General features: G+C 57.1%; 55 protein-coding genes (1 of these 55 running past the window's edge). 40 read left to right on the top strand and 15 right to left on the bottom strand.

Features of this window, described 5'->3' with window-relative positions; translation table 11 throughout:
- Nucleotides 1-497 precede the first annotated feature (497 nt).
- The 6 genes from flhD to cheW all read left to right on the top strand — a co-directional run bounded on the left by flhD (nt 498) and on the right by cheW (nt 5,930).
- Complete coding sequence (gene flhD, locus OKF39_RS14815; RefSeq protein ID WP_028013654.1) at nt 498-848, top strand: flagellar transcriptional regulator FlhD; 351 nt, start codon at nt 498-500, stop codon at nt 846-848.
- A 2-nt stretch (nt 849-850) separates the two neighbouring features.
- On the top strand, nt 851-1,429 hold the full coding sequence (gene flhC, locus OKF39_RS14810) for a flagellar transcriptional regulator FlhC (protein ID WP_013096051.1): 579 nt from the start codon (nt 851-853) through the stop codon (nt 1,427-1,429).
- A 123-nt stretch (nt 1,430-1,552) separates the two neighbouring features.
- Nucleotides 1,553-2,440, top strand: a complete 888-nt coding sequence (motA, locus tag OKF39_RS14805) for a flagellar motor stator protein MotA (protein ID WP_008500417.1) — start codon at nt 1,553-1,555, stop codon at nt 2,438-2,440.
- A complete protein-coding gene (gene motB, locus OKF39_RS14800; protein WP_028013653.1) occupies nt 2,437-3,366 on the top strand; it encodes a flagellar motor protein MotB in 930 nt (309 codons plus the stop codon). The genes motA and motB overlap by 4 nt, the downstream gene beginning before the upstream one ends.
- 4 nt (nt 3,367-3,370) lie before the next feature.
- Nucleotides 3,371-5,407, top strand: coding sequence for a chemotaxis protein CheA (gene cheA, locus OKF39_RS14795; RefSeq protein ID WP_028013652.1), 2,037 nt, complete (start codon nt 3,371-3,373; stop codon nt 5,405-5,407).
- 19 nt (nt 5,408-5,426) lie between these two features.
- A complete protein-coding gene (gene cheW / locus OKF39_RS14790) occupies nt 5,427-5,930 on the top strand; it encodes a chemotaxis protein CheW (RefSeq protein WP_014884351.1) in 504 nt (167 codons plus the stop codon).
- 105 nt (nt 5,931-6,035) lie between these two features.
- Here the strand turns inward: cheW and OKF39_RS14785 are convergent, their stop codons facing one another.
- Nucleotides 6,036-7,295: a dicarboxylate/amino acid:cation symporter gene (locus OKF39_RS14785; protein ID WP_028013651.1), complete on the bottom strand. Its 1,260-nt coding sequence runs from the start codon at nt 7,293-7,295 to the stop codon at nt 6,036-6,038.
- 430 nt (nt 7,296-7,725) lie between these two features.
- Between OKF39_RS14785 and OKF39_RS14780 the strand changes: the two genes are divergently transcribed.
- The 16 genes from OKF39_RS14780 to bglB all read left to right on the top strand — a co-directional run bounded on the left by OKF39_RS14780 (nt 7,726) and on the right by bglB (nt 26,093).
- Entirely contained in the window at nt 7,726-8,298 is a 573-nt protein-coding gene (locus tag OKF39_RS14780) for a spore coat protein U domain-containing protein (RefSeq protein WP_048959826.1), read from the top strand.
- Between the two features lie 12 nt (nt 8,299-8,310).
- Nucleotides 8,311-8,859 carry a Csu type fimbrial protein gene (locus tag OKF39_RS14775; RefSeq protein WP_479983093.1) on the top strand — a complete coding sequence of 183 codons (549 nt, stop codon included), beginning with the start codon at nt 8,311-8,313 and terminating at the stop codon, nt 8,857-8,859.
- A gap of 16 nt (nt 8,860-8,875) precedes the next feature.
- On the top strand, nt 8,876-9,634 hold the full coding sequence (locus OKF39_RS14770) for a fimbrial biogenesis chaperone (protein WP_479983092.1): 759 nt from the start codon (nt 8,876-8,878) through the stop codon (nt 9,632-9,634).
- A complete protein-coding gene (locus OKF39_RS14765; protein WP_479983091.1) occupies nt 9,610-11,994 on the top strand; it encodes a fimbria/pilus outer membrane usher protein in 2,385 nt (794 codons plus the stop codon). The genes OKF39_RS14770 and OKF39_RS14765 overlap by 25 nt, the downstream gene beginning before the upstream one ends.
- Complete coding sequence (locus tag OKF39_RS14760) at nt 11,991-12,953, top strand: Csu type fimbrial protein (protein WP_479983090.1); 963 nt, start codon at nt 11,991-11,993, stop codon at nt 12,951-12,953. The genes OKF39_RS14765 and OKF39_RS14760 overlap by 4 nt, the downstream gene beginning before the upstream one ends.
- Before the next feature lie 84 nt (nt 12,954-13,037).
- The gene (gene tar, locus OKF39_RS14755) at nt 13,038-14,705 is read left to right on the top strand and encodes a methyl-accepting chemotaxis protein II (RefSeq protein WP_047367823.1); all 1,668 of its coding nucleotides are present in this window, start codon (nt 13,038-13,040) and stop codon (nt 14,703-14,705) included.
- A 44-nt stretch (nt 14,706-14,749) separates the two neighbouring features.
- A complete protein-coding gene (gene tap, locus OKF39_RS14750; protein ID WP_041909430.1) occupies nt 14,750-16,351 on the top strand; it encodes a methyl-accepting chemotaxis protein IV in 1,602 nt (533 codons plus the stop codon).
- A 19-nt stretch (nt 16,352-16,370) separates the two neighbouring features.
- Nucleotides 16,371-17,237: a protein-glutamate O-methyltransferase CheR gene (cheR, locus tag OKF39_RS14745; protein WP_014884342.1), complete on the top strand. Its 867-nt coding sequence runs from the start codon at nt 16,371-16,373 to the stop codon at nt 17,235-17,237.
- Entirely contained in the window at nt 17,234-18,283 is a 1,050-nt protein-coding gene (locus tag OKF39_RS14740; RefSeq protein WP_045268909.1) for a protein-glutamate methylesterase/protein-glutamine glutaminase, read from the top strand. The genes cheR and OKF39_RS14740 overlap by 4 nt, the downstream gene beginning before the upstream one ends.
- Nucleotides 18,284-18,300: 17 nt before the next feature.
- Nucleotides 18,301-18,690: a chemotaxis response regulator CheY gene (cheY, locus tag OKF39_RS14735; RefSeq protein ID WP_008500431.1), complete on the top strand. Its 390-nt coding sequence runs from the start codon at nt 18,301-18,303 to the stop codon at nt 18,688-18,690.
- 10 nt (nt 18,691-18,700) lie between these two features.
- Complete coding sequence (cheZ, locus tag OKF39_RS14730; protein WP_028013643.1) at nt 18,701-19,345, top strand: protein phosphatase CheZ; 645 nt, start codon at nt 18,701-18,703, stop codon at nt 19,343-19,345.
- A 148-nt stretch (nt 19,346-19,493) separates the two neighbouring features.
- A complete protein-coding gene (gene flhB, locus OKF39_RS14725) occupies nt 19,494-20,642 on the top strand; it encodes a flagellar biosynthesis protein FlhB (protein ID WP_041909432.1) in 1,149 nt (382 codons plus the stop codon).
- Nucleotides 20,635-22,713 (top strand): flagellar biosynthesis protein FlhA, encoded by a 2,079-nt coding sequence (gene flhA, locus OKF39_RS14720; RefSeq protein ID WP_028013641.1) that lies wholly within the window; start codon nt 20,635-20,637, stop codon nt 22,711-22,713. The genes flhB and flhA overlap by 8 nt, the downstream gene beginning before the upstream one ends.
- On the top strand, nt 22,710-23,102 hold the full coding sequence (gene flhE, locus OKF39_RS14715; RefSeq protein ID WP_028013640.1) for a flagellar protein FlhE: 393 nt from the start codon (nt 22,710-22,712) through the stop codon (nt 23,100-23,102). Before flhA ends, flhE begins: the two co-directional genes overlap by 4 nt.
- Before the next feature lie 263 nt (nt 23,103-23,365).
- A complete protein-coding gene (locus tag OKF39_RS14710; protein ID WP_193067270.1) occupies nt 23,366-24,949 on the top strand; it encodes an MFS transporter in 1,584 nt (527 codons plus the stop codon).
- A gap of 4 nt (nt 24,950-24,953) precedes the next feature.
- On the top strand, nt 24,954-26,093 hold the full coding sequence (gene bglB, locus OKF39_RS14705; protein ID WP_411763486.1) for a beta-galactosidase BglB: 1,140 nt from the start codon (nt 24,954-24,956) through the stop codon (nt 26,091-26,093).
- Between the two features lie 34 nt (nt 26,094-26,127).
- Here the strand turns inward: bglB and argS are convergent, their stop codons facing one another.
- Nucleotides 26,128-27,861 (bottom strand): arginine--tRNA ligase, encoded by a 1,734-nt coding sequence (gene argS / locus OKF39_RS14700; RefSeq protein ID WP_028013635.1) that lies wholly within the window; start codon nt 27,859-27,861, stop codon nt 26,128-26,130.
- A gap of 239 nt (nt 27,862-28,100) precedes the next feature.
- Here argS and OKF39_RS14695 point away from each other — a divergent pair, with 239 nt between their 5' ends.
- Complete coding sequence (locus tag OKF39_RS14695) at nt 28,101-28,661, top strand: VOC family protein (protein WP_479983089.1); 561 nt, start codon at nt 28,101-28,103, stop codon at nt 28,659-28,661.
- A 78-nt stretch (nt 28,662-28,739) separates the two neighbouring features.
- Nucleotides 28,740-29,483 carry a copper homeostasis protein CutC gene (gene cutC, locus OKF39_RS14690; RefSeq protein ID WP_028013633.1) on the top strand — a complete coding sequence of 248 codons (744 nt, stop codon included), beginning with the start codon at nt 28,740-28,742 and terminating at the stop codon, nt 29,481-29,483.
- A gap of 120 nt (nt 29,484-29,603) precedes the next feature.
- On the opposite strand, the gene cmoB is transcribed toward cutC, so the two are convergent.
- From cmoB to OKF39_RS14665, 5 genes are read right to left on the bottom strand one after another with little or no spacing between them, the layout of a single operon-like run.
- Nucleotides 29,604-30,575 (bottom strand): tRNA 5-methoxyuridine(34)/uridine 5-oxyacetic acid(34) synthase CmoB, encoded by a 972-nt coding sequence (gene cmoB, locus OKF39_RS14685; RefSeq protein ID WP_028013632.1) that lies wholly within the window; start codon nt 30,573-30,575, stop codon nt 29,604-29,606.
- Nucleotides 30,572-31,315 (bottom strand): carboxy-S-adenosyl-L-methionine synthase CmoA, encoded by a 744-nt coding sequence (cmoA, locus tag OKF39_RS14680; RefSeq protein WP_045260318.1) that lies wholly within the window; start codon nt 31,313-31,315, stop codon nt 30,572-30,574. The genes cmoB and cmoA overlap by 4 nt, the downstream gene beginning before the upstream one ends.
- Before the next feature lie 40 nt (nt 31,316-31,355).
- A complete protein-coding gene (locus OKF39_RS14675) occupies nt 31,356-31,751 on the bottom strand; it encodes an MAPEG family protein (protein ID WP_028013630.1) in 396 nt (131 codons plus the stop codon).
- A gap of 52 nt (nt 31,752-31,803) precedes the next feature.
- A complete protein-coding gene (locus OKF39_RS14670) occupies nt 31,804-32,622 on the bottom strand; it encodes a DUF72 domain-containing protein (RefSeq protein ID WP_045260317.1) in 819 nt (272 codons plus the stop codon).
- Nucleotides 32,619-33,185, bottom strand: a complete 567-nt coding sequence (locus OKF39_RS14665; protein ID WP_047367817.1) for a hydrolase — start codon at nt 33,183-33,185, stop codon at nt 32,619-32,621. The genes OKF39_RS14670 and OKF39_RS14665 overlap by 4 nt, the downstream gene beginning before the upstream one ends.
- Nucleotides 33,186-33,449: 264 nt before the next feature.
- On the opposite strand from OKF39_RS14665, the gene aspS reads away from it, so the two are divergent.
- From aspS to ruvB, 6 genes are all read left to right on the top strand, one after another.
- Nucleotides 33,450-35,222, top strand: a complete 1,773-nt coding sequence (aspS, locus tag OKF39_RS14660; RefSeq protein ID WP_028013627.1) for an aspartate--tRNA ligase — start codon at nt 33,450-33,452, stop codon at nt 35,220-35,222.
- Between the two features lies 1 nt (nt 35,223).
- Complete coding sequence (gene nudB / locus OKF39_RS14655; protein WP_028013626.1) at nt 35,224-35,667, top strand: dihydroneopterin triphosphate diphosphatase; 444 nt, start codon at nt 35,224-35,226, stop codon at nt 35,665-35,667.
- Between the two features lie 27 nt (nt 35,668-35,694).
- On the top strand, nt 35,695-36,435 hold the full coding sequence (locus tag OKF39_RS14650; RefSeq protein WP_003859747.1) for a YebC/PmpR family DNA-binding transcriptional regulator: 741 nt from the start codon (nt 35,695-35,697) through the stop codon (nt 36,433-36,435).
- Between the two features lie 34 nt (nt 36,436-36,469).
- Nucleotides 36,470-36,991 (top strand): crossover junction endodeoxyribonuclease RuvC, encoded by a 522-nt coding sequence (gene ruvC, locus OKF39_RS14645; RefSeq protein ID WP_003859749.1) that lies wholly within the window; start codon nt 36,470-36,472, stop codon nt 36,989-36,991.
- Nucleotides 36,992-37,071: 80 nt separating this feature from the next.
- Nucleotides 37,072-37,686, top strand: a complete 615-nt coding sequence (gene ruvA, locus OKF39_RS14640) for a Holliday junction branch migration protein RuvA (RefSeq protein WP_028013624.1) — start codon at nt 37,072-37,074, stop codon at nt 37,684-37,686.
- Between the two features lie 8 nt (nt 37,687-37,694).
- Entirely contained in the window at nt 37,695-38,705 is a 1,011-nt protein-coding gene (gene ruvB / locus OKF39_RS14635) for a Holliday junction branch migration DNA helicase RuvB (RefSeq protein ID WP_028013623.1), read from the top strand.
- 52 nt (nt 38,706-38,757) lie between these two features.
- On the opposite strand, the gene znuB is transcribed toward ruvB, so the two are convergent.
- A complete protein-coding gene (gene znuB, locus OKF39_RS14630) occupies nt 38,758-39,543 on the bottom strand; it encodes a zinc ABC transporter permease subunit ZnuB (protein ID WP_041909449.1) in 786 nt (261 codons plus the stop codon).
- Nucleotides 39,540-40,295, bottom strand: coding sequence for a zinc ABC transporter ATP-binding protein ZnuC (gene znuC, locus OKF39_RS14625; protein ID WP_028013621.1), 756 nt, complete (start codon nt 40,293-40,295; stop codon nt 39,540-39,542). Before znuC ends, znuB begins: the two co-directional genes overlap by 4 nt.
- Before the next feature lie 77 nt (nt 40,296-40,372).
- Here znuC and znuA point away from each other — a divergent pair, with 77 nt between their 5' ends.
- The 3 genes from znuA (at nt 40,373) to lpxM (ending at nt 43,744) form a co-directional block, all read left to right on the top strand.
- A complete protein-coding gene (gene znuA / locus OKF39_RS14620; protein ID WP_479983812.1) occupies nt 40,373-41,317 on the top strand; it encodes a zinc ABC transporter substrate-binding protein ZnuA in 945 nt (314 codons plus the stop codon).
- A 15-nt stretch (nt 41,318-41,332) separates the two neighbouring features.
- Nucleotides 41,333-42,652: a murein DD-endopeptidase MepM gene (gene mepM, locus OKF39_RS14615; RefSeq protein ID WP_028013619.1), complete on the top strand. Its 1,320-nt coding sequence runs from the start codon at nt 41,333-41,335 to the stop codon at nt 42,650-42,652.
- Between the two features lie 120 nt (nt 42,653-42,772).
- On the top strand, nt 42,773-43,744 hold the full coding sequence (gene lpxM, locus OKF39_RS14610; RefSeq protein ID WP_479983088.1) for a lauroyl-Kdo(2)-lipid IV(A) myristoyltransferase: 972 nt from the start codon (nt 42,773-42,775) through the stop codon (nt 43,742-43,744).
- A gap of 48 nt (nt 43,745-43,792) precedes the next feature.
- On the opposite strand, the gene pyk is transcribed toward lpxM, so the two are convergent.
- Together pyk and OKF39_RS14600 are read right to left on the bottom strand one after the other, a co-directional pair.
- Nucleotides 43,793-45,235: a pyruvate kinase gene (gene pyk, locus OKF39_RS14605; RefSeq protein ID WP_028013616.1), complete on the bottom strand. Its 1,443-nt coding sequence runs from the start codon at nt 45,233-45,235 to the stop codon at nt 43,793-43,795.
- Between the two features lie 139 nt (nt 45,236-45,374).
- The gene (locus OKF39_RS14600) at nt 45,375-46,244 is read right to left on the bottom strand and encodes a MurR/RpiR family transcriptional regulator (protein WP_028013615.1); all 870 of its coding nucleotides are present in this window, start codon (nt 46,242-46,244) and stop codon (nt 45,375-45,377) included.
- 358 nt (nt 46,245-46,602) lie between these two features.
- Here OKF39_RS14600 and zwf point away from each other — a divergent pair, with 358 nt between their 5' ends.
- The 3 genes from zwf (at nt 46,603) to kdgA (ending at nt 50,805) form a co-directional block, all read left to right on the top strand.
- Nucleotides 46,603-48,078: a glucose-6-phosphate dehydrogenase gene (zwf, locus tag OKF39_RS14595; RefSeq protein WP_028013613.1), complete on the top strand. Its 1,476-nt coding sequence runs from the start codon at nt 46,603-46,605 to the stop codon at nt 48,076-48,078.
- Between the two features lie 234 nt (nt 48,079-48,312).
- A complete protein-coding gene (edd, locus tag OKF39_RS14590) occupies nt 48,313-50,124 on the top strand; it encodes a phosphogluconate dehydratase (RefSeq protein WP_479983087.1) in 1,812 nt (603 codons plus the stop codon).
- A gap of 39 nt (nt 50,125-50,163) precedes the next feature.
- Nucleotides 50,164-50,805, top strand: a complete 642-nt coding sequence (gene kdgA, locus OKF39_RS14585) for a bifunctional 4-hydroxy-2-oxoglutarate aldolase/2-dehydro-3-deoxy-phosphogluconate aldolase (RefSeq protein ID WP_479983086.1) — start codon at nt 50,164-50,166, stop codon at nt 50,803-50,805.
- Nucleotides 50,806-50,847: 42 nt separating this feature from the next.
- Here kdgA and purT read toward each other — a convergent pair whose 3' ends face one another.
- Nucleotides 50,848-52,026: a formate-dependent phosphoribosylglycinamide formyltransferase gene (gene purT / locus OKF39_RS14580; protein ID WP_136485498.1), complete on the bottom strand. Its 1,179-nt coding sequence runs from the start codon at nt 52,024-52,026 to the stop codon at nt 50,848-50,850.
- Nucleotides 52,027-52,196: 170 nt separating this feature from the next.
- On the opposite strand from purT, the gene OKF39_RS14575 reads away from it, so the two are divergent.
- Both OKF39_RS14575 and ptrB read left to right on the top strand, forming a co-directional pair.
- A complete protein-coding gene (locus tag OKF39_RS14575; RefSeq protein ID WP_126345756.1) occupies nt 52,197-52,847 on the top strand; it encodes a tellurite resistance TerB family protein in 651 nt (216 codons plus the stop codon).
- Between the two features lie 85 nt (nt 52,848-52,932).
- Nucleotides 52,933-54,993, top strand: coding sequence for an oligopeptidase B (gene ptrB, locus OKF39_RS14570; protein ID WP_045260313.1), 2,061 nt, complete (start codon nt 52,933-52,935; stop codon nt 54,991-54,993).
- On the opposite strand, the gene exoX is transcribed toward ptrB, so the two are convergent.
- The 3 genes from exoX to OKF39_RS14555 all read right to left on the bottom strand — a co-directional run bounded on the left by exoX (nt 54,990) and on the right by OKF39_RS14555 (nt 56,668).
- Nucleotides 54,990-55,652, bottom strand: a complete 663-nt coding sequence (exoX, locus tag OKF39_RS14565) for an exodeoxyribonuclease X (RefSeq protein ID WP_025756911.1) — start codon at nt 55,650-55,652, stop codon at nt 54,990-54,992. The two genes, ptrB and exoX, sit on opposite strands and share 4 nt — an antisense overlap.
- Nucleotides 55,653-55,676: 24 nt before the next feature.
- The gene (locus OKF39_RS14560; RefSeq protein WP_479983085.1) at nt 55,677-56,327 is read right to left on the bottom strand and encodes a nitrilase-related carbon-nitrogen hydrolase; all 651 of its coding nucleotides are present in this window, start codon (nt 56,325-56,327) and stop codon (nt 55,677-55,679) included.
- 110 nt (nt 56,328-56,437) lie between these two features.
- Nucleotides 56,438-56,668 (bottom strand): DNA polymerase III subunit theta, encoded by a 231-nt coding sequence (locus OKF39_RS14555; protein WP_008500465.1) that lies wholly within the window; start codon nt 56,666-56,668, stop codon nt 56,438-56,440.
- Nucleotides 56,669-56,804: 136 nt separating this feature from the next.
- Here OKF39_RS14555 and yobA point away from each other — a divergent pair, with 136 nt between their 5' ends.
- Both yobA and copD read left to right on the top strand, forming a co-directional pair.
- Entirely contained in the window at nt 56,805-57,176 is a 372-nt protein-coding gene (yobA, locus tag OKF39_RS14550; protein ID WP_041909466.1) for a CopC domain-containing protein YobA, read from the top strand.
- 1 nt (nt 57,177) lies between these two features.
- On the top strand, nt 57,178-57,671 hold the 5' portion of the coding sequence (gene copD / locus OKF39_RS14545) for a copper homeostasis membrane protein CopD (protein ID WP_479983084.1). Its footprint extends 376 nt past the window's final position; 494 of the gene's 870 nt are visible here — the first part of the coding sequence; it begins with the start codon at nt 57,178-57,180; the stop codon falls past the right edge of the window.

Genomic DNA, 57,671 nt, shown 5'->3' with positions numbered 1-57,671 from the left:
AGTAATCAAAATGTATCCCTGACGCATACGCGATGTAAACGATTGCTGATACTGCACGCACGGGTAAAAGCACATTGCGTGCCACTTATTCTCAAGCTTATGCATGAGTATTCGTCGATTAAGAAAACAAAACAGTGCTGATTGCTTAAAAAATGAGCAAATTAGAAGTCATACTGATGGATTTATGGGTAACATTCACTTAAATTGTGTGACGTGGATCACATTTTTTTTAAATTTGAGGGTGGCTGCATTGTATGTGTCAAATCTGGCGAGTAGAGTTTGCGTCGAATTAGGAAAAATCTTAGTTATTTGTAAGAAATGATAAAACCTGTAAGAGATGTAACCGCGTTGCATCCCTTGCGCGTTTGGATGAATACAAACCTAGATTCAACTATGCATTTAGCCTTTTCTTTTTTATACCGGGTGATTTCCCGGCGACATCACGGGGTGCGGTCTTTCCGCATAAAAATAATAGTTGGTTATTCGGGATGGGAACAATGCATACATCCGAGTTGCTAAAACATATCTATGACATCAATTTGTCATATTTACTGCTCGCGCAGCGTTTAATTAGTCAGGACAAAGCGTCCGCGATGTTTCGTCTGGGTATTAACGAAGAAATGGCAACCATGCTGGGTGGATTAACCCTCCCGCAGATGGTAAAACTGGCGGAAACGAATCAACTGGTGTGCCAGTTCCGTTTTGATAATCCGCAGACGATAACGCGTCTGACGCAGGAATCCCGCGTGGACGATCTGCAACAGATCCATACCGGTATCCTGCTCTCCACTCGCTTGCTTAGCGACATCAGTCAGCCTGATGACGCAGCCCGTAAGAAAAGGGCCTAGCAATGAGCGAAAAAAGCATTGTTCAGGAAGCGCGTGACATACAGCTGGCCATGGAGCTGATTACGCTGGGTGCTCGTTTACAAATGCTGGAAAGCGAGACTCAGCTGAGCCGTGGTCGCCTCATCAAACTGTATAAAGAGTTACGCGGTAGTCCCCCGCCGAAAGGCATGCTGCCGTTTTCTACGGACTGGTTTATGACCTGGGAGCAGAACATCCACGCTTCCATGTTCTGTAATGCCTGGCAGTATCTTCTCAAAACCGGTTTGTGTAGCGGCGTAGACGCCGTGATCAAAGCGTACAAACTTTACCTTGAACAATGCCCACAGCAGGAAGAAGGCCCTCTGCTGGCGCTGACCCGCGCATGGACGCTGGTGCGTTTTGTTGAGAGCGGAATGCTTGAACTGTCGCGCTGCAATTGCTGCGACGGCAATTTTATTACCCATGCTCATCAGCCTGCAGGCAGCTTCGCCTGTAGTTTATGTCAGCCGCCGTCCCGCGCAGTAAAAAGACGTAAACTTTCCCGGGATGCTGCCGATATTATTCCACAACTGCTGGATGAACAGATCGAACAAGCTGTTTAACCCGAACGTGTGGGCAAGATTCCAGCAGCGGTAAGTCATTACCGCTGCTTTTTTTTACCCCGCAAACGGTAAACGCTGCGAGCTGGACGTCCTTGCCATAGTCACTAGCGGAAGGATGATGTCGTGCTTATCTTATTAGGTTACCTGGTAGTTCTCGGTACAGTTTTCGGCGGTTACATGATGACCGGCGGGCACCTTGGAGCACTCTATCAACCGGCTGAACTTATTATCATCGGCGGCGCAGGGGTAGGGGCTTTTATCGTTGGCAACAACGGTAAATCGATCAAGGGCACGTTGAAGGCAATTCCATTGCTGTTCCGTCGCTCGAAATACACCAAAAGCATGTATATGGATCTGCTGGCGCTGCTCTATCGCCTGATGGCGAAGTCGCGTCAGCAGGGGATGTTCTCGCTTGAACGGGATATCGAAAACCCGAAAGAGAGCGAAATTTTTGCCAGCTATCCGCGCATTCTGGCGGACGCCATGATGCTGGATTTCATCGTCGATTACCTGCGTCTCATCATCAGCGGCAATATGAATACCTTCGAAATTGAAGCGCTGATGGACGAAGAGATCGAAACCCACGAAAGCGAATCTGAAGTGCCGGCCAACAGCCTGGCGCTGGTGGGCGACTCCCTTCCGGCGTTTGGTATCGTGGCGGCGGTCATGGGGGTGGTACACGCCCTGGCCTCGGCGGACCGTCCGGCGGCTGAACTGGGCGCGCTGATTGCCCATGCGATGGTGGGCACCTTCCTCGGTATTTTGCTGGCTTATGGTTTTATCTCTCCGCTGGCAAGCGTGCTGCGCCAGAAAAGCGCGGAAACCACCAAAATGATGCAGTGCGTGAAGATCACGCTCCTCTCTAACCTCAACGGTTACGCGCCACCGATCGCGGTTGAATTTGGCCGTAAAACGCTTTACTCCAGCGAGCGTCCGTCGTTTATCGAGCTTGAAGAACACGTGCGCGCGGTGAAAAACCCAAACCAACAGACGACAACTGAGGACGCATGAAAAACCAGTCCCATCCGATCGTCATTGTCAAAAAACGCAAGCACAAGGGCGGCGGGCACGGTTCCCACGGCTCCTGGAAAATCGCGTACGCCGACTTTATGACCGCAATGATGGCGTTCTTTCTGGTGATGTGGCTGATCTCCATCTCCAGCCCGAAGGAGCTTATCCAGATTGCCGAATATTTCCGTACCCCGCTGGCGACGGCGGTGACCGGTGGGCCGCGTATCTCTAACAGCGAAAGCCCGATCCCTGGCGGCGGCGATGATTACACCCAGCAGAAGGGTGAGGTGAAAAAAGAGCCGAACATCGACGAGCTGAAACGCAAGATGGAGCAGGCGCGTCTGAAAAAACTGCGTGGCGATCTCGACCAACTGATTGAAGCGGATCCTAAACTGCGCGCGCTGCGGCCGCACCTGAAAATCGATCTGGTCCAGGAAGGGCTGCGTATTCAGATTATCGACAGCCAGAACCGCCCGATGTTTAAAACCGGGAGTGCGGAAGTTGAGCCGTACATGCGCGATATTTTACGCGCCATTGCGCCGGTGCTGAACGGTATTCCTAACCGAATCAGCCTTTCGGGCCACACGGATGACTTCCCGTACGCCAGTGGGGAGAAGGGATACAGCAACTGGGAGCTTTCTGCCGATCGTGCCAACGCCTCGCGTCGCGAGCTGGTGGCAGGTGGGCTTGATGATGGCAAGGTACTGCGCGTGGTCGGCATGGCAGCAACCATGCGGGTCTCCGACCGCGGGCCGGATGACGCCATCAACCGTCGTATCAGTCTTTTAGTGCTGAACCAGCAGGCGGAGCAGGCCATCCTGCACGAAAACGCCGAAAGTCAGAATGAGTCACTGGACGATTTAAAACAGCCTGGGGCCGTCCCTGCGGCTGCCGTTCCAACATCGCCACCAGCCAATCCGAGGTGATAGCGTGAGCATGGATATTAGCGATTTTTACCAGACATTCTTTGATGAAGCCGACGAACTGTTGGCGGATATGGAGCAACATTTGCTCGATCTGGTGCCCGAAGCACCCGACTCTGAGCAGCTCAATGCCATCTTCCGCGCGGCGCATTCTATTAAAGGCGGAGCCGGAACGTTTGGATTTACCATCCTGCAGGAAACGACCCATTTAATGGAAAACCTGCTTGATGAAGCACGACGCGGTGAGATGCAGCTCAATACCGACATTATCAACCTGTTTTTGGAAACCAAAGATATTATGCAGGAACAGCTCGACGCCTATAAAAGTTCGGCAGAGCCTGATGCCGCCAGCTTTGAATACATCTGCAATGCGCTGCGCCAGCTCGCCCTGGAAGCAAAAGGTGAGGTCGCTGCAGCCGTTGTCCCTGCGGCAAAGCTGAGCGTTGTCGATGCGGTTGCTGCTGAAGAGGCCGCGCCAGCCGCCGCGCAAGCGGGCAAGCTGCGCGTTGTGCTGTCACGCCTGAAAGAGAGCGAAGTTAACCTGCTGGAAGAAGAGCTGGGTAACCTGGCGAAATTAAGTAACGTAGTGAAAGGCAAAGACAGCCTCGCAGCGACCCTCGATGACGGTATCAGTCAGGACGATATCGTGGCGGTGCTGTGCTTTGTCATTGAAGCCGACCAGATCGCCTTCGAAACGGAAGCCGCCGCGGTAGCAGCTCCGGCTGCAGAAGAAGAGGTTGCTGTCGTTGCCCAGGCCGCCGCACCGGCTGTGGCCCCAGCGGCCCCGGTGCTGAAGGCGGTGCCAAAAGAGGCCGCGGCGCCTGGCCGTGGTGAAAAACCGGCCGCGCGCTCCAGTGAGTCCACCAGCATTCGCGTTGCCGTTGAGAAGGTTGACCAGCTGATTAACCTGGTTGGCGAACTGGTGATCACCCAGTCCATGCTGGCGCAGCGTTCTAACGAACTGGACCCGGTCACGCACGGCGATCTGATCACCAGCATGGGCCAGCTGCAGCGTAATGCCCGCGACCTGCAGGAATCGGTCATGTCCATCCGCATGATGCCGATGGAATATGTCTTCAGCCGCTTCCCGCGCCTGGTGCGCGACCTTGCCAGCAAGCTGAATAAGCAGATTGAACTGACCCTGATGGGCAGTTCAACGGAGCTGGATAAGAGCCTGATCGAGCGCATCATCGACCCGTTAACGCACCTGGTGCGTAACAGCCTCGACCACGGTATTGAACTGCCGGAAAACCGCATTGCCGCCGGGAAATCTCCGGTCGGGAATCTGATCCTCTCTGCGGAACATCAGGGCGGGAACATCTGCATCGAAGTGACCGACGACGGCGCGGGTCTTAACCGCGAGCGCATCCTGGCGAAAGCCATTTCACAGGGGATGGCGGTGAATGAAAACATGACCGACGAAGAAGTGGGCATGCTGATCTTCGCGCCGGGCTTCTCGACCGCCGAGCAGGTGACGGACGTTTCCGGACGCGGCGTCGGCATGGACGTGGTGAAACGTAACATTCAGGAGATGGGCGGCCACGTTGAGATCCAGTCTAAACAGGGCTCCGGCACCACCATCCGCATCCTGCTGCCGCTGACGCTGGCGATCCTCGACGGCATGTCGGTCAAAGTCGCAGACGAAGTCTTCATTCTGCCGCTGAACGCGGTGATGGAATCCCTCCAGCCGCGTGAAGAAGATCTGCATCCGCTGGCGGGCGGCGAGCGCGTTCTCGAAGTGCGCGGTGAGTACCTGCCGCTGGTCGAGCTGTGGAAAGTGTTCGAAGTGGACGGGGCGAAGACCGAGGCCACGCAGGGTATCGTGGTGATCCTGCAAAGCGCGGGCCGTCGCTACGCGCTGCTGGTCGATCAGCTGATTGGTCAGCACCAGGTGGTGGTGAAGAACCTCGAAAGCAACTACCGCAAGGTGCCGGGTATTTCTGCTGCCACCATTCTGGGGGATGGTAGCGTGGCGCTGATCGTCGACGTGTCGGCGCTTCAGGGATTAAATCGTGAACAACGTGTGGCGTACACAGCCGCCTGATTAAGTAGAAGGTAATAACATGACCGGTATGAGTAATGTAACGAAACTGGCGGGCGAGCCATCAGGGCAGGAGTTCCTGGTATTCACTTTGGGCGATGAGGAGTACGGCATCGATATCCTGAAAGTGCAGGAAATTCGTGGTTACGACCAGGTTACCCGCATCGCTAACACGCCAGCGTTTATTAAAGGCGTCACCAACCTGCGCGGCGTGATTGTGCCAATCGTGGATCTGCGCGTGAAGTTCAGCCAGGGCGACGTTGACTACAACGACAATACCGTCGTGATCGTCCTGAACCTGGGACAGCGCGTGGTGGGTATCGTGGTGGATGGCGTATCTGACGTGCTTTCCCTGACCTCTGACCAGATTCGTCCTGCGCCGGAGTTTGCGGTCACGCTGTCGACCGAATACCTGACCGGCCTGGGGGCGCTCGGCGAGCGTATGCTGATTCTGGTGAACATCGAAAAGCTGCTGAACAGCGAAGAGATGGCGCTGCTGGATATCGCGGCGAATCATGTAGCGTAGGTAAATGCAAAACGGCAACCCAGGTTGCCGTTTTTAGTGTTTGCTCCCTCTCCCTGTGGGTGAGGGCTGGGGTGAGGGCATCAGGCCTCACCCTTTTTCATGCCATTACGCTTCCTGCTTTACCAGTTCAGCTTCAGCTTCCCGCGCACCTTCATTCTGCGAGAGCATCGCCGTCGCAATCCCGTTCCCCAGCACGTTAATCGCGGAACGCCCCATATCCAGGAAGTGGTCGATCCCCATCAGCAGCAGGATCCCCGCCACGGGAATGTTAAAGCTCGGAATGGTCGCGGCCAGCACCACCAGCGAAGAACGCGGCACGCCCGCAATGCCTTTTGACGCCAGCATCAGGGTTAACATCAGCACCGTCACCTCAGAGAAGCTCAGGTGAATGTTGTACGCCTGCGCAATAAACATCGAGGCAAACGAGCAGTACACCATTGACCCCACGAGGTTGAAGGAGTAGCCAATCGGCAGAACGAAAGAGGCGATATTGCGCGAGCAGCCAAAGCGCTCCAGCTGCTCCAGCGTTTTAGGGTAGGCCGCTTCAGAACTGCTGGTGGTGAATGCGACCAGCACCGGATCTTTCAGCATGCTGACCAGGCGAAACACCTCTTTTTTCAGCACCATGTAACCCACGGCCAGCAGCACCATGCAGGTGAGAAGAATGGCAACGTAGTAGCCGCCAATAAAGGAGGCGTAGTTCAACAGGATGCCCAGACCCTGCGTGGCAATGACGGAGGAGATCGCCGCGAAGATGGCCAGTGGCGCAACGTACATCACGTAACCCGTTACCTTCAGCATGATATGGGAAACCACATCCAGTGCGGCCACCAGCGGCGCGTTGAATTTCTGCCCCAGCGACGCGCCGCCGATGCCGAAGAACATCGAGAACACTACAATCTGCAGGATCTCATTGTTCGACATCGCCCCCGCGATGCTGGTGGGAATGGTGTGAGACAGGAACGCCTTCAGCGTCATCCCGCCCACGGCCAGACCGGTATCCACCGCCTCGGTTGGAATAGTCAGGTTCAGGCCGCTTCCCGGACGCTCCAGCGTGACGATAAACAGTCCGACCAGAATAGAAAGCACGGATGAACTGATGAACCATACCATCGCTTTGCCGCCCACCCGGCCTATGGTGGAGGTTTCTCCCAGCTTCATAATGCCCACGGTCAGCGTGCTGAAGACCAGCGGCGCAATAACCATTTTGATCAGACGGAGGAAAATATCGGTCAGAAGGGTAATATTATCCGACCAGGCTTTGATGGCATCCGCAGATGCGTACTCGTGAATTGCCGCCCCTGAAAGAATACCCGCCAGCATGAATATCACGATGAAGAGTGTAAGTTTGTTTGCACTTGCCACGAAAAAAGACCCTCTATGCGCTATCAGATGTCGCCCGCGCCGATACATATAAATTTTTTATTACTGCGCGGGAAAATATTCGGCACATAAATTGACGCAAAGCGTAGGGGGATACAACTCCTTTTTAATTTTTATTAATTTTGTTGTTAATGTCCGAACGATATATTGTGATGCTTATCACACTTTAGCGGATATATCCTCAGATTATGTAGCGAATTTCTCCTCTCTTTCGTTTTAACTTTCTGTTTTTAAATAAAAAAACGAGTCAATAGGTCATTGGTTTGTCTCTGCGCGTCGCGGGTGGTCGAAGCGATATCCGTAAACTAAATTCTCAATAACCCCCTCTGAGGAACGTTTAGCGGGGCTAACATCTTGAACGTTAAAAATAAAATGTCGCAAGGGAACGGAGACGTCTTCTGGAGGGTGGTAAATGAAAAGAAAACTCCTTTTGATCTGCGCAGGCACGTTGCTGACTGCGACAACAGCCCATCATGCACTGGCCGTCACAAGCAGCGGCACCATTGGCGCCACGCTGACGCTGACAAACGGTTGTCTGATTAACGGATCGCCCGCGCAAAGCGGAATTAACTTCGGGATACTCGATTTCGGTACCCATCCCGCAACGTTTTCCACCCTGACCACGCAGCTAACCGGCGCCAGCGGCGGAAATACCTTCACCATTCAATGCACGACCGCCAGCTATTCGGTGGCGATCACCGGCAACACCAACTCCACGGCACCCGGCACTGTTGTCGGCTCGCCGGGAACGCCTGCCCGCTATCTGGTAAACACGGCCAATACGGCGCAGGGCGTGGCTTACAGCCTGTACAGCGACAGCGGCTTCAATACCGTGGTTGCCAATAACGCCGCGTTGCCGATCGCGTCCACGGCGGGGGGCGTTGACAGTTACACCCTCTTCGGACGTATTACCGGCGGCGGTAACAGCGTTACGGTGGTACCAGGCACCTATACCGACACGATTAACGTCAGCGTGACCTATTAGATCTGCACTGCCATGAAGGCACCTTTTATAGGTCTGCGCAGAAGCGCAGAGGGACACGTGCAGCCTTTTTTCGCGCTGATCGTCGGGTTGCTGCTGCTCCCCACGGCGGGGGCGGTGACATCGCAATCCTTTAAGGTCAGCGCGACCATTGTACCGGGGTGCGCAGTGGCTACCGGCAGCGGGGGGCTTCTCGGTACGCTGGATTTTGGCACCCATAACGGCGTGGAAAGCGCGCCGGTGAGCACCAGCTTTGTGCCGAACGGGGCGCTGTCCATCGCCTGCACGCCGGGCGTGGCGCTGAGTATGAGTATTGATGGTGGCCAGAATTATTCATCCGTTCGCCGATTGAAGCGCGCGAACGGGACGGAAATGGTCCCTTACCGGCTGTACAGCAGCAGTTCGCTGGCCGCGAACAGCGAAATCGGGGTTAACCAGGCGATACCGGTGACCTATACCAACAGCAATAATATCGCGCTGCCGCTTTTTGGCGTGGCGCTACTGACCGGGTTTAGCCCGGCAGGAACTTATTCCGATCGGCTCACCGTGACCTTGTCATGGTAATAAAGGGAGAGAGGCAATGAAGCCATTTATCAGGCATTTGTGTCTGGCGGGCGTGTTGTCAGGTGTCGCGGCAGCCGGACAGGTGCAGGCGGCGGCCACCATTCTGCTCTGGCCCATCGATCCTTGGCTTGCCGCAGATGCTAATGCCACGGAGCTGTGGATCCAGAACCAGGGGAACAGTGCAACGACCATGCAGGTGCGCATTGTGCGCTGGAAGCAGGAGGGCGGATACGAACGCTATAGCGCCCAGCAGGACGTGGTCGCCAGCCCACCTATAGTCACCATCCAGAAAGGTAATAAGCAGCTGATTCGTCTTATTAAACAGGGCGCGGTTCCCGCGGGCGTCGAACAGGCCTACCGAATTATCGTGGATGAAATTCCGCAGCCTGACGCCAAAGCTGCACCCGCCATCGGCCTCAAATTACAGATGCGTTACTCCATTCCGCTGTTTGTCTACGGACAGGGGATCCCGACCCTAAAAGAGGGGGCGCACCACGCGCTGGTGGAGACCCGAAGCCTGAGCTGGCGGGTGACGCAGGAGGGAGGACAACCTGCATTACAGGTGCGTAATCAGGGGGATGTGCACGTCAGGCTTAGCCAGGTGTCGCTGACGCAGGGGGGACAAAAACGCACCGTTGCGGAGGGGTTACTGGGGTACGTTCTGCCGGGCAGCACCCGCAGTTGGCCACTACCCGCTGGCATTCGTCAGCCAGACCGGATGAGCGCGCAGATTAATGCCAGGGACGAACAATGGCAGTCGCCTCCCGTCAACTGAAGCCGGCAATGATGATGCTGCTTTGCGTCAGTACCACAGCCTGGGGCGATCCCGGCGACGACAGTTTGCCGCCGCCTCCCCAGGCACAGGCGGTGAATGATGAAGCGGTCTTTCAGCTTGCCCTCGTGCTCAACCACTACGACACCGGTCTGGTGGTTCCCGTGACGCAACGCAACGGCGCTTTCTTTATCTCCAGCGCCGATTTGCTGCGCGCGGGGCTTCCCCCGGAGCATGTGCCCGCCGGAGAGGTGAATCTTGCCTCGCTGAGTCAGGTTCGTGTGGAGTATGACAGCGCCGCGCAGCGTCTGCTGCTGACCCTTCCCCGGGACTGGATCACCGCCCGGGTAACCCCCTTTAGCGCGCAAACGGCGCAGTCCAAACCGCACTACGGACGCGGGGCGCTGCTGAATTACGATCTCTACACCAACCACACGGAGCACATTGGCGGCCAGGCGTCGCTCTGGCATGAACTCCGCTACTTCGACGAGAACGGCTCATTTTCCTCCACCGGATACGCCCGGAAAAATTTCACAGGAAACGACGGTCAGCAGGAAGGGTATGTTCGCTATGACACCACGCTGCTGATAACGAATGAGGATGACGCGACCACCTGGAGCGCCGGAGACGTGATCAGCGATGCCCTGAGCTGGACCTCCAGCGTGCGGATGGGCGGTATCAGCTACGGACGCGATTTCTCCCTGCGCCCGGACCTGGTGACATGGCCGCTGCCCGAATTTTCGGGGGAGGCCGCGGTCCCCACCTCGGTGGATCTCTTTATCAACGGCTATCGATCCGGCTCAACTCAGCTTCAGCCGGGGCCCTTCACCCTGACTAATCTGCCCTATATCAACGGGGCGGGGGATGCGGTGCTGGTCACCACCGATGCGCTGGGACGCCAGGTGAGCACCACGCTGCCGTTTTACGTCACCAGCGATTTGCTTAAAACAGGGCTGAGCGACGGGGCCGTAACGCTCGGCAGCCTGCGCCGCAATTACGGCATCAGGAATTTTGACTACGGCCCTGCGGCAGGCAGCGGCTCGTATCGTTATGGGGTGACCGACTGGCTGACGCTGGAGGGCCACGCGGAAGGCGCAGAAGAGCTGGCGCTGGGCGGGGCGGGGACGGTGATAAAGCTGGGGCGGTTTGGCGTGGTGAATACGGCCTATTCACAAAGCCGCATACGCGGAGACGAGGGCGGGCAAATCAGCTGGGGCTATCAGTACAGCACCAGCGAATTTAGCGTCGCGACCCAGCACACCCGCCGCGATCGCGGCTTTGGCAATCTCGCTCTTTACGATCAGCCGACGGTGTATGACGAAAATGACCGGCCCATCGCCAGCTTTAGCCGCAATACGGACCAGTATTCTCTGACCTTCAATCTGGGGCAGTACGGCAATATCGGCGCGGCCTGGATCGGCGTGGAGAGCTTTGACAGCCAGAAAACGGAACTGCTGAATCTCTCCTGGAGCCGCAATCTCTGGGGGTCAAGCAGTATTTACCTGGCCGGCAGCCGGGACCAGCAGCGTGGGGACTGGACGGTCGCGCTGTCGCTGCAGGTGCCGCTGGGGGAACGCGACAGCGCTGCCGTCACCTTCGAAAACACCCCGGATGCAGGCAGCACGCAGCGCATCAACTACAACCACTCGATGCCCTCCGACGGCGGCTTCAGCTGGAATATGGCGTGGGCGAACCAGTCGCGATCGAATAACTACCAGCAGGGAACGGTGGGCTGGCGCAATAACAATATCGAGCTGCAGGGGGGCGGGTACGGCGAGAAGGGCATGATGACCTGGTGGAGCGAAGCGATGGGCTCCCTGGTGCTGATGGACGGCGAACTGTTTGCGGCAAACAAAATCAACGATGCGTTTGTGGTCATCAGCACCGATGGCCAGCCGGATGTCCCCGTCAGCTATGAAAACCAGCCGGTTGGTAAAACCAACCGCAACGGGTATCTGCTGGTGAGCGGCGTCTCGGCCTATTACCCGGCAAGCTACAGTATTAATACCCTGAACCTGCCTGCCGACACCCGGCTGAAAGAGACCGAGCGGCGGGTGGCGATCCGCCGCCACAGCGGTTATCTGGTGGATTTCCCGATGGAACAGGAGCGGGTAGCGAGCGTCATCCTGCACGACGCGCAGGGGGAGGCCATTCCGGTGGGAAGCCAGGTTCGACGCGCCTCGCGCAGCAATGCGGTGGTGGGATATGACGGGATTGCCTGGCTGGAAAACCTCAGCGATGTCAACCCGCTTGAGGTGATCACCCCTGCCGGAAAGCGCTGCACGGCGACCCTGACCGTGGGGGCCAATCCGGAGCACAAGCTGCAAACCTACGGTCCGCTGGTTTGTCGGGAGGGACCATGATGCGCCTGCTGCTGTTAACGCTGCTGCTGTTCTCCGGCGGCGGCTGGGCGGCGTGTACCGTCAGTACGGTCAATGCGTCGTTTGGCAGCGTCACGTCGTTTGCGCTGAGCGGAAACGGGGAGGTGGAAACCACCGGTACGCTGGTGGTGGCGTGTGATGCTGTGCTCAATGTGCTGACCAACGACTCGGTGACCCTGAACTACACCGCAGCGTCGGTATCGGGCAACAGCCGCGCCACCATGAAGCGTACGGATAACGCGGCCATCACGGACGTGATCCCCACCCGGCTGTGTGGATTATCACAGTGCGCGAGCAGCAGCGAGGTGCAGATAAGCAAAGCCTATACCTGGAGCGGGAACACACTGCTGGGGCTGCTCGGGTCAAAACGGTACAACATACCGCTCTATTTTCGCACCGTCGCCGGACAAAACGTCACCGCCGGGCCTTACCAGGTGCTGCTGACCTTCAGTATCAACTACAACGTCTGCGCCATCGGTCTTGGAAGCCTGTGTACATCTCCCCAGTCGGGAACCGCAACGACCAGCATTCTGCTTAACATGAACGTCACCAACGACTGCAGCGCCATGACCACGCCGGACGTCAACTTTAGCAGTGCGCCGCTGGTGCAAAATTTCCCCACGGTCTCGCAGGCGATTGCCGTCACCTGTACCAAAGGCAGTACCTATACCATCGGGATTAACAATGGTGCCAACGCGCTCAATAATGTCCGCCGGATGGTAAGCGGTAGTAACACCCTGAGTTATGACATCTATAAAGAAGCCACCACTAACCGCTGGGGCGGCAGCGGCAGCGAGCGCTGGACCAGCGCGACCTCCTCGCAGGTCAGCTCTGACGGTTTACTGCGCACCTACAACTACACTGCCAAAGTTCTGACCAGTCAGGCCACGCCGCCCGCCGGCACCTACACCGATACGCTGATTGTTGACGTCGCGTTTTAACCCCGCGCTTTTCCCTTTCGCAAATGTAAAGTTCCTGTGGCCTGTGCCGATAACACCGTTAATAAATCTATGAGAAGGTGTTGTATGTTGAACCGTATCCGCGTTGTCACAATGCTAATGATGGTGCTGGTCATTTTCGCACTACTTCAGCTTATCTCCGGCGGGCTTTTTTTCTCGTCGTTAAAACAGAACCAGGACAGCTTCGCCGCCTCGAACGATCTCCGCCTGCAGCAGAGTGAGCTCACGTCGACGTGGGATCTGATGCTGCAAACGCGCATCAACCTGAGCCGCTCGTCCGCGCGCATGATGATGGATCCGAACAATCAGCAGAGCAGCGCGAAAACCGATCTGCTAAAAAATGCCCGGGCCACGCTGGCCGACGCGGCTAAACACTACGCCGCCTTCAGGCAAATCGCACCGCAGCCTGCTATGGCGCAGGTGAGCCAGAACATTGATGAAAAATACAGCGCCTACTATGCCGGGCTGACGGAGCTGATCCAGTTCCTCGAGAGCGGCAACATGGATGCCTACTTCGCACAGCCGACGCAGGGGATGCAAAACGCACTCGGCGCGGCGCTGGGGGAATACGCGAAGGCCAGCGGCGATCTGTATCACTCGGCCTTTACTGAAAGCCAGAATGACTACCGCTTTGCGAAATGGCAGATGGCGGTATTGGCCCTGGCGCTGGTCATTGTGCTGTTCGCTGTGTGGTACGGCATTCGCCACATCTTGCTGAACCCTCTCGGCCGCGTGATTGCCCATATTCGCGAGATTGCCTCTGGCGATCTGACCAAAACGCTGACCGTTTCCGGACGTAACGAGATCACCGAGCTGGCCAACAGCGTCGACCACATGCAGCGTTCATTGATCGAGACCGTCGCCAACGTGCGTAACGGATCCGAGGCGATCTATACCGGCACCAGCGAAATCGCGATGGGGAATAACGATCTCTCATCTCGTACCGAGCAGCAGGCGTCGGCGCTGGAAGAGACGGCCGCCAGCATGGAGCAGCTCACCGCAACCGTGAAGCAGAACGCCGATAACGCCCGCCAGGCTTCTCAGCTGGCGGAAAGCGCCTCCGAAACCGCGCAGCGCGGCGGTCGCGTGGTGGATGGCGTGGTGAAAACCATGCACGAAATTGCCGACAGCTCGAAGAAAATCGCCGACATCATCAGCGTCATCGACGGCATTGCCTTCCAGACCAACATCCTCGCGCTCAACGCCGCCGTGGAAGCGGCGCGCGCGGGCGAACAGGGTCGCGGGTTTGCGGTGGTGGCCGGGGAAGTGCGCAACCTTGCCAGCCGCAGCGCCAACGCGGCAAAAGAGATTAAATCTCTGATTGAAGACTCCGTCTCCCGCGTGGATACCGGCTCCGTGCTGGTGGAGAGTGCCGGGGAGACCATGAATGACATCGTGAATGCCGTTACCCGCGTGACGGACATCATGGGTGAAATCGCCTCTGCGTCCGATGAGCAGAGTCGTGGTATCGACCAGGTTGCCCTGGCGGTATCGGAAATGGACCGCGTGACACAGCAAAACGCCGCCCTGGTGCAGGAGTCCGCTGCGGCGGCCGCTGCGCTGGAAGACCAGGCGAGCCGTCTGAAGATGGCCGTCTCGGCGTTTCGTCTCGCTTCACTCGCTGGAAATACGGTCACTGCGCAAGCTACGTACCGCGCGCCAGCCGCCGACACGGCGGTCACCCGCACGCGTGCTGCAACGACCGGACAAGATGAAAACTGGGAAACATTTTGACTGACAATTAAACCGCGGCTGCTTGCCGCTTGATGGGAGCGTGGATGTTAAATCGTATTCGTATCTCGACCACACTGTTTTTGATTCTGATCCTTTGCGGTGTGTTGCAGGTTGGCAGTAACGGGTTGTCTTTTTGGGCGTTTCGCGATGGCTATCAGAATTTGCAGGACGTTGAGGCGAGTAATCAGCAGCGCTCCGCACTGGCACAAACGCGTGCCGTGCTGTTGCAGGCAAGCACTGCGCTGAACAAGGCAGGAACCTTAACCGCGCTCAGCTATCCGCCGGATGACATTAAGGCGCTGATGGCAACGGCGCGCGACAGCCTGAAGCAGGCAGACGCACAGTTTAAGGCCTTCACGGCGCAGGCGGCCGACGGCGAGAAAGAGAAAGCGCTGAAGGCGGCCATGAAAAAGAACTTTGAGCAGTGGTACAGCGATCTGGACCACCAGGCGACCTGGCTTGAGAACAACCAGCTTTCGGACTTCATGACCGCTCCGGTCCAGGCATCTCAGGCGGCGTTTGACGGCAGCTTTGACGCATGGCAGCAGGATATCAATCAGTCTGTTCTGCGCGCCGGTGAAGCAAGCCGCACCAGCTATCACATGTCGGGCGTTATCTTTGCCGTCGTTGTGATTCTGGCGGGGCTGCTGACCGGCGGGGCGCTGCTCTGGGCGCGCAGAATGATTGTGCAGCCGCTGGCGATTATCAGCAGCCACTTCGACAGTATTGCGAAGGGAGATCTGGCGCGTCCGGTGGCGGTGTTTGGCAAAAACGAAATTTCGGCGATCTTTGCCAGCCTGAAGGCCATGCAGGGGTCGCTGCGGGAAACGGTATCCGACGTGCGTCAGGGCAGTTACGCCATGCATACGGGGATCTCAGAGATTGCGGCGGGGAATAACGATCTCTCGTCCCGCACCGAGCAGCAGGCGGCGTCGCTGGCGCAGACGGCGGCCAGTATGGAACAGCTGACCGCGACGGTAAGCCAGAACGCCGATAACGCGCGCCAGGCGTCTGACCTGTCAAAACAGGCGGCGCTGACGGCGAAGAGAGGGGGCGATCAGGCCTCTCACGTGGCCAGCACCATGCAGGAGATTGCCGCCAGTTCGCAGAAGATCGGCGACATCATCAGCGTGATTGACGGCATTGCGTTTCAGACCAACATCCTGGCGCTGAACGCCGCCGTGGAAGCGGCGCGCGCCGGCGAGCAGGGACGTGGGTTTGCGGTGGTGGCAGGTGAAGTGCGAAACCTGGCGAGCCGCAGCGCCAACGCTGCGAAAGAGATTAAGTCCCTCATTGAAGAGTCGGTCTCTCGCGTCCAGCAGGGGTCTGCCCTGGTGGATACGGCGGCGCATACCATGCACGAGATCGTCACCTCCGTGACGCGGGTTAACGACATCATGGGCGAAATTGCCTCGGCGTCGGACGAACAGCGTCGCGGGATAGAGCAGGTGGCTCAGGCCGTCAGCCAGATGGATCAGGTGACGCAACAGAATGCCTCGTTAGTTGAGGAAGCGGCAGCGGCAACCGATCAGTTGGCCAGCCAGGCGGATCGTCTCACCGGGCTGGTCGCGGTATTTAATGTGAAAGAGCACGTTGAAGCAGTAACAGAAGTCGGGCGGTCACAGGCCGTGCCAGTTGTATCCTGAATGTAATTAAGAAGGCGCTATGACATCACCAATGCCCCCTGGGCAAACGTCATTATTGTTGCAGATGACACAGCGCCTCGCGCTGTCCGACGCGCATTTTCGTCGGATATGTCAGTTAATCTACCAGCGTGCGGGGATCGTGCTTGCGGATCATAAGCGGGACATGGTCTACAACCGACTGGTGCGGCGCTTGCGTACGCTGGGGCTGGATGATTTTGGCCGCTATCTGAGCATGCTCGAAGCGAACCAGAACAGCGCGGAGTGGCAGGCTTTTATTAACTCACTCACGACCAACCTGACGGCCTTTTTCCGCGAAGCTCACCACTTTCCGGTTCTGGCCGAGCATGCGCGCCGTCGCACCGGGGAGTATCGCGTTTGGAGTGCGGCCGCCTCAACGGGTGAAGAGCCGTACTCGCTGGCGATCACCCTTGCAGACACTCTGGGCATGGCGCCGGGACGCTGGAAGGTCTACGCCAGCGATATCGATACCGAAGTGCTGGAGAAAGCGCGCAACGGCGTGTATCGCCAGGACGAGCTGAAAACGCTGTCGCCGCAGCAGCTGCAGCGTTACTTCATGCGCGGCACGGGCCCGCATGAAGGCCTGGTTCGCGTACGCCAGGAGCTGGCGAACTGCGTCGAATTCGCGCCCGTTAACCTGCTCGATAAGCAGTACAACGTGCCGGGGCCTTTCGACGCCATTTTTTGCCGTAACGTCATGATCTATTTTGATAAAACGACGCAACAGGACATTCTGCGTCGGTTTGTTCCGTTGCTCAAGCCTGACGGTTTACTGTTTGCCGGGCATTCGGAAAACTTCAGCAACCTCGCGCGTGAGTTTAGCCTGCGTGGGCAAACGGTATATGCGCTGAGTAAGGAAAAAGCATGAGTAAAATCAGGGTATTGTCTGTCGATGATTCAGCGCTGATGCGTCAGATCATGACTGAAATCATCAATAGCCACAGCGATATGGAGATGGTGGCCACTGCGCCGGATCCGCTGGTAGCGCGGGATTTAATTAAAAAATATAACCCCGACGTGCTAACGCTGGATGTCGAGATGCCGCGCATGGATGGCATAGATTTCCTTGAGAAATTGATGCGCCTGCGTCCCATGCCGGTGGTGATGGTCTCCTCCCTGACCGGGAAAGGATCGGAAATTACTCTGCGCGCGCTGGAGCTGGGGGCGGTGGATTTTGTCACCAAACCGCAGCTCGGCATTCGCGAGGGGATGCTGGCGTACAGCGAGATGATCGCCGAGAAAATTCGCACCGCCTCGCGCGCGAAGCTCGCGGCCCACAAGCCGATGGCCACGCCGGCAACCCTGAAGGCCGGACCGTTACTCAGCTCGGAAAAACTGCTGGTTATTGGGGCGTCAACCGGAGGAACAGAGGCAATTCGCCATGTACTCCAGCCATTGCCGCTTTCAAGTCCGGGTATTCTGATCACGCAGCATATGCCGCCTGGCTTTACCCGCTCCTTCGCCGAACGTCTGAACAAGCTGTGCCAGATCAGCGTGAAAGAGGCGGAAGACGGCGAGCGCGTGCTGCCGGGACATGCGTATATCGCGCCGGGGGACAAGCATATGGAGCTGGCGCGCAGCGGCGCTAACTATCAAATCAAAATTCATGACGGACCGCCGGTTAACCGGCACCGTCCGTCGGTGGATGTGCTGTTTCATTCGGTGGCGAAACATGCGGGGCGCAACGCCGTTGGGGTGATCCTGACGGGGATGGGCAACGACGGTGCCGCCGGAATGCTTGCAATGCACCAGGCTGGCGCCTGGACGATTGCGCAGAATGAAGCAAGTTGTGTGGTGTTCGGCATGCCGCGCGAGGCCATCAATATGGGTGGCGTGAGCGAAGTGGTCGATCTTAGCCAGGTAAGCCAGCAGATGCTGGCGAAAATCAGTGCCGGACAGGCAATACGTATTTGACTCAGGAGTATTATTTTATGGCGGATAAAGAGCTTAAGTTTTTGGTTGTGGATGACTTTTCCACCATGCGTCGCATTGTGCGCAACCTGCTGAAAGAGCTAGGCTTCAACAACGTTGAAGAAGCAGAAGACGGCGTGGATGCGCTGAACAAACTGCAGGCTGGCGGGTTTGGTTTTGTCATCTCCGACTGGAACATGCCGAATATGGACGGTCTGGAGCTACTGAAAACCATTCGTGCGGACGCGGGCATGGCGTCTATGCCGGTGCTGATGGTCACTGCAGAAGCGAAAAAAGAGAACATCATTGCCGCTGCACAGGCGGGCGCAAGCGGCTACGTGGTGAAGCCATTCACCGCAGCGACCCTGGAAGAGAAGCTCGGTAAGATCTTCGAGAAACTCGGCATGTGAGGTGTTGGTGATGATGCAACCTGCAATGAAACCCGTTGAAGAACACTCGCCGAGCGACATCATCGTCCGCATCGGCAGCCTGACGCGCATGCTGCGTGACAGCCTGCGTGAACTGGGGCTGGATCAGGCCATTGCCGAAGCGGCGGAAGCGATCCCGGACGCCCGCGACCGTCTGGACTACGTTGTGCAGATGACCGCTCAGGCAGCTGAGCGTGCGCTGAATAGCGTTGAAGCCTCACAGCCGCATCAGGATGCGATGGAAAAGGGCGCGAAAGCCCTGACCCAACGCTGGGATGAGTGGTTTGAGAACCCCATCGAGCTGGCGGATGCCCGCGAACTGGTGACCGACACCCGTCAGTTCCTGGGGGATGTGCCGGGCCACACCAGCTTCACCAACGCCCAGCTGCTGGACATCATGATGGCGCAGGATTTCCAGGATCTGACCGGTCAGGTGATCAAGCGCATGATGGATGTGATTCAGGAGATTGAGCGCCAGCTGCTGATGGTGCTGCTGGAGAACATCCCGGAACCAGCTGCCCGTCCAAAACGCGAGAACGAAAGCCTGCTCAATGGCCCGCAGCTCGACGCCAGCAAGGCGGGCGTGGTGGCAAGCCAGGACCAGGTGGACGACCTGTTGGACAGCCTCGGCTTCTGATTGTCCATTCCGCCTCAGGGGGGTTACGCCGCCTGAGGCGGTTTACGACAAAATCACCGAAAAGAGCCCGAATAAACGGGCTTTTCCCGCCATTGGATTTCCGCTGCGCTGGCATGATACCCGTGACGTAATGGGCTGAGCATGCACTGTGGCAGAAGAGAACGACGACAAAACGGAAGCCCCCACACCCCACCGACTAGAAAAGGCGCGTGAGGAAGGGCAGATCCCCCGATCCCGAGAATTGACCTCCCTGCTGATCCTGATCGTAGGCGTGTGCATTATCTGGTGGGGTGGGGAGTCGCTCGCCCGCAAGCTGGCGGGGATGCTCTCGACCGGCTTACGTTTTGACCACAGCATGGTCAACGACCCGAATCTGATCCTCAGCCAGATTATTCAGCTGATAAAAGGGGCCATGGTTGCGCTACTGCCCCTGATTACCGGCGTGGTGCTGGTGGCGCTGGTCTCCCCGGTGATGCTGGGCGGGCTGGTCTTTAGCGGAAAATCGCTGCAACCTAAATTTTCAAAACTGAACCCGCTGCCGGGCATTGCGAAAATGTTCTCGGCGCAGACCGGGGCCGAGCTGCTCAAGGCTATTCTCAAATCGGTGCTGATGGGCAGTTCTGCAGGTTTTTTCCTCTGGTACCACTGGCCCGAAATGATGCGCCTTATCAGCGAGTCGCCCCTTACCGCGATGAGCAATGCGCTGAACCTGGTCGGGCTTTGCGCGCTGCTGGTTGTGCTCAGCATTATTCCGATGGTGGGTTTTGACGTTATCTTCCAGCTCTATTCCCACTTCAAGAAACTGCGAATGTCACGTCAGGACATCCGCGACGAATATAAGCAGATGGAAGGTGACCCGCACGTGAAGGGGCGCATCCGGCAGATGCAGCGTGCCGCCGCCCGTCGCCGCATGATGGAAGATGTGCCGAAGGCGGACGTCATCGTTACCAACCCGACGCACTATTCCGTGGCGCTGCGCTATGACGAAAACAAAATGAGCGCGCCGAAAGTGGTGGCAAAAGGGGCGGGGCTGATTGCATTGCGCATCAGGGAAATTGGTACCGAAAACCGCGTGCCGATCCTGGAAGCGCCTCCGCTGGCGCGAGCCCTTTACCGCCACGCGGATATCGGACAACAGATCCCTGGTCAACTCTACGCCGCGGTGGCGGAAGTGCTGGCCTGGGTATGGCAGTTGAAGCGCTGGCGTCTGGCCGGCGGTCAACGGCCTGTCAAACCTGAGAACCTTCCGGTGCCTGCCGCGCTGGATTTTATGAACGAGAAGGACACTGATGGCTAATCTGGTGGCAATGTTGCGCCTGCCCGGCAACCTGAAATCGACCCAATGGCAGATCCTTGCCGGGCCGATCCTCATCCTGTTAATTCTGTCGATGATGGTACTGCCGCTCCCGGCGTTCATCCTCGATCTGCTTTTCACCTTCAATATTGCGCTGTCCATTATGGTGCTGCTGGTGGCGATGTTCACCCAGCGCACGCTGGAGTTCGCCGCGTTCCCGACCATTCTGCTGTTTACCACCTTGCTGCGGCTGGCGCTGAACGTGGCCTCCACGCGTATCATCCTGATGGAGGGCCACACCGGCGCGGCAGCGGCGGGTAAGGTGGTCGAGGCCTTCGGCCACTTCCTGGTGGGCGGGAACTTCGCTATCGGTATCGTGGTGTTCGTTATCCTCGTGATCATCAACTTTATGGTTATCACCAAGGGTGCAGGGCGTATCGCGGAAGTGGGCGCGCGCTTTGTGCTGGACGGGATGCCGGGCAAGCAGATGGCGATCGACGCCGATCTGAACGCCGGGCTTATCGCCGAAGATGAAGCGAAAAAGCGCCGCGCGGAAGTGACCCAGGAAGCGGACTTCTACGGCTCCATGGACGGTGCAAGTAAGTTTGTGCGCGGGGATGCCATCGCGGGCATCCTGATCATGGTGATTAACGTGGTTGGCGGCCTGCTGGTGGGGGTACTGCAGCACGGGATGGACATGGGCCACGCGGCGGAAAGCTATACGCTGCTGACCATTGGTGACGGTCTGGTCGCACAGATCCCGGCGCTGGTTATCTCCACTGCGGCGGGCGTTATCGTGACCCGCGTCAGTACCGATCAGGACGTTGGCGAGCAGATGGTGGGCCAGCTGTTCAGTAACCCGCGCGTTATGCTGCTGGCGGCTGCGGTGCTCGGGCTGCTCGGCCTGGTGCCGGGGATGCCAAACCTCGTGTTCCTGCTGTTTACGGCGGGGCTGCTGGGGCTGGCCTGGTGGATGCGTGGCCGTGAGACCAGGCCGGCTGCGGATCCGGTTCCGGTGAAAATGCCGGAGAACACCCAGGCCGTAGAAGCGACCTGGAACGACGTTCAACTGGAAGATTCCCTGGGAATGGAAGTGGGGTATCGCCTGATCCCGATGGTGGATTTCCAGCAGGATGGAGAGCTGCTCGGCCGCATCCGCAGCATCCGTAAAAAATTCGCCCAGGACATGGGCTTCCTGCCGCCGGTGGTGCATATCAAGGACAATATGGACCTGCCGCCTGCGCGCTATCGTATTCTGATGAAGGGTGTTGAAATTGGCAGCGGCGATGCTTACCCGGGACGCTGGCTGGCGATTAACCCTGGCACTGCAGCAGGCACGCTGCCGGGCGAGCAGACCGTCGATCCGGCCTTTGGCCTGGCGGCAATCTGGATTGAAAGCGCGCTGAAAGAGCAGGCGCAAATTCAGGGGTATACGGTTGTCGAAGCCAGTACCGTGGTGGCAACCCACCTTAATCATCTGATTGGGCAATTCTCGGCCGAGCTGTTTGGCCGTCAGGAAGCGCAGCAGCTTCTCGATCGCGTGACGCAGGAGATGCCGAAGCTGACGGAAGACCTGGTGCCGGGCGTGCTGACGTTAACCACGCTGCACAAGGTGCTGCAAAACCTGCTTGAGGAAAAAGTGCCGATCCGCGATATGCGTACCATCCTGGAAACCCTTGCCGAGCATGCGCCGCTGCAGAGCGATCCGCACGAGCTGACGGCGGTGGTGCGCGTGGCGCTGGGGCGTGCGATCACCCAGCAGTGGTTCCCGGGAACCGGTGAAGTCCAGGTGATTGGCCTCGATACGCCGCTTGAACGCCTGCTGCTGCAGGCCCTGCAGGGCGGCGGCGGCCTCGAGCCTGGCCTGGCGGATCGCCTGCTGGAGCAAACTCAGGAGGCGCTGGCGCGTCAGGAGATGCTGGGCGCGCCGCCGGTGCTGCTGGTCAACCACGCGCTGCGTCCGCTGCTGTCGCGCTTCCTGCGCCGCAGCCTGAATCAGCTTGTTGTGCTGTCGAATCTGGAGCTGTCGGATAACCGCCATATCCGCATGACGGCAACGATTGGAGGAAAATAATGAAATGGCTATGGATTTTGCTCTTCCCACTGGCGGCTCAGGCCGCCGGGGAAGGGACCTGGCAGGCAAGCAGCATGGGCGTGACCCTCAGCAACCGGGGTGTCGCCATGTCTTCTAATCCGCTGTCGCCCTCTGAAACGGTTTCTGGTCAGATGGGGATGGTGGTGTGGAACTACAGGCTGATTGGCCCAACGCCAGCCGGACTGCGGGTGCGCCTCTGCTCACAGACCCGCTGCACGGAAATCGACGGCGAAAATGGCACAACGCAGGCATTCAACGGCGTGCCGGCCATTGAACCTTTACGTTTTATCTGGGAAGTGCCGGGCGGAGGACGTTTGATCCCGGCGCTAAAGGTGCAGAGTAATTCTGTCATCGTTAACTACCGCTAGCTGCCTGCCTTTTTCACCAGCCATCAGTCAATTCTGATGGCTGCCTCGCAAAATTGACCTCGCCTTTTGATGCAACAGAAACGCTGTTTTATAAATTAGTGACACGCGTGACGCGACTCTTTGCATTTTTGCCATTTACCCTGCCCGTGATGGCAGAAACAGAAAGGTATCAGGACGTCGTTGCATTTACTGTAGCCGTGTAAAAACTCCCCGATGAGCCTTACTTGCAGGGAGTCTCCCAAATTTGCTTAGGGTTGACGGCAATGAAAACACGTAAAATTGGACTCGCAAATTATCTTGCTTACGGGGCAGGCGATTTTCTCGGGGCTGGTACGACCGCCCTGACGGCGGCCTGGCTTTTGTATTTTTATACCACCTTCTGTGGACTCACACCGATTGAAGCAACCTTCATCTTTGCCGCTGCGAGGGTGCTGGATGCTGTTGTCAGCCCGTTAATGGGCTTTTTGACGGATAACTTCGGTACGACCTGGCCTGGAAAGCGCTTTGGTCGGCGTAAGTTCTTTATCCTGCTAGGCATTCCGTGCGTGTTCAGCTACTCGTTGATGTGGGTGGGGGACATGAATTTCTGGTACTACCTGCTGACCTATCTGGTATTTGATATTGTCTACACCATGATTCTAGTGCCTTACGAGACGCTGGTGCCGGAAATGACCGACGACTTCAAACAGAAAACCAAGTTCTCCGGGGCGCGTATTTCTATGGCGCAGATGTCAGCGATTCTGGCCTCCTTCCTGCCGGGGATCCTGCTCACCCACTTCGGTAAAGACAACGCTATCTCATTCTTTTACGCAAGCCTGGTTTTCTCCGTGCTGTGCGCCCTGATGCTGACCTTTGTCTGGTTCTTTACCTGGGAGCGCCCGCGTGAGGAGTGGTCTGAAGCGGCGCTGCGTGCCGAAGAAGAGAAGAAGAAACTGACGCTGGGGCAAAGCATCAATCGTCTGTTTGTCGAATTAAGCTCTACGCTGCGCATCAAGATTTTCCGCCAGCATCTTGGCATGTACCTCGGCGGCTACATCGCACAGGACGTATTTAACGCAGTCTTCACCTATTACGTGGTGTTTGTGCTGATGCAGGAAGCGTCAATGGCGTCCAACCTGCTGGGCACGATGGCTATCTTCCAGTTCCTCGCCGTGATCGGGATGATCCCGCTGTGTATTCGCTTCGGACCTGCGCCGTCCTACCGCATGGTGGTGGTGCTGTTTGGCCTGGCGTCTCTCTCTTACGCCATGCTCTATTACGCCGGTCTGAGCGACGTCTACGCTCTGCTGTTGCTGATCTCTGCGGTGGCTGGGCTGGGTCGCGGCGGTATTAACTACGTGCCATGGAATACCTATACCTACATTGCTGACGTGGATGAAGCGATCACCGGCCAGCGCCGGGAAGGGATTTTCGCCGGCATCATGACCCTGACCCGTAAGGCGTCACAGGCCGGTGCGGTGATGCTGGTAGGCATCGTGATGCAAATGTCCGGCTTTGTCAGCGGTCAGAAAGTACAGCCTGCGGAAGTGAGCCACACCATTCTGCTGATCCTGAGCGTGGGCACCATCCTGGTGCTGTTCTGCGGTTTCCTCGTTTCCCTGCGCTTCAGGCTTAATTTGCAGACCCACCGCACGCTGCGCGAGGAGACCGCGAAAATGCGTGAGTGTGGTCATGCGATGCCGGAGTCAGCGACGCCACACGCCCGCGCCACCGTCGAGATGCTGGCCGGTATGCCTTATGAGTCACTGTGGGGCAATAACAACATCGGTTATCTGAATCGCAATAAGCCAGCGGCATCTTCGCTGAAGGATCGCGCGGTACTCAATTCGACATACAACAGAGGTTAAGATGATGAAAGTTTGGCCTGTCAAACATAGCCCGCTATTGCGTCAGCCAGAGCGCTTTATCGCCCGGGACGAGCTGAAATCGCTGATTCAAAAAGTGACGCACAACCTGGTCAATATCCACGACAAAACGGGTGAATTTTTGCTGCGGCTGGACGACGGGCGCGTGATCGACACCAAAGGCTGGGCCGGATGGGAGTGGACGCACGGCGTCGGCCTGTATGGCATCTGGCAGTACTACTGCCAGACAGGCGACGAAGGGATGCGCAACATTATCGACAGCTGGTTTGCCGACCGCTTTGCGGAAGGTGCCACCACCAAAAACGTCAATACGATGTCGCCGTTCCTGACGCTGGCCTATCGCTACGAAGAGAGCAAAAACCCGGCCTGGCTGCCGTGGCTGGAAAGCTGGGCGGAGTGGGCGATGACTGAAATGCCACGCACCGAACACGGCGGTATGCAGCACATCACGCTGGCGGAAGAGAATCATCAGCAGATGTGGGACGACACGCTGATGATGACGGTGCTGCCGCTGGCGAAAATCGGCAGGCTGCTGAATAAGCCGGAGTACGTAGAGGAGGCGATCTATCAGTTCCTGCTCCACGTGCAGAACCTGATGGACCGGGAGACGGGGCTGTGGTTCCACGGCTGGAGCTACGACGGCAATCATAACTTTGCCCGGGCCCGCTGGGCGCGCGGCAACAGCTGGCTCACCATCGTGATCCCCGACTTCCTCGAACTGGTTGATCTGCCTGAAAACAACGCCGTGCGCCGTTATCTGGTGCAGGTGCTGAAGGCGCAGGTCGCCGCGCTGGCAAAATGTCAGGACGAAAGCGGGTTGTGGCATACGCTGCTGGACGATCCGAACTCGTACCTGGAGGCATCCGCCGCGGCAGGGTTTGCCTACGGGATCCTGAAAGCGGTGCGGAAGCGCTATGTTGAGCCTGAATATGCTGACGTTGCTGAAAAAGCGATTCGCGGTATCGTGAAAAATATCTCGCCGGAAGGGGAGTTGCTGCAAACGTCGTTCGGTACGGGCATGGGCAGCGATCTTGATTTTTATCGCCAGATCCCGCTGACGTCGATGCCGTATGGCCAGGCGATGGCGATTCTCTGTCTGACAGAGTATTTGCGGAAATACTTCTGATAATAAAAAACCCGGCGTTTGCCGGGTTTCTTTTTTACATACGTTCTACGGTTTCGATACCCAGGGTATCCAGACCCAGCTTCAGGGTCTTCGCCGTCAGCTGAGCCAGCTTCAGGCGGCTGTTACGCACCGATTCATTTTCTGCAGACAGAATAGGGCAGTGCTCGTAGAAGCCGGAGAACAGACCCGCCAGATCGTACAGGTAAGCACACATCACGTGCGGCGTGCCGTCACGCGCGACAACCGTCAGCGTCTCTTCGAACTGCAGCAGACGCGCCGCCAGCTGTGCTTCACGATCTTCCGTGATGGTCACTGTCGCATTCGCAAGCACGCTTTCATCAATGTTCGCCTTGCGGAACACGGAGAGCACGCGGGTATAGGCGTACTGCATGTACGGCGCCGTGTTGCCTTCAAACGCCAGCATGTTGTCCCAGTCGAAGATGTAGTCGGTGGTGCGGTTCTTGGAAAGATCCGCGTATTTCACCGCGCCGATACCGACGGCGTTGGCCAGTTTTTCCAGTTCGTCAGCAGGCATGTCCGGGTTCTTCTCTGCCACCAGGCGACGGGCGCGCTCCAGCGCTTCGTCCAGCAGATCGGAAAGCTTCACAGTACCGCCCGCGCGGGTTTTGAACGGCTTGCCGTCTTTACCCAGCATCATGCCGAACATGTGGTGTTCCAGCGGCACGCAGTCCGGCACGTAACCGGCTTTACGCACGATAGTCCACGCCTGCATCAGGTGCTGGTGCTGACGGGAGTCGATGTAGTACAGCACGCGGTCGGCGTGCAAGGTTTCGTAACGGTATTTCGCACACGCGATGTCCGTGGTGGTGTAGAGGTAGCCGCCATCCTTTTTCTGGATAATCACGCCCATCGGTTCGCCTTCCTTGTTTTTGTACTCATCAAGGAACACTACCGTTGCGCCTTCGCTCTCCACCGCCAGGTTTTTGGCCTTCAGGTCCGCCACAATGCCTGGCAGCATCGGGTTATACAGGCTTTCACCCATCACGTCGTCGCGAGTCAGGGTCACGTTCAGACGGTTATAGGTAAGCTGGTTCTGGGACATGGTGATGTCAACCAGCTTGCGCCACATCTCGAGGAAGTATTGATCCCCGCCCTGCAGCTTCACCACGTAGCTGCGTGCGCGCTCGGCAAAGGCTTCGTCTTCGTCATAGTGCTTTTTGGCTTCGCGGTAGAACCCTTCCAGGTCCGCCAGCGCCATTTCACCCGCGTTTTCCTGCTGCTGTTTTTCCAGGTAAGCAATCAGCATGCCGAACTGGGTGCCCCAGTCGCCCACGTGGTTCGCGCGGATCACCTTGTGACCGAGGAATTCAAGGGTGCGTACCGCGGCGTCACCGATGATGGTGGAGCGCAGGTGGCCTACGTGCATCTCCTTCGCCACGTTCGGGGCAGAGTAGTCGACCACCACTGTCTGCGCTTCCGGCTGGGAAACGCCCAGACGGTCAGACTTCAGCGCCGCGTCAACGTGGCTCGCCAGGAACGCAGGCTCAAGGAAAATATTGATAAAGCCCGGACCAGCAATTTCGGTTTTGCTGGCAATGCCGGAGAGATCCAGATGCGTCAGTACCTGCTCAGCGAGCTGTCGCGGCGGCATGCCCAGTTTTTTAGCCACTGCCATCACGCCATTAGCCTGATAGTCGCCAAACTGTACTTTTGCTGACTGACGAACCTGCGGTTCGCAATCCGCAGGTGCGCCTGCGGCAATCAGTGCCTGACTGACTTTTTCGGAGAGAAGAGCCTGAATATTCACCTGGATACCTTACGTTTTTGATGCGGGCTTACAACCGCCCGCGCCAGTTAAAGAATTTAGGGCGGGAGTATACTGCAAATGCCTTCTGGCGTCAGCATTGCGGGGGACGAAGATTGCTCAGAATCCAGGCTAAGAAAGCGTGCATAACCATGCAGTCATAAAAAGCCGGATTCTGCGGTTGGTCAAAACGGGGCAACGGAGTAAATTAGCGACTTTGCGACACGAAAAGAGACTGACTTATGGCGAACTGGCAATCCATTGACGAACTGCATGATATTTCCGCAGATTTACCGTGCTTCACAAAGGCGTTCACAGAACTTGCCACCCGTCTTGGTCTGGATATCGTGCCGCTTGAGGCGGATCACATTTCCTTGCGCTGCCACCAGAATGCCACCGCCGAGCGCTGGCGTCGCGGGTTTGAACAGTGCGGCGAGCTGCTCTCTGAGAACATCATCAATGGACGCCCCATTTGTCTGTTCAAACTGCATGAGCCGGTGAACGTGGCGCACTGGCAGTTCACCGTGGTTGAACTGCCGTGGCCGGGCGAGAAACGCTATCCGCACGAAGGCTGGGAGCATATCGAAATCGTCCTGCCGGGTGAGCCGGAAACGTTGAACGCGCGCGCCCTGGCCCTGCTGTCAGACGACGGGTTAAGCAAGCCGGGGATTTTTGTGAAGACGAGTTCACCCAAAGGCGAGCGCGAGCGTCTGCCTAACCCGACGCTGGCCGTGACGGACGGGCAGGTGACCGTGAAATTTCATCCCTGGACCATTGAGCAGATCGTTGCCAGCGAAGCCTAAGAGTTGTGATTCGTCGCTGAGACACGAAACGAGAGGCGTGCCATGATGGCGCGTTAAGCTGATTTTAAGGAGAAGCAGATGGCGCTGCTGGAGATTTGTTGTTACAGCGTGGCGTGTGCCGTAACGGCGCAACAGATGGGAGCTGACCGTATTGAGCTATGCGCCGCCCCGAAAGAAGGGGGGTTAACGCCTTCATACGGCGTGTTGAAGTCTGCCCGCCAGGCCGTCACCATCCCGGTCCACCCGATTATTCGCCCTCGCGGCGGCGATTTTTGTTACACGGCGGGCGAGTTCAGTGCCATGCTTGAAGATATCGCGCTGGTTCGTGACCTGGGCTTCCCGGGGCTGGTTACCGGCCTGCTTGATGAAGATGGTCACGTCGACCTGCCGCGGATGCGTAAGGTGATGGACGCCGCGAAAGGAATGGCCGTCACCTTTCATCGTGCGTTTGATATGTGCAAAGATCCCCTGCAAGCATTTGATACGCTTGCCGAACTTGGCGTGGCGCGCGTTCTGACATCGGGACAGCAGTCTTCGGCGGAAAAAGGTCTGCAATTAATTACGGAACTAAAAGCACATTCCGGTGTTCCAATAATAATGGCGGGTGCGGGAGTCCGTGCCAGCAATCTGGAACGGTTTTTAAACGCCGGGGTGGAAGAGCTTCACAGCTCTGCGGGGAAATGGATACCTTCACCCATGCGTTATCGCAATACAGGGCTGTCAATGTCGACGGATGCTGAAGCGGATGAATATTCTCGCTACGGCGTAGAGGGAGAGTCGGTTGCGGAAATGAAGTCGCTGATTGAGCGTCATCACGTGTAGCAACGTACCGATTTTTACCGCGCATCATGTCGCCCAATATGATGCTTGCTTGTACCAGGCCCCTGCAATTTCAACAGGGGCCTTTTTTTATCCCCTCACCCCACGGGGGAGAGGGGAAAACTACGGCTTGGTCGCAATCAACACCGCACGCATCGGTGCAGGATAGCCTTCAACGGTTTTGCTGTGGTCGGCCGGGTCGAGGAACTGCTCCAGCGATTCGGTGATCATCCAGTCGGTGCGGCGCTGCTCTTCGATAGACGTTACGCAAACATCAGCAATGCGCACATCCACAAATCCGCATTTCTCCAGCCAGTTTTTCAGCGCCAGCGCGGACGGGATGAAGTAAACGTTGCGCATCTGCGCGTAGCGATCGCCCGGAACCAGAACCGCATGCTCATCGCCTTCAATCACCAGCGTTTCCAGCACCAGCTCGCCGCCGCTGACCAGCTGATCTTTGAGCTGCCACAGGTGTTCAAGCGGGGAACGACGGTGATACAGCACGCCCATCGAGAAGACGGTATCGAACGCTTTCAGGGCAGGGAGCTGCTCTATGCCCAGCGGCAGCAGATGCGCGCGCTGGTCGTTGCCGAGCAGTTTTCGCACCGCCTCAAACTGGCACAGGAAGAGCTGCATCGGGTCGATGCCGACCGCCAGATGGGCTCCCGCGCCAATCATGCGCCACATGTGGTAACCGCTGCCGCAGCCAACGTCCAGAATGGTGCGCCCGGTCAGGTCGGAAAGGTGCGGCAGTACGCGATCCCACTTCCAGTCTGAGCGCCACTCGGTATTGATGTTCACGCCGTACAGCGAGAACGGCCCTTTGCGCCACGGCATTAAATTACGCATCAGCGTTTCGATGCGGTTGATCTGCCCGGCAGGGAGCGGCTCTGCGCTTTCCGCCGTCACGCTGTGCAGTAAATCCAGACGATGCGGCGTCAGCTCCGGCAGATACTCCACGGCATTTGACCACTGCTTTAACAGGCCGTGCTGCTGATCGCGCTGCCAGGCGGCAATCTGCGCCGGCAGGGTCTCCAGCCAGTGGGAAAGATGGTTTTTAGCAATCAGCTGATAAAAGTTGCTGAATTCAATCATGCTGCATCCCCGGCTTTTAGCGCCACCAGAGAGCCAAAGTTAAAGCACTGGAACCACAATTCGCTGTGCTCAAAACCGGCTTTGTGCAGGCGCGCTTTATGGGTTTCCACGGAGTCCGTCAGCATCACGTTTTCCAGCATGCTGCGCTTCTGGCTGATCTCCAGCTCGCTGTAGCCGTTCGCCCGTTTGAAATCGTGGTGCATGTTGAACAGCAGCTCGCCTACTTTGGCATCCTCAAAGCTGAATTTTTCAGAAAGCACCAGCGCGCCGCCGGGATTCAGCCCCTGGTAAATTTTGTCCAGCAGCAGCTGGCGGTCTTCAGGCACCAGGAACTGCAGGGTAAAATTCAGCACTACCATCGAGGCGTTGTTAATCTCGATCTCGCGGATATCGCCTTCCACCACGTCCACCGGAACGGGCGCTTTGTACGCGTCAATATGGCGACGGCAGCGTTCCACCATGGCCGGGGAGTTATCGACGGCAATGATTCGGCAGCCATCGTGATGAATGTTACGACGTACCGACAGCGTTGCCGCGCCGAGCGAGCAGCCCAGGTCATAGACCTGCGTACCGGGTTGAACGAAGCGCTCAGCCAGCATACCGATCATAGAGATAATATTGGAATAACCGGGAACAGAGCGCTGGATCATATCCGGGAAGACTTCGGCTACCCGTTCATCGAAGGTCCAGTCGCCCAGGCTGGCGATAGGCGCGGAAAAAAGCGTGTCGCGATCTGACATAACGTAAAAATCCGGGAAAAATAAAGTGGCGTATTGTGCGCTAATGGAGGGAGAAAACCAACTCCCACGGCATATACCACAGGTTAGCCAGCACCATCAGCAAAAGCGAACACCAGGTCGCGCTCATGCCGGAACGACGCCAGCGGAATAAACGGTGGTGAAAGCCGTAATAATGCATTAACCGGCCAGCAATAAGCATCAGGCCACAAATATGCACCATCCAGGTTTCCGCGCCATTCATCTCCATAAACAGCAGCAGGATGAGAGCAACGGGAATGTATTCCACCGCATTACCGTGAATACGAATAGCGCTTTGCAGTTCGGAGAAACCGCCGTCGCCGTAAGAGACGCGGTACTGCATCCTGAGGCGCACAACATCAAACGAAAATTTAATCAGCAGTAATGCACCTAACACCGCATACAGCGCGCTGACCATACTAACTCCCTGTTTTTTGGCAGATGGCACTTCACTATGATAGGGGGTGATATCAGAAAAGAGAAGATTGTTGTGGGATGGAAGGGACGCTGCCCACGGACGGCACCGCGGCTTGCAAGGCCTGCCACAGAGCATCGACCAGTTCGGGCGCCTGAGCAATATCCGGCGTGTGCAAAAAGAGGTACGGCGTGGTGGTGTGCTCCCAGCTCGCGAGTTTTTGCAGCCAGACGGCGAACATCGCCTGATTTTGCTGCATGTTGTCGCTGCCGATGAACCTGACCATCGGGTTCTGTGCGGTCACGATGGCGTGGACCGGCACTTTCGGTTTTTTACGCTGAGCATCAACGATGGCCTCGTTATGCGGTACCGCGTTGTGCACCGGACGACTGTCGAGGATCACCCGGTTAACGGAACGATCCAGCAGGCCCCGGTTGAGCGCTTTTTCGGCTTCGCCTTTCGCAAAGAAATCCTGATGTCGGACTTCCACGCCGTAGGTGAATTCGCGGGGCAGGGCATCCAGGAACTGCCACAGGGCGGGCAGATCGCGCGGGCCAAACGTGGCGGGAAGCTGGAGCCAGTATTGTCCAATTCGGTTCGCCAGCGGCGACATGCGCGTGAAAAATTCTTCGGTTAAGTCCCCGCAGTTGCGCAGCGCGGCCTGGTGGGAAATGGTCGCCGGAAACTTAAAGCAGAAACGGAAATCGTCCGTTGTTTGCTCCCGCCAGCGTTCGACTATCTCGGCTTTGGGCAGCGCATACAGCGTGGTGTTACCCTCGACGCAGTTAAAGTGTCGGGCATACTCTTCAAGGCTGGTAATGCCCAGGCGCACCCATTTCGGGTGCGACCACTGGGGCAGGCCCACGTACATCATAGCGCGCTTAAAATCTCATCCGTACTACGCACGCGTCCGATGCGCGGGAAGATATGGGTCATGCTGCCCTGATGCTGCTCCGCGGAAGCCGCGCTGCAGGCATCTTCAGCAATCACCAGATTAAAGCCCAGCTCCCAGGCGTTACGGGCTGTCGATTCGACGCCGATATTGGTGGAAATGCCGCACAGAATAATGGTGTCGATACCGCGGCGGCGAAGCTGCAGCTCAAGGTCGGTCCCGTAGAACGCGCCCCACTGGCGTTTAGTGACTTCGATATCGCTGTCGCGTTTGCCCAGCGACACCGGGTACGTCCACCAGTTTTCCGGCAGGGCATGTGCGGGCGCCTGGGCATCAACGGGCTGTTTTAACGCCTCGGCGAAATCAGCGGACCAGCCGACGCGCACCATGACCACAGGGGCACCGCTGGCGCGGCACTTCTCGGCCAGGCGAGCGGCGCGGCTGACGACTTCATCCGCTGCGTGTGGGCCACCGGCGAAGGGCAGGATCCCTTCCTGTAAATCAATCACAACAAGCGCGGTTTTGCGGGCATCAAGTGTTAACATCGTCACTCCAGGTAAATTAATCACTTCCGTAACACCTTACGACGTGATGACCTGTTATCGGTCGGATAATTTTGTTAATTTTTGTGAGAATGCGCAATAAGAGTGCAGCAAACGACCGTCTGGCGGTGGTTCGCTCTTATCGTCCGGCGGAATTTCCAGTATAATAGCCGCCTTTTTTCATCCAGTTGTGACATACAGAAAGCTGCGACATAGTAGCCTGCATACCAGGCGACATTTAGCCTGCGGCTAATTAAGGGATATCTCATGCGTACAGAATATTGCGGGCAGCTGCGTCAGTCCCACGTCGGACAGCAGGTCACCCTGTGTGGTTGGGTCAACCGTCGTCGTGATCTTGGTAGCCTTATCTTCATCGATATGCGCGACCGTGAAGGTATCGTTCAGGTGTTCTTCGACCCGGATCGCGCAGATGCGCTGAAGCTGGCCTCTGAGCTGCGTAATGAGTTCTGCATTCAGGTCACCGGCACCGTGCGTGCGCGTGACGAGAAAAACGTTAACGCAGACATGGCGACGGGCGCTATCGAAGTGCTGGCGTCCGATCTGGTTATCATCAACCGTGCCGAAGCGCTGCCGCTGGACTCCAACCACGTCAACACTGAAGAAGCGCGTCTGAAATACCGCTACCTGGATCTGCGTCGTCCGGAAATGGCTCAGCGCCTGAAAACCCGTGCGAAAATCACCAGCCTGGTGCGTCGCTTTATGGACGATCACGGTTTCCTCGATATTGAAACCCCGATGCTGACCAAAGCGACGCCGGAAGGCGCGCGCGATTACCTGGTGCCATCCCGCGTTCATAAAGGCAAATTCTACGCGCTGCCGCAGTCACCGCAGCTGTTCAAACAGCTGCTGATGATGTCCGGCTTCGACCGCTATTATCAAATCGTTAAGTGCTTCCGCGACGAAGACCTGCGCGCTGACCGTCAGCCAGAATTTACCCAGATCGATGTTGAGACTTCCTTCATGACCGCCGAACAGGTGCGTGAAGTGATGGAAGCGCTGGTGCGTAGCCTGTGGAACGACGTGAAGGGCGTTGAGCTGGGCGATTTCCCGATCATGACCTTCGCCGAAGCGGAACGTCGCTACGGCTCCGACAAACCAGACCTGCGTAACCCGATGGAGCTGGTGGACGTGGCAGACCTGGTGAAATCCGTTGAGTTCGCGGTATTCGCGGGACCGGCTAACGATCCGAAAGGCCGCGTGGCTGCCCTGCGCGTACCGGGCGGCGCGGCGCTGAGCCGTAAGCAGATTGATGACTACGGCAACTTTATTAAGATCTACGGCGCGAAAGGTCTGGCCTATATTAAAGTGACCGAGCGTGCGAAAGGTCTGGAAGGGATCACCAGCCCGGTGGCGAAGTTCCTGAACGCGGACATCGTGGAAGCGATCCTTGAGCGCACCGGTGCGCAGGACGGCGACATGATCTTCTTCGGCGCAGACAACAAGAAAGTCGTTGCGGATGCGATGGGCGCGCTGCGTCTGAAGCTCGGCAAAGACCTGAACCTGACCGACGAAAGCAAATGGGCACCGCTGTGGGTTATCGACTTCCCGATGTTTGAAGACGACGGTGAAGGCGGCCTGACCGCGATGCACCACCCGTTCACCTCGCCAAAAGAGATGACGGCGGCAGAGCTGAAAGCGGCGCCGGAAGAGGCAGTGGCAAACGCTTATGACATGGTTATCAACGGCTATGAAGTGGGCGGCGGCTCCGTGCGTATTCACAGCGGTGAAATGCAGCAGACCGTGTTCGGCATTCTGGGTATTAACGAGCAGGAACAGCGCGAGAAGTTTGGCTTCCTGCTGGACGCCCTGAAGTACGGCACGCCTCCGCACGCGGGTCTGGCCTTCGGTCTCGACCGTCTGACCATGCTGCTGACCGGCACCGATAACATTCGTGACGTTATCGCCTTCCCGAAAACCACTGCCGCAGCGTGTCTGATGACCGAAGCGCCAAGCTTTGCCAACCCGGCAGCGCTGGCCGAGCTGGGCATTGAAGTGGTGAAGAAGGAAGAGAAAAACTGATATGGCATATAAGCTTCCCGTTTCTGTCCTGGTGGTCATTTATGCAGAAGACACGAAGCGGGTGCTGATGTTGCAGCGGCGCGACGATCCTGATTTCTGGCAGTCGGTTACCGGCAGCCTGGAAGAGGGGGAGACCGCGCCGCAGGCCGCCGCGCGTGAAGTAAAGGAAGAGGTCGCCATTGACGTTGCTCATGAGCAACTGACCCTGAAGGACTGTCAGCGCACGGTGGAGTTTGAAATTTTTAGCCATTTACGTCATCGCTATGCGCCGGGCATTGAGCGCAACACGGAGTCGTGGTTCTGTCTCGCGCTCCCCCATGAGCGGGAGATCGTGTTTACCGAACACCTGAACTACCGCTGGGTGAACGCGGCGGATGCCGCCGCACTGACCAAGTCGTGGAGCAACCGGCAGGCGATTGAAGAATTTGTAATTAACGCGGCCTGAGAAGGCGCGATTTTTGGAGAACTTTTTATGGCAGGTCATAGTAAGTGGGCCAACACCAAACACCGTAAAGCGGCACAGGATGCCAAGCGCGGTAAGATCTTTACCAAAATCATTCGCGAGCTGGTGACAGCAGCGCGTCTGGGCGGCGGCGACCCGGCGTCTAACCCACGCCTGCGCGCGGCGGTAGATAAAGCGCTGTCTAACAACATGACGCGTGACACCCTGAACCGTGCTATCGCACGCGGCGTGGGCGGTGATGAAGACGCGAATATGGAAACCATCATTTATGAAGGTTACGGCCCTGGCGGTACTGCGGTGATGGTTGAATGCCTGTCTGACAACCGTAACCGTACCGTTGCGGAAGTGCGCCACGCGTTCACCAAAACCGGTGGCAACCTGGGCACTGACGGCTCCGTAGCTTACCTGTTCAGCAAAAAAGGCGTCATCTCTTTCGAGAAAGGCGACGAAGATGCGATCATGGAAGCGGCGCTGGAAGCGGGTGCGGAAGACGTGGTGACCTACGATGATGGTGCCATTGACGTCTACACCGCGTGGGAAGAGATGGGTGCCGTGCGCGATGCGCTGGAAGCGGCGGGCCTGAAAGCGGACAACGCTGAAGTCTCCATGATCCCGTCCACCAAAGCGGATATGGATGCAGAAACCGCACCGAAACTGCTGCGTCTGATCGACATGCTCGAAGACTGCGACGACGTGCAGGAAGTGTACCACAACGGTGAAATCTCTGATGAGGTTGCAGCGACTCTCTGATGAGAGCCTGTAAACCGTTTACGGGAGACGCGTGATGTCGATTATCCTCGGGATTGACCCCGGCTCACGCGTCACCGGGTATGGCGTTATCCGTCAGGTGGGACGCCAGCTAACCTACCTCGGCAGTGGATGCATTCGCACCAAAGTGGACGATCTGCCGTCGCGCCTCAAGCTTATTTATGCGGGCGTATCGGAGATCATCACCCAGTTTCAGCCAGACTATTTCGCCATTGAGCAGGTCTTTATGGCGAAGAACGCGGATTCGGCGCTGAAGCTCGGTCAGGCGCGTGGGGTGGCGATTGTTGCCGCTGTGAACCAGGATCTCCCGGTGTTCGAATACGCCGCGCGCCAGGTTAAGCAGACGGTGGTGGGCATCGGTAGCGCGGAGAAGAGCCAGGTGCAGCACATGGTGCGCACCCTGCTGAAGCTTCCCGCGAACCCGCAGGCCGACGCCGCCGATGCGCTGGCGATTGCAATTACCCACTGCCACGTCAGCCAGAACGCGATGCAAATGAGCGAGTCGCGGCTCAATCTGGCGCGAGGCAGGTTACGATAATCAGAAATCAGGCTGGATAAACATCCAGCCTTTTTTTATTATGTCGGCAGTTAATTTCTCCCAGAACGCAGGAGCGTCACGTGATAGGCAGACTCAGAGGCATCATCATTGAAAAACAACCCCCGTTAGTGCTGCTGGAAGTGGGTGGCGTGGGCTATGAAGTCCATATGCCGATGACCTGCTTCTACGAGCTGCCGGACGCGGGCAAAGAGGCGATTGTCTTTACCCAGTTTGTGGTGCGTGAAGACGCTCAGCTGCTGTACGGCTTTAACAACAAGCAGGAACGCACCCTGTTTCGCGAGCTGATTAAAACCAACGGTGTGGGGCCTAAGCTGGCGCTGGCGATTTTGTCCGGTATGTCCGCTCCGCAGTTTGTGAATGCCGTTGAGCGCGAAGACCCCGCGGCGCTGGTTAAGCTTCCGGGCATTGGTAAGAAAACCGCAGAGCGTCTGATTGTTGAGATGAAAGACCGCTTTAAAGGTCTGCACGGCGATCTGTTCACTCCGGCTGCCGATTTGGTTCTGACTGCTCCGGGTGCGCCTGCCTCTGATGATGACGCCGAGCAGGAAGCGGTTGCCGCGCTGGTGGCGCTGGGCTATAAACCTCAGGAGGCCAGCCGGATGGTGAGCAAAATTGCCAAACCGGACGCCAGCAGTGAAACTCTGATTCGTGAAGCGCTGCGCGCTGCATTGTGAGGTAAAGGATGATTGAAGCAGACCGCCTGGTATCGGCAGGCACCCTTCAGGCAGAAGACGTGGTGGATCGTGCGATCCGCCCGAAGCTGCTTGATGAGTACATCGGCCAGCCGCAGGTACGTTCCCAGATGGAGATTTTCATCCAGGCGGCAAAGCTGCGCGGCGATGCGCTCGATCACCTGCTGATTTTTGGCCCGCCGGGATTAGGGAAAACTACCCTGGCGAATATCGTCGCCAATGAAATGGGCGTCAACCTGCGTACCACCTCCGGCCCGGTGCTGGAGAAAGCGGGCGATCTGGCGGCGATGCTGACCAACCTTGAACCGCATGACGTGCTGTTTATCGATGAGATCCACCGCCTGTCACCGGTGGTGGAGGAAGTGCTCTATCCGGCGATGGAAGATTACCAGCTGGATATCATGATCGGCGAAGGCCCGGCCGCGCGCTCCATCAAAATCGATCTGCCGCCGTTTACCCTGATTGGCGCCACGACGCGCGCCGGGTCGCTAACCTCTCCGCTGCGCGACCGCTTTGGCATCGTTCAGCGTCTGGAGTTTTATCAGGTGCCCGATCTTCAGCATATCGTGGGGCGCAGCGCGCGCTACATGGGGCTGGATATGAGCGAAGAGGGGGCATATGAAGTGGCGAAGCGTTCCCGCGGTACGCCGCGTATTGCCAACCGCCTGCTGCGCCGCGTGCGTGACTTTGCTGAAGTGAAGCACGATGGTTCGATTTCCGCCGAGATCGCCGCTCAGGCGCTGGATATGCTGAACGTCGATGCTGAAGGCTTTGACTATATGGACCGCAAACTGCTGCTGGCGGTGCTGGACAAGTTCTTCGGTGGCCCGGTTGGGCTGGATAACCTGGCGGCGGCGATTGGCGAAGAGCGTGAGACTATCGAAGATGTGCTGGAGCCGTATCTGATCCAGCAGGGCTTCTTACAGCGTACCCCACGTGGTCGTATGGCGACGGTGCGGGCGTGGAATCATTTCGGTATTACGCCGCCCGCGATGCCGTAAGTAGCGATAAATGGTAGCCCCGGTAAGCGAAGCGCCACCGGGGACATGCTGACTACTGCGCGGTCTTTTTCATCATACTGAAAACAAACAACACCGCCGCGCTCAAGACCACCGACGGTCCGGCCGGCGTGTCATAAAACGCCGAAAAGGTTAACCCGCCCGTGACGGCGATCATCCCGATAACCACCGCGATACCGGCCATTTGCTCTGGCGTACGTGCAAAACGGCGCGCCGTGGCGGCAGGGATAATCAGCAGCGACGTGATGATCAGTGCGCCGACAAACTTCATTGCCACGCCAATCGTTAACGCCGTCACCAGCATCAGCAGCAGCTTCACGCGCTGCAGCTTCACGCCGTCGACAAACGCCAGATCCGGGCTGACGGTCATTGCCAGTAAATTCCGCCACTGCCACAGCAGAATACCCAGTACCACCACCACGCCAATGGCGATCGCGATGAGATCGTCAGGCGTTACGGCCAGCAGATCGCCGAACAGGTAGGCCATCAGGTCAACGCGGATATTTGACATCAGGCTAACAACGACCAGACCCAGCGACAGCGCGCTGTGCGCCATGATGCCAAGCAGCGTATCAATCGCGAGGTGAGGGCGCTTCTCCAGCCAGACCAGACCGGCCGCCAGCAGCAGCGTGACCACAATCACCGCGTAAAAGGGATTCACATCCAGCAGCAAACCAAAGGCAACGCCCAGCAGCGACGCATGCGCCAGGGTATCACCGAAGTAAGACATTCTGCGCCACACCACAAACGAGCCGAGTGGGCCTGCGGCGCAGGCAAGCATAACCCCGGCCAGCCAGCCGGGCAGTAACAGTTCAATCATGAGTGTCCATTTCCCCGACGCAGAACGATTCGTCCCTGCAAATCATGGCGGTGATTATGATGATGGCGATAAATGCCAAGCTGTTCAGCGCCGCGAGGGCCGAACATGGAGATAAATTCCGGGTGCATTGAGACCACTTCAGGCGTGCCGGAACAGCAAATGTGATGGTTGAGACACAGCACTTCGTCGGTTTTCGCCATCACCAGATGTAGGTCATGGGAGACCATCAGCACGGCGCAGTTCAGTTCGCGGCGCAGCTGGTCGATCAAATCATAAAGCGCGACCTGACCATTGACGTCCACGCCCTGGGTTGGCTCATCCAGCACCAGCAGCTGCGGGCTGCTCAGCAGCGCACGGGCCAGCAAAACGCGCTGCGTCTCACCGCCGGACAGCTTCTGCAACGGCGCGTCGATAAGGTGGCCCGCCTGCACGCGCTTCAGCGCCGGGAGAATATCGGCTTTTCGCGTGCCGGGACGCAGACGCAGAAAACGATTTACCGTCAGCGGCAGGGTGGCGTCCAGATGTAATTTTTGCGGCACATAGCCGATCCGCAATTTTTCCTCGCGCGTGATTACACCTTCATCCGGTGTAACCAGACCCAGCACCACGCGCACCAGAGTGGATTTACCTGCGCCATTGGGGCCGAGCAGCGTCAGAATTTTTCCGGGCTTGAGATCCAGCGATACGTCAGAGAGGACGCGGCGCTGGCCAAAGGAGACCGAAATATTGTCGAGAGAAACCAGAGTCGTCATGTCAATTTAAGCTTGAAGAAGTCAACGAATGTTATAATATCACATTCTACGCATTCACTACGATGATTAGTCGCATTATGTTACATAAAAATACGCTTCTTTTCGCAGCATTATCCGCTGCCCTTTGGGGAACAACCGCACAAGATGTTAACGCTGCCGTTGTTGCTTCGCTTAAACCGCTTGGATTCATCGCGTCGGCCATTGCCGATGGGGTAACGGAAACCCAGGTTCTGCTCCCTGACGGGGCTTCAGAGCATGACTATTCTCTGCGCCCGTCTGATGTAAAACGCTTACAAAACGCAGACTTAGTTGTCTGGATTGGTCCGGAGATGGAAGCATTCATGCAGAAATCCGCCAAACAGATTGCTGATGAAAAACAGGTCGCGATTGCCGGGCTTTCCGGCGTGAAACCGTTGCTCATGAAAGGGGCGGATGAGGACGGTTACGAACATGACCATCACGCTGCAGAGGGTGAAAAAGGTGATGGAGATCACCATCACGGCGAGTACAACATGCATCTCTGGCTATCCCCAGAGATAGCGCGGCTTTCAGCGGTTGCAATCCATGACAAATTAGTGGAACTTATGCCGCAAAGTCGAGCCAAACTAGACGCCAACCTGAAGGATTTTGAGGCACAATTAGCCGCAACCGATAAGCAGGTAGGTAATGAGCTCGCACCGTTGAAAGGAAAAGGGTATTTCGTTTTTCATGACGCCTACGGCTACTACGAAAAACACTACGGCCTGACCCCGCTTGGGCACTTTACCGTCAACCCTGAAATTCAACCTGGTGCGCAGCGTTTACATGAAATCAGAACACAGTTGGTTGAGCAGAAAGCGACATGCGTTTTTGCTGAGCCACAGTTCAGGCCAGCGGTCGTAGAAGCCGTGGCCAGGGGAACATCCGTGCGCATGGGAACCCTTGACCCGCTAGGTACGAATATCCAGTTGAGCAAAGCGAGCTATTCGCAGTTCCTCAGCCAACTGGCGAACCAGTATGCGAGCTGCCTGAAAGGAGATTAACGAGGAAGTGAATACGTGCAACAGATAGCCCGCTCTGTCGCCCTGGCATTTAACAATCTGCCTCGACCCCACCGCGTTATGCTGGGGTCGCTTACAGTTCTCACCTTAGCGGTCGCCGTCTGGCGGCCCTATGTTTACCACCCGAGTTCTGCCCCTATCATTAAAACCATCGAGCTTGAAAAGAGCGAGATCCGCTCTTTGCTGCCTGAAGCCAGCGAGCCTATCGACCAGGCCGCTCAGGAAGATGAAGCTATCCCTCAGGATGAACTGGACGATAAAACCGAGAACGAAGCGGGGATCCACGAATACGTTGTCTCTACCGGTGACACGCTGAGCAGCGTGCTCAACCAGTACGGTATCGACATGGGCAATATCAGCCAGCTGGCCGCTGCGGATAAAGACCTGCGTAACCTGAAAATCGGGCAACAGCTCTCCTGGACATTAACGGCGGATGGCGATCTTCAGCGTTTGACCTGGGAAATGTCCCGCCGCGAAACCCGCACCTATGACCGCACTGCAAACGGTTTCAAAATGACCAGTGAAATGCAGAAAGGCGACTGGGTTAACAGCGTGATGAAAGGTACCGTGGGCGGAAGCTTTGTTTCCAGCGCCCGTGATGCGGGCCTGACCAGCGGTGAAATCAGCGCGGTGATCAAAGCCATGCAGTGGCAGATGGATTTCCGTAAGCTGAAGAAAGGCGATGAGTTTTCCGTCCTGATGTCCCGCGAAATGCTGGACGGCAAGCGCGAGCAGAGCCAGCTGCTGGGGGTGCGTCTGCGCTCCGAGGGAAAAGATTACTACGCCATTCGCGCTGAAGACGGCAAGTTCTATGACCGTAGCGGTACGGGCCTTGCGAAAGGCTTCCTGCGTTTCCCGACGGCGAAACAGTTCCGCGTCTCCTCTAACTTTAACCCGCGTCGTCTGAACCCGGTTACCGGACGCGTTGCGCCTCACCGCGGGGTAGACTTCGCGATGCCGCAGGGCACGCCGGTGCTGTCCGTTGGCGATGGCGAAGTGGTGATGGCAAAACGCAGCGGTGCTGCGGGCTATTACGTGGCTATCCGTCACGGTCGTACCTATACCACCCGCTATATGCACCTGCGCAAGCTGCTGGTCAAACCGGGGCAGAAAGTGAAACGCGGCGACCGTATCGCGCTCTCCGGCAACACCGGACGCTCTACTGGCCCGCATCTGCACTATGAAGTGTGGATCAACCAGCAGGCCGTGAACCCGCTGACGGCCAAACTGCCGCGCACCGAAGGCCTGACAGGTAAAGATCGTTCCGATTACCTGGCGCAGGCGAGAGAGGTGATACCGCAGCTGAGCTTAAACTAAGCTCTCTGTTTTGTGAAAAAAGCCGGTGTCAGCATGCGCCGGCTTTTTCTTTTGTGCGTGGGCGACTGCCTCGCTACACTATCTGAATAATTTTTTGCGTCACCAGACCCTGGAACTAGCATGGAAACAAAAAAAAATAATATTGAATACATTCCTGAGTTTGAAAAATCCTTTCGACACCCGCGCAACTGGGGCGCCTGGCTGGGGGTTTACACCTTTGCGGGCATCGCTATGCTGCCTGCCGCGCTGCGCGATCCCGTACTGGGAAAAATTGGCCGTCTGGCCGGACGCTTAGGTAAAAGCGCGCGTCGTCGTGCGCAGATCAACCTCTATTACTGTTTTCCTGAAAAAAGCGATGCCGAGCGCGAGGCCATCATCGACGCGATGTATACCACCGCACCGCAGGCCATGGCGATGATGGCGGAGCTGGCGCTGAAAGGACCGGAAAAAATCATCAACCGCGTTGACTGGAAAGGGCTGGAAATCATCGACGAAATGCGTCGCAATAATGAGAAGGTCATTTTCCTCGTGCCGCACGGCTGGGGCGTGGATATCCCGGCAATGCTGATGGCTTCCCAGGGGCAGAAAATGGCGGCGATGTTCCATAACCAGGGCAATAAAATCTACGATTTTGTCTGGAATACGGTACGTCGTCGTTTTGGCGGACGTTTGCATGCGCGTAACGACGGCATCAAGCCGTTTATTCAGTCGGTACGTCAGGGGTACTGGGGCTACTATCTGCCGGACCAGGACCACGGACCTGAGCACAGCGAGTTTGTCGACTTCTTTGCGACCTACAAAGCCACGCTCCCCGCGATTGGGCGCCTGATGAAGGTTTGCCGCGCCCGCGTGATCCCGCTCTTTCCGGTTTACGACGGTAAAACGCATCGTCTGAGCATTGAAGTCCGTCCGCCGATGGACGACCTGCTGACCGCGGACGATCGCACCATCGCGCGCCGCATGAACGAAGAGGTGGAGCTGCTGGTGGGGCCGCATACCGAACAGTACACGTGGATACTGAAGCTGCTGAAAACGCGGAAGCCGGGAGAGACGGAGCCCTATAAGCGTAAAGAGCTTTACCCGAGGAAATAGAAAACCTTCACCTTGCCCCTCTCCCCTTAGGGGAGAGGGGATCGGTTCTTACTCTACAGTCAGTACGCGCGTGGTATTGGTTGAGCCGATGGTGCTCATCACGTCACCCTGCGTCACGATGACGATATCACCAGACACCAGGTAACCTTTATCGCGCAGCAGGTTTACGGCATCGTGCGCCGCGGCTACGCCGTCATTGGTGCTGTCGAAGTGTACCGGGGTAACACCGCGGTACAGCGCCGTCAGGTTCAGCGTACGCTCGTGGCGTGACATGGCGAAAATCGGCAGGCCGGAGCTGATGCGAGAGGTCATCAGCGCGGTGCGGCCAGATTCGGTCATGGTGATGATCGCCGTAACGCCTTTCAGATGGTTGGCCGCATACATGGCGGACATCGCAATCGCTTCTTCCACATTGTCGAACTGGATATCCAGGCGGTGCTTGGAGACGTTAATGCTTGGGATCTTCTCCGCGCCCAGGCAGACGCGCGCCATTGCGGCCACGGTTTCTGCCGGATACTGGCCCGCCGCAGTTTCCGCTGACAGCATCACCGCATCGGTACCGTCCAGCACGGCGTTAGCGACGTCCATGACTTCCGCACGGGTTGGCATTGGGTTAGTGATCATGGATTCCATCATCTGGGTGGCGGTGATCACCGCGCGGTTCAGCTGACGTGCGCGACGAATCAGCGCTTTCTGGATACCGACCAGTTCAGGGTCGCCGATTTCCACGCCCAGATCGCCACGGGCAACCATCACCACGTCAGAGGCGAGGATCACATCGTCCATCGCATCCTGATCGCACACGGCTTCCGCGCGTTCAACCTTCGCGACGATTTTGGCATCACAGCCTGCGTCACGGGCCAGACGGCGCGCATAGTTCAGATCTTCGCCACAGCGTGGGAAGGAGACCGCCAGGTAGTCAACGCCGATCTGGGCCGCCGTTACGATATCCGCTTTGTCTTTGTCGGTCAGGGCTTCCGCAGAGAGGCCGCCGCCCAGTTTGTTGATGCCTTTATTGTTGGAGAGCGGGCCGCCGACGGTGACTTCAGTGAACACTTTCATCCCCTGAACTTCCAGCACCTTCAGCTGGACGCGACCGTCGTCGAGCAGCAGGATATCGCCAGGTACCACATCAGCCGGCAGGCCTTTATAGTCGATCCCGACTTTCTCTTTATCGCCTTCGCCTTTGCCGAGGTTGGCATCCAGCAGGAATTTGTCGCCGATATTGAGGAAAACTTTACCTTCTTTAAAGGTTGATACACGAATTTTTGGACCCTGCAGGTCGCCGAGGATAGCGACGTGGCGGCCCAGCTTAGCGGCGATCTCACGCACTTTATCGGCACGCAATTTATGGTCTTCTGGCGTACCGTGAGAGAAGTTCATACGCACCACGTTGGCGCCAGCGGCGATAATTTTTTCGAGGTTATTATCGCGATCGGTGGCCGGGCCTAAGGTGGTGACGATCTTGGTTCTGCGAAGCCTTCTGGACATGTAATACTCCGTTGACTGAAACAACTTTGGTGTTGCGTGAACATTGAATCGGCCTTCATCTACTGCAAGGCAGCAAAGAGGGAGCCGAATGCCGAAAATCGTTACATCTAATTATGGGTTACGTCTTCGTTATCTACTTTCAGGGAACATCGCTCTTTATAAGCAATTCTTTATCAAAACGCGATTCCTTCAGCGCTTCCTTGACTCGCTTCAAGTTATCTCGGAATTTTGCGCCCCGGCGTAAGGTAAATCCGGTCGCCAGCACGTCGATTACCGTGAGTTGCGCCAGACGGGACACCATTGGCATATACATGTCGGTATCCTCAGGCACGTCCAGGGTAATGGCGAGAGTCGCCTCCCGCGCCAGCGGCGTGCCGGCGGTGGTGAGGGCGATTACCATGGCATCGTTTTCTCGGGCCAGCTGCGCCAGCTCAACCTGGCTTTTGGTGCGGCCAGTGTGCGAAATCAGTACCACGACGTCATCCTCACTGCAATTCATACAGCTCATGCGTTGCAGCACAATGTCATCGGAATAAATAACCGGCACGTTAAAGCGGAAGAATTTATTCATGGCGTCGTGCGCCACGGCGGCTGACGAGCCAAGACCGAAGAATGCAATGCGTTTGGCCTGGGTGAGTAAATCCACCGCGCGGTTTACTGAACTCATATCCAGACTTTGACGAACGTGATCGAGCGTGGCCATGGCCGACTCAAATATTTTTGCCGTATAGGCATCTACGCTGTCGTCTTCATCCACATTACGATTAACATAGGGGGTGCCGTTTGCCAGACTTTGTGCCAGATGCAGTTTAAAATCAGGAAAGCCGCGCGTTTCCAGGCTGCGGCAGAAGCGGTTGACCGTCGGTTCACTGACGCCCGCTTCCTGAGCCAGAGCGGCGATGCTTGAATGAATCGCCTGAGCGGGCGCGGCCAGAATGACTTCAGCCACTTTTCGCTCGGATTTGCTAAGGTGTTCCAGTTGATACTGGATTTTTTCAAGCATGTTCATTGTTAACAAGGCGCTCATGGGGGTGGAAACGATTTCACTCATTGATGAAATCTTGATTCGATTAGCCGATATTACCCCTGTGGCTTCCCTAAAGGGTAACAGTCGACAAGATAATGTTGTTGTTTTTTTTCATTACTTGATCGATGTCGGGTTTTGCTATGACCCTGTTGCGCAAATTATCGACGGCTGTTGCGTCATTACGTCGCCATAATCGGCTGAATGGCGAAAAATCGCCGTATCGCACGAGACGATAAGCGCTAATGGTTTCGGGAATGACGTAAAAGCAGTACAGTGCATTGTAATAAAATTACAACGATACCTGGCAGAAGCACCAGGTGATCCAACTGAGGAGAATGACATGGCGGTAACGCAAACAGCCCAGGCATGTGACCTGGTCATTTTCGGCGCGAAAGGCGATCTTGCACGCCGAAAATTGCTGCCTTCCCTGTATCAACTGGAGAAAGCGGGCCAAATTCATCCGGATACCCGTATCCTGGGTGTTGGGCGCGCCGACTGGGATAAGGACGCTTATACCAAAGTCGTCCGCGAGGCGCTCGAAACTTTCATGAAGGAAAAAATTGATGAAAGTTTGTGGGATACCCTCAGCGGTCGTCTCGATTTCTGCAACCTGGACGTAAATGACGTCAGCGCGTTTTCCCGTCTGGGTGCCATGCTGGATCAGAAAAACCGTGTCACCATTAACTATTTCGCCATGCCGCCAAGCACCTTTGGTGCTATCTGCAAAGGTTTGGGCGAAGCCAAACTGAACGCCAAGCCGGCGCGCGTGGTGATGGAAAAACCGCTGGGGACGTCGCTGGCTACCTCCCGTGAAATTAACGACCAGGTGGGCGAGTTCTTTGAAGAGTGCCAGGTCTACCGTATCGACCACTATCTCGGTAAAGAGACGGTACTGAACCTGCTGGCGCTGCGTTTCGCTAACTCCCTGTTTGTGAATAACTGGGACAACCGTACCATTGACCACGTGGAAATTACCGTGGCGGAAGAGGTGGGGATTGAAGGTCGCTGGGGTTACTTTGACCAGGCTGGCCAGATGCGCGACATGATCCAGAACCACCTGCTGCAAATTCTGTGCATGATTGCCATGTCTCCACCGTCTGACCTGACGGCTGACAGCATCCGCGATGCCAAAGTGAAAGTGCTGAAGTCGCTGCGCCGCATCGACCGCTCCAACGTGCGCGAGAAAACCGTTCGCGGCCAGTACACTGCCGGGTTTGCGCAAGGCAAAAAGGTGCCAGGCTACCTGGAAGAAGAGGGCGCGAACAAGTCCAGCAACACCGAGACATTCGTGGCCATCCGCGTGGACATCGACGACTGGCGCTGGGCGGGGGTTCCGTTCTACCTGCGTACCGGTAAGCGTCTGCCGACGAAGTGTTCCGAAGTGGTTGTCTACTTTAAGAACCCGGAACTGAACCTGTTCAAAGAGTCCTGGCAGGAGCTGCCGCAGAACAAGCTGACCATCCGTCTGCAGCCGGACGAAGGGGTGGATATCCAGATCCTCAACAAAGTGCCGGGCCTGGATCATAAGCATAACCTGCAGACCACCAAGCTGGATCTGAGCTACTCCGAAACCTTCAACCAGACGCACCTTGCGGATGCTTACGAGCGTCTGCTGCTGGAAACCATGCGCGGTATCCAGGCGCTGTTCGTGCGTCGCGACGAAGTGGAAGAGGCGTGGAAATGGGTCGATTCCATCACCGAAGCCTGGGCTGCCGATCAGGATGCGCCAAAACCGTATCAGGCGGGTACCTGGGGGCCTGTGGCGTCGGTGGCGATGATCACCCGCGATGGCCGCTCCTGGAACGAGTTTGAGTAGGATAATCCACTAGCCCGAAAGTGTTATTTTACCGGTAACATGATCTAACACAGCTAGTGGCACAATTTTTATACTTTTAAGCTCCGCGTGGATTCACCCGCGGGGCTTTTTTTATTACACTGCCGGAAGTGATTTTGCCCCTGAGCTCCGGACAGCAAGCGTTTCAGCGTTGTTAACAACCGCCAGCGACTTTGTAAACTCCCGAGCCCGGACAGATAAATTAAAGGAGCTTTTATGAATCCTGCATTGTTACGCGTAACACAACGCATTATCGAGCGCTCGAAAGAGACCCGTTCGGCCTACCTCGCCCGCATTGAACAGGCGAAAAGCAACACCGTTCACCGCTCCCAGCTGGCCTGCGGTAACCTGGCCCACGGCTTCGCCGCCTGCCAGCCCGATGACAAAGCCTCCCTGAAAAGCATGTTGCGTAACAATATCGCTATTATCACGTCTTATAACGATATGCTCTCCGCGCACCAGCCGTATGAGGTCTATCCCAACATCATTCGTAAAGCGCTGCACAGCGTGAACGCGGTCGGGCAGGTGGCGGGGGGTGTCCCGGCCATGTGCGACGGCGTGACGCAGGGGCAGGATGGTATGGAGCTGTCGCTGCTGAGCCGCGAAGTGATTGCGATGTCTGCGGCTGTGGGCCTGTCACACAACATGTTTGATGGTGCGCTGTATCTCGGCGTGTGCGACAAAATCGTCCCGGGCCTGGTGATGGCAGCGCTGTCGTTTGGTCATCTGCCTGCGATTTTCGTGCCGTCCGGCCCGATGGCCAGCGGTCTGCCGAATAAAGAAAAAGTGCGTATCCGCCAGCTGTATGCGGAAGGCAAAGCCGATCGTCAGGCGCTGCTGGAAGCCGAAGCCGCGTCCTACCATGCGCCGGGCACCTGTACGTTCTACGGCACGGCCAACACCAACCAGATGGTGGTGGAGTTTATGGGGATGCAGCTTCCGGGCTCGTCCTTCATCCAGCCGGACGCGCCGCTGCGCCAGGCGCTGACCGAGGCCGCGGCCCGTCAGGTGACGCGCCTGACAGGAAACGGCAATGAATGGATGCCGATGGGCAAAATGGTCGACGAAAAAGTGATCGTTAACGGTATCGTCGCCCTGCTGGCGACCGGCGGTTCAACTAACCACACCATGCACCTGGTGGCCATGGCGCGCGCGGCGGGTATCCTGATTAACTGGGATGACTTCTCCGATATCTCCTCCGTGGTACCGCTGATGGCGCGTCTGTACCCGAACGGGCCAGCGGACATCAACCACTTCCAGGCCGCGGGCGGCGTGCCGCTGCTGATGCGCGAGCTGCTGAAAGGCGGTCTGCTGCATGAAGACGTGAACACCGTAGCCGGATTTGGTCTGCAGCGCTACACCCAGGAGCCGTGGCTGAACAACGGCGAGCTGGACTGGCGCGACGGGGCAACCGCGTCTCTTGATCCGCAGGTGATTGCCACTATCGACAAACCGTTCTCCCACCACGGCGGTACCAAAGTGCTGAGCGGCAACCTTGGCCGCGCGGTGATGAAAACCTCTGCCGTGCCGGAAGAGAACCAGGTTATCGAGGCCCCGGCGGTAGTGTTTGAAAGCCAGCACGACGTGTTGCCTGCCTTCGACGCCGGTCTGCTGGATAAAGACTGTGTGGTGGTCGTGCGTCATCAGGGGCCAAAAGCGAACGGCATGCCAGAATTACATAAACTTATGCCACCACTTGGTGTATTATTGGACCGCCGTTTCAAAATTGCGTTAGTGACCGATGGCCGCCTGTCAGGCGCATCCGGCAAAGTGCCTTCCGCCATCCACGTCACGCCTGAAGCCTACGATGGCGGCTTGCTGGCGAAAGTGCGCGACGGCGACATGATCCGCGTGAACGGCCAGACTGGCGAGTTAACCCTTCTGGTGGATGACGCGGAGCTGGCGGCACGTCAGCCCCATATTCCTGACCTGAGCGCATCGCGCGTGGGGACCGGACGCGAAATGTTCAGCGCGCTGCGTGAGAAGCTCTCCGGTGCGGAGCAGGGCGCAACCTGTATTACGTTTTAAGACGACTTGATTTTAACGATCTGGCGAGAGAGAACTCTGATGAAAAACTGGAAAACAAGTGCAGAAGCAATCCTGACCACTGGCCCTGTCGTGCCGGTTATCGTGGTAAACAAGCTGGAGCACGCTGTGCCAATGGCGAAAGCGCTGGTTGCGGGCGGCGTTCGCGTTCTGGAAGTGACCCTGCGTACCGCCTGCGCGATGGACGCCATCCGCGCCATCGCTAAAGAAGTGCCGGACGCCATCATCGGTGCGGGTACCGTTCTCAACGCGCAGCAGCTGGCGGAAGTGACCGAAGCCGGCGCACAGTTTGCCATCAGCCCGGGCCTGACCGAGCCGCTGCTGAAGGCCGCGACCGAAGGCACCATTCCCTTGATCCCGGGCATCAGCACCGTTTCTGAACTGATGCTGGGCATGGACTACGGTCTGAAAGAGTTCAAATTCTTCCCGGCGGAAGCGAACGGCGGCACCAAAGCGCTGCAGGCAATTGCGGGTCCCTTCTCTCAGGTACGCTTCTGCCCGACGGGCGGTATCTCCCCGGCTAACTACTGCGACTACCTGGCGCTGAAAAGCGTGCTGTGCATCGGCGGCTCATGGCTGGTTCCGGCGGATGCGCTGGAAGCGGGCGACTGGGATCGCATCACGAAACTGGCTCGTGAAGCGGTTGAAGGCGCGAAGCAGTAAGCCATATGCAGCATGAAAAACGGGCCTTTCGGCCCGTTTTTTTTATCCTGCCACCTGAACGTTCGCAGCCGCCGCTTTTGCTCTTGCTACGGCCTCGTCAACGTTATCCCCGGTGGCTAACGCCACGCCCAGACGACGCGTACCGTCGATCTCCGGCTTGCCGAACAGACGGACCTGCAGGCCTGCGCCCACCGCGCCTTCGACGTTATCAAACGTCACATTCTGGCTGGTCAACTTCGGAAGGATCACCGCCGACGCCGCCGGGCCGTACTGGCGGATGCCGCCAACCGGCAGGCCGAGGAAGGCGCGCACGTGCAGGGCGAACTCCGAGAGATCCTGCGAAATGAGCGTGACCATACCGGTGTCGTGCGGGCGAGGGGAGACTTCGCTGAAGATCACTTCGTCTCCGCAGACGAACAGCTCCACGCCGAACAGACCATAACCGCCCAGGGCCAGAACGGTCTTACGGGCAATCTCCCGGGCACGCTCCAGCGCCAGGTCGCTCATCTGCTGCGGCTGCCAGGATTCACGATAATCGCCATCTTCCTGGCGGTGACCGATTGGGTCGCAGAAATGGACGCCGTCCACGGCACTGACGGTGAGCAGAGTGATTTCGAAATCAAACTTCACCACGCCTTCGACGATCACGCGACCGGCACCGGCACGGCCACCCTGTTGCGCATAATCCCACGCGCTATCCAGCGCGCTGCTGTCGCGAATAAAGCTCTGACCTTTCCCGGAAGAGCTCATCACCGGCTTAATGATGCACGGGTAGCCAATCTCTTCAACGGCCTGCAGGAATGCGGCTTTGTCACCCGCAAAACGGTAGCTAGAGGTAGGCAGCCCCAGCTCCTCCGCCGCCAGGCGGCGAATGCCTTCACGGTTCATGGTCAGCTTTGCGGCTTTCGCGCAGGGCACCACGCGCTGGCCTTCCTGCTCAAGGGCGATCAGCGTATCGGTTGCGATAGCTTCAATTTCCGGCACGACAAAATCCGGTTTCTCCCGTGCAATGAGCGTACGCAGGGCATCACCGTCCAGCATGTTAATCACATAAGAACGATGGGCGACGTGCATGGCGGGCGCGTCGGCGTAGCGGTCTACGGCAATCACCTCCACCCCTAAACGCTGACACTCAATGGCGACTTCTTTACCCAGTTCGCCCGATCCCAACAACATTACGCGCGTCGCCGCAGGTCGCAGCGCGGTTCCTAAACGAGTCATAACATTCCCCCTGAAAAAGATGCGCGCAGTATAAACGAAAACGTTTGCGTCTGTCTTGCGCACGGCAAAAGGGCAGACCAGAAATTTGCGCTTCTTTAGGCTTGATGGACATTTCCTGACGCCTGCTCGCTTACGCTGGAGAACATGTTAACCGTTAAGCGAGGGAAACCATGTCAGGCTGGTTAAATCAACTGCAATCCATGTTAGGGCAGAAAACGTCTGGTTCCGGCGAACAGGGGCTGAGCAAACTGCTGGTACCGGGGGCGCTCGGTGGGCTGGCAGGGCTGCTGGTTGCCAATAAATCCTCACGCAAGCTGCTGGCGAAGTACGGTACCGGCGCGCTGCTGGCCGGGGGCGGCGCTATCGCCGGCACCGTGCTGTGGAACAAATATAAGGACAGGGTGCGAGCGGCGCACCGCGATGAACCTCACTATGGGGAGCATACTTCTCCGCTGGATCTGCGCACGGAGCGGCTCATCCTGGCGCTGGTGTTTGCCGCCAAAAGCGACGGGCATATTGATGATAATGAAAGAGCGGCTATCGAACAGCAGCTACGCGAGGCGGGTGTTGAAGAACAGGGCAGAACGCTGGTGGCGCAGGCCATTGATCAGCCGCTCGATCCGCAGCGTCTGGCACTGAGCGTGAAAAATGAGGAAGAGGCGCTGGAACTCTATTTTCTCAGCTGTGCTGCCATAGATATCGATCACTTTATGGAGCGTAGCTACCTTAACGCCCTCGGCGACGCGCTGAAGATCCCTCAGGACGTGCGCGAGGGGATAGAAAAAGATATCGGGGAACAAAAACAGGCGCTACAGGGCTAACTCGCGCCCCCGGGGTCATGTTTCGCTTGCATCACGCGCGGGTTTTGCCAACCTTATAGGGTGTAAAACTTAAAAGAATGATGACATGCCACCGAAAGCCCGACGTACTCCTTATGCGATCGTCACGCATGGCGATACGCGCATAGACAACTACTACTGGCTGCGGGACGATTCGCGTTCCCGGCCAGAGGTGCTCGACTACCTGCACGAGGAAAACGACTATGGCCGCAGGGTCATGGCCAGCCAGCAGGCGCTGCAGGACCAGCTGCTGAACGAAATGGTGCAGCGTATTCCCCAGCGCGACATCTCCGCGCCCTGGACCAAAAACGGCTATCGCTATCGCCATATCTATGAGCCGGGCAACGAGTATCCCATCTATCAACGACAGTCGGTATTAAGCGCCGAGTGGGATGAATGGGACATTTTACTGGATGCGAACCAGCGCGCCGCCCACAGCGAGTTTTATACCCTGGGTGGTATGTCCATCTCCCCGGACAACACCATCATGGCGCTTGCGGAGGATTATCTCTCCCGGCGCCAGTACGGCCTGCGTTTTCGCAATCTGGAAACCGGCAACTGGTATCCGGAAATGCTGGAAAACGTCTCCCCGGATTTTGTCTGGGCGAACGATTCCGAGACGGTCTACTACGTTAAAAAGCACGCCTCCACGCTGCTGCCTTATCAGGTGTGGCGCCATACCGTAGGCACGGACTCAGCCGATGACGAGCTGGTCTATGAAGAGAAAGACGAAACGTTTTATGTCAGCCTGCATAAAACCTCCTCGCGCCACTATGTGATTATCTTCCTCGCCAGCGCCACCACCTCGGAAGTGCTGCTCCTGGATGCCGAACTGCCTGACGCCCAGCCGCTCTGTTTCCTGCCGCGCCGCAAGGACCACGAGTACAGCCTGGATCACTTCCAGCACAGCTTTTATCTGCGTTCGAATCGTGAAGGCAAGAACTTTGGTCTGTACAAAACCAAGGTGCGCGACGAGCGCAAGTGGGAGGTGCTCATTCCCGCGCGGGATCAGGTGATGCTGGAAGGGTTCACGCTGTTTACCGACTGGTTGGTGGTGGAGGAGCGCCAGCGGGGGCTGACCAGTATCCGGCAGATCAATCGTAAAACGCGTGAGGTGATAGGGATTGCGTTCGACGATCCGGCCTACGTCACGTGGATCGGCTTTAACCCGGAGCCTGAATCGTCCCGGCTGCGCTACGGCTACTCGTCTATGACCACGCCGGATACGCTCTTTGAGCTGGATATGGATACCGGACAGCGCCAGGTACTTAAGCAAACCGAAGTGAAGGGCTTTGATTCCGACAATTACCGCAGCGAACACCTGTGGGTCACCGCGCGCGATGGCGTGGAGGTGCCGGTTTCGCTCGTTTATCACAAGGCGCATTTCCAGAAGGGTAAAAATCCGATCCTGGTCTACGGCTACGGCTCCTATGGCTCCAGCATGGATGCCGACTTCAGCAGCAGCAGATTAAGCCTGCTCGACCGCGGCTTTGTTTTCGCCATTGCCCATATTCGCGGCGGCGGCGAGCTGGGGCAGCACTGGTATGAAGACGGGAAATTCCTGAAAAAGAAAAACACCTTCAACGACTATCTCGACGTCTGCGATGCGCTGATTGAGCAAGGCTATGGCGATCCTCAGCTTTGCTTCGGCATGGGCGGCAGCGCGGGGGGAATGCTGATGGGGGCGGTCATCAATCAGCGGCCCGATCGCTTTAAGGGCATTGTTGCGCAGGTCCCGTTTGTCGATGTGGTTACCACTATGCTCGATGAGTCCATCCCTTTGACGACCGGGGAGTTTGAGGAGTGGGGCAACCCGCAGGATGAAACCTATTATCGCTATATGAAAGAGTACAGCCCGTATGACAACGTGGAAGCGAAAGCGTACCCGCACATGCTGGTGACGACCGGTTTGCACGATTCACAGGTGCAATACTGGGAACCGGCAAAATGGGTAGCAAAGCTGCGGGAGCTGAAAACCGATGACAACCTGCTGCTGCTCTGCACCGATATGGACTCCGGGCACGGGGGGAAATCGGGTCGATTCAAATCCTACGAAGGGGTGGCCCTGGAGTATGCCTTTTTGATAGGCCTGGCGCAGGATACGTTGCCAGGCCGTGTGCAGCGTTAAGCTTCGCCCAGATAGTGTTTCAGGGTTAAGCGCAGCTCCGGGCTCATTTTGTCGAGGTTGTTATACAGCCAGCGCAGATAGCCCGGATCTTTATCTGCAATATCCGATACCGCTCTCCCGCGGTATTTGCCGAAGGTGAACGTCGTCAGCAGCGCAGGGCGTCCGGTGATCGTTGCCATATCATCCGGCGTCCAGCCCGATGTGTTCATAATATCTATGAGCAGCGCAGCGGTGATATAGCAGTCATACAGGGCGCGGTGATGGTGCAGCCCTTCAGGGGTTCTGACGCTGAGCTTGCGGGATTTATACAGCGCCATATTGCTGTATTTGATCCCTGGCCAGAGGCGACGCGCCAGCTTCATGGTACAAATCCACTCCCCGGGCATTTCGGGGAGTACCCGACGGTCAAAGCTGGCGTTGTGGGCAACGTACCATGGGCTGCCGTAGTAGTGCGGGATAACGTCTTCTATCCAGGGTTTATCCGCGACCATTGATTCTGTAATGCGATGGATAGCCATGGCCTGTGGGCTAATAGGACGATCGGGACGCACCAGATGGCTCATCGGGTTGACGATTTTTCCATCAACCACGTCGACCGAGGCCACTTCCACAATTCCGCCCTGAAGATCGCAAGTTTCGGTATCAATGACGCGCAGCATGAAAATCTCCTGAGCTTAAAACGCTTAGCCTAAAGGAATGATATCGCCTTGCCAACCCTGTCCGTTGCGCGTGCCGGTTAACAGGAGCTCACCCTTATCTGCCCGAACGATCAGCTGGCCTTTTTCATCCCATAACGCGCTGCCCGCGCCGGCATTTGCCATTAACACCGCGATGGCATACCTGTGCGCAAAGCGCTGCAGGGTATTGATGGACTGTCGCCAGCGGTAATCCCTCACCGACTGGCAACTGGTGAAGAGTGTTGCCTGCGGATCAAGATTCGGGGAATCGCTTTGCCCATCGATAATCGTGAGCTGTTTATCACCCGGCACCAGGCTGGCGCCGCTCCCCTGAGGGTAACGCAGAATACGATCGCGGGAGGGGATAAACAGCGCAAGGCCTTTCTGGCGCTGACCGTTTTGTTCTACGGGAAGCCCTGCAATGAGGGTAATGCGGTAAAAATGCGCGGCGTCAAGCAACGGCTGTAGTCGATCGTCTTCGGGCGGTAGCGGTAATGCCGTCGCGCCCGGGCCGGTTAATGAGAGTTCCGGGAAAACCAGCAAATCGCACTGATGCTGTGCTGCTTCGGCAATAAAGTGGAGATGGTGCGCAATATGGTCATCTACGCTGTGATGCTGCCCGCCATACTGGGCTGCCGCAATATTCCAATGTGACATCGTGACTTCCTTATACACAGAGTCGCAGGGATTAAAGAGTACACCTAATTTAATCAGGGTTTTCTTATCCTGCCAGATTCCGCGTAAGGAAGTGTAACGAGTCGTTAAGCTTATTTAACTTTCGGCTCGTACGGCAAGCGGGAGAGGTTGACCGAGGCGAGACGGTGGGCAATTAACCTTTCGCGAAACCAGTCACGCAGATGGGCGGGCTGTTCTCGCTCCACCACTTCAGCCACGACGGGCATGTTGTAACGCTCTTTAAAGGCGACGCCAGCGGCAGCGAGATCGACATTCACTTTATCCATCTCGTCCTGAGGAAGGGCGGCCAGATTGATCTTCATTACCTTCTCCTTATTTTGCGGCGGCAACGTTACCGCGATTGCGCGACGATGACAAGCAGAGCGGGATGATCCTCGACTCGTTTATTATACAGCGTTATTCTTTAGCATACAGACATAACAAAAAGGAATGATTGTGATGGGTTTATCCGCTTCCCGCGCGGTATGCGCACTGGTTTTTTTGGCCTCAACGGTAATCTCACCCTCCGTGCTGGCGCATGCGCATCTTGAGCAGCAGAGCCCGGCAGCGGACAGCCAGGTGGCGTCACCGCAGGTGCTGACGCTGAATTTCTCCGAAGGTATCGAGCCCGGATTTAGCGGCGTCGTGGTAACGGATGCGCAAAATCAGGTGATCAAAACCGGTACCGCCACGCGAGACGAAAAGAACAAAGCACAGCTGACCGTTCCGCTGGAACAGACGCTCGCCCCGGGGGCTTACCGGGTGGACTGGCACGTGGTTTCCGTCGACGGCCATAAAACCAAAGGCAGCTATCGCTTCAGCGTGAAATAGCATGCTGGGACTGTTATACGTAGGATTGCGCTTTATCCATTTTGCGGCGCTAATGCTCGTTTTTGGCAACGCGCTTTACAGCGTCTGGTTTGCGCCTTCCGGGCTGCACCGCCTGATGGCCCGACGTTTCCAGCTCCAGCAGAGAGTGGCATCCATCGTCAGCCTGGCCGCTGCGATCCTGATGTTTATGCTTCAGGGCGGCTTAATGGGCAACGGCTGGGGCGATGTGTTTAACCCGCAAATCTGGTACAGCGTGCTGGGAACGCGGTTTGGTGGCGTCTGGTTGTGGCAAATTATCCTCGCTGCCATCACCGTTGTCATCGCGTGGCTCGCGCCGCTGAAAGGCTCGCGCCTGCTGCTGCTCGCCATGGGCCAGCTTATCCTGCTGGCAGGGGTAGGGCACGCGGCGATGAGCGACGGCCCGATGGGGGCGATACAGCGACTCAATCATGCTGTTCACCTGCTGTGTGCCGCAACCTGGGTGGGTGGATTGCT

The organism is Enterobacter cloacae complex sp. HYC042_NIDB, from assembly GCF_056673315.1.
Note: the sequence above shows the minus strand (reverse complement) of the source record. Positions and strands in the feature narration are given on the sequence as shown.

Coding starts and splice junctions, on each gene's coding strand:
- flhD (WP_028013654.1), top strand. CDS start 498: ATGCATACATCCGAGTTGCTAAAACATATCTATGACATCAATTTGTCA.
- flhC (WP_013096051.1), top strand. CDS start 851: ATGAGCGAAAAAAGCATTGTTCAGGAAGCGCGTGACATACAGCTGGCC.
- motB (WP_028013653.1), top strand. CDS start 2,437: ATGAAAAACCAGTCCCATCCGATCGTCATTGTCAAAAAACGCAAGCAC.
- cheW (WP_014884351.1), top strand. CDS start 5,427: ATGACCGGTATGAGTAATGTAACGAAACTGGCGGGCGAGCCATCAGGG.
- OKF39_RS14780 (WP_048959826.1), top strand. CDS start 7,726: ATGAAAAGAAAACTCCTTTTGATCTGCGCAGGCACGTTGCTGACTGCG.
- OKF39_RS14775 (WP_479983093.1), top strand. CDS start 8,311: ATGAAGGCACCTTTTATAGGTCTGCGCAGAAGCGCAGAGGGACACGTG.
- OKF39_RS14770 (WP_479983092.1), top strand. CDS start 8,876: ATGAAGCCATTTATCAGGCATTTGTGTCTGGCGGGCGTGTTGTCAGGT.
- OKF39_RS14765 (WP_479983091.1), top strand. CDS start 9,610: ATGGCAGTCGCCTCCCGTCAACTGAAGCCGGCAATGATGATGCTGCTT.
- OKF39_RS14760 (WP_479983090.1), top strand. CDS start 11,991: ATGATGCGCCTGCTGCTGTTAACGCTGCTGCTGTTCTCCGGCGGCGGC.
- tar (WP_047367823.1), top strand. CDS start 13,038: ATGTTGAACCGTATCCGCGTTGTCACAATGCTAATGATGGTGCTGGTC.
- tap (WP_041909430.1), top strand. CDS start 14,750: ATGTTAAATCGTATTCGTATCTCGACCACACTGTTTTTGATTCTGATC.
- cheR (WP_014884342.1), top strand. CDS start 16,371: ATGACATCACCAATGCCCCCTGGGCAAACGTCATTATTGTTGCAGATG.
- OKF39_RS14740 (WP_045268909.1), top strand. CDS start 17,234: ATGAGTAAAATCAGGGTATTGTCTGTCGATGATTCAGCGCTGATGCGT.
- cheY (WP_008500431.1), top strand. CDS start 18,301: ATGGCGGATAAAGAGCTTAAGTTTTTGGTTGTGGATGACTTTTCCACC.
- cheZ (WP_028013643.1), top strand. CDS start 18,701: ATGATGCAACCTGCAATGAAACCCGTTGAAGAACACTCGCCGAGCGAC.
- flhA (WP_028013641.1), top strand. CDS start 20,635: ATGGCTAATCTGGTGGCAATGTTGCGCCTGCCCGGCAACCTGAAATCG.
- OKF39_RS14710 (WP_193067270.1), top strand. CDS start 23,366: ATGAAAACACGTAAAATTGGACTCGCAAATTATCTTGCTTACGGGGCA.
- bglB (WP_411763486.1), top strand. CDS start 24,954: ATGAAAGTTTGGCCTGTCAAACATAGCCCGCTATTGCGTCAGCCAGAG.
- OKF39_RS14695 (WP_479983089.1), top strand. CDS start 28,101: ATGGCGAACTGGCAATCCATTGACGAACTGCATGATATTTCCGCAGAT.
- cutC (WP_028013633.1), top strand. CDS start 28,740: ATGGCGCTGCTGGAGATTTGTTGTTACAGCGTGGCGTGTGCCGTAACG.
- cmoB (WP_028013632.1), bottom strand. CDS start 30,575: ATGATTGAATTCAGCAACTTTTATCAGCTGATTGCTAAAAACCATCTT.
- cmoA (WP_045260318.1), bottom strand. CDS start 31,315: ATGTCAGATCGCGACACGCTTTTTTCCGCGCCTATCGCCAGCCTGGGC.
- OKF39_RS14675 (WP_028013630.1), bottom strand. CDS start 31,751: ATGGTCAGCGCGCTGTATGCGGTGTTAGGTGCATTACTGCTGATTAAA.
- OKF39_RS14670 (WP_045260317.1), bottom strand. CDS start 32,622: ATGATGTACGTGGGCCTGCCCCAGTGGTCGCACCCGAAATGGGTGCGC.
- OKF39_RS14665 (WP_047367817.1), bottom strand. CDS start 33,185: ATGTTAACACTTGATGCCCGCAAAACCGCGCTTGTTGTGATTGATTTA.
- aspS (WP_028013627.1), top strand. CDS start 33,450: ATGCGTACAGAATATTGCGGGCAGCTGCGTCAGTCCCACGTCGGACAG.
- nudB (WP_028013626.1), top strand. CDS start 35,224: ATGGCATATAAGCTTCCCGTTTCTGTCCTGGTGGTCATTTATGCAGAA.
- OKF39_RS14650 (WP_003859747.1), top strand. CDS start 35,695: ATGGCAGGTCATAGTAAGTGGGCCAACACCAAACACCGTAAAGCGGCA.
- ruvC (WP_003859749.1), top strand. CDS start 36,470: ATGTCGATTATCCTCGGGATTGACCCCGGCTCACGCGTCACCGGGTAT.
- ruvB (WP_028013623.1), top strand. CDS start 37,695: ATGATTGAAGCAGACCGCCTGGTATCGGCAGGCACCCTTCAGGCAGAA.
- znuB (WP_041909449.1), bottom strand. CDS start 39,543: ATGATTGAACTGTTACTGCCCGGCTGGCTGGCCGGGGTTATGCTTGCC.
- znuC (WP_028013621.1), bottom strand. CDS start 40,295: ATGACGACTCTGGTTTCTCTCGACAATATTTCGGTCTCCTTTGGCCAG.
- znuA (WP_479983812.1), top strand. CDS start 40,373: ATGTTACATAAAAATACGCTTCTTTTCGCAGCATTATCCGCTGCCCTT.
- lpxM (WP_479983088.1), top strand. CDS start 42,773: ATGGAAACAAAAAAAAATAATATTGAATACATTCCTGAGTTTGAAAAA.
- pyk (WP_028013616.1), bottom strand. CDS start 45,235: ATGTCCAGAAGGCTTCGCAGAACCAAGATCGTCACCACCTTAGGCCCG.
- OKF39_RS14600 (WP_028013615.1), bottom strand. CDS start 46,244: ATGAACATGCTTGAAAAAATCCAGTATCAACTGGAACACCTTAGCAAA.
- zwf (WP_028013613.1), top strand. CDS start 46,603: ATGGCGGTAACGCAAACAGCCCAGGCATGTGACCTGGTCATTTTCGGC.
- edd (WP_479983087.1), top strand. CDS start 48,313: ATGAATCCTGCATTGTTACGCGTAACACAACGCATTATCGAGCGCTCG.
- kdgA (WP_479983086.1), top strand. CDS start 50,164: ATGAAAAACTGGAAAACAAGTGCAGAAGCAATCCTGACCACTGGCCCT.
- purT (WP_136485498.1), bottom strand. CDS start 52,026: ATGACTCGTTTAGGAACCGCGCTGCGACCTGCGGCGACGCGCGTAATG.
- OKF39_RS14575 (WP_126345756.1), top strand. CDS start 52,197: ATGTCAGGCTGGTTAAATCAACTGCAATCCATGTTAGGGCAGAAAACG.
- ptrB (WP_045260313.1), top strand. CDS start 52,933: ATGCCACCGAAAGCCCGACGTACTCCTTATGCGATCGTCACGCATGGC.
- exoX (WP_025756911.1), bottom strand. CDS start 55,652: ATGCTGCGCGTCATTGATACCGAAACTTGCGATCTTCAGGGCGGAATT.
- OKF39_RS14560 (WP_479983085.1), bottom strand. CDS start 56,327: ATGTCACATTGGAATATTGCGGCAGCCCAGTATGGCGGGCAGCATCAC.
- OKF39_RS14555 (WP_008500465.1), bottom strand. CDS start 56,668: ATGAAGATCAATCTGGCCGCCCTTCCTCAGGACGAGATGGATAAAGTG.
- yobA (WP_041909466.1), top strand. CDS start 56,805: ATGGGTTTATCCGCTTCCCGCGCGGTATGCGCACTGGTTTTTTTGGCC.